The sequence below is a fragment of the Tahibacter sp. genome, assembly GCF_032229445.1.
Taxonomy (GTDB): Bacteria; Pseudomonadota; Gammaproteobacteria; order Xanthomonadales; family Rhodanobacteraceae; genus Tahibacter.
In genome coordinates this window covers 1-57,671 of the sequence record NZ_JAVTWC010000021.1, presented here as the reverse complement: position 1 = coordinate 57,671, position 57,671 = coordinate 1, and the positions used below count along the sequence as shown (strand labels likewise).

At 67.0% G+C, this 57,671-nt stretch carries 43 protein-coding genes (1 of these 43 running past the window's edge); 21 read left to right on the top strand and 22 right to left on the bottom strand.

Going from position 1 to position 57,671, the window contains the following annotated elements; genetic code table 11:
* From RUU78_RS05085 to RUU78_RS05075, 3 genes are all read left to right on the top strand, one after another.
* On the top strand, nucleotides 1–260 hold the 3' end of the coding sequence (locus RUU78_RS05085) for a hypothetical protein (RefSeq protein ID WP_313914320.1). 622 nt of this gene lie to the left of the window's left edge; 260 of the gene's 882 nt are visible here — the last part of the coding sequence; its start codon lies off the left edge, out of view; the stop codon is at nucleotides 258–260.
* A gap of 120 nt (nucleotides 261–380) precedes the next feature.
* Nucleotides 381–2,822: a TonB-dependent receptor gene (locus tag RUU78_RS05080; protein ID WP_313914318.1), complete on the top strand. Its 2,442-nt coding sequence runs from the start codon at nucleotides 381–383 to the stop codon at nucleotides 2,820–2,822.
* A 185-nt stretch (nucleotides 2,823–3,007) separates the two neighbouring features.
* Nucleotides 3,008–3,925 carry a peptidylprolyl isomerase gene (locus RUU78_RS05075; protein WP_313914316.1) on the top strand — a complete coding sequence of 306 codons (918 nt, stop codon included), beginning with the start codon at nucleotides 3,008–3,010 and terminating at the stop codon, nucleotides 3,923–3,925.
* Between the two features lie 18 nt (nucleotides 3,926–3,943).
* On the opposite strand, the gene RUU78_RS05070 is transcribed toward RUU78_RS05075, so the two are convergent.
* The 6 genes from RUU78_RS05070 to RUU78_RS05045 form a co-directional block, all read right to left on the bottom strand.
* Nucleotides 3,944–6,313 (bottom strand): hybrid sensor histidine kinase/response regulator, encoded by a 2,370-nt coding sequence (locus tag RUU78_RS05070; protein ID WP_313914313.1) that lies wholly within the window; start codon nucleotides 6,311–6,313, stop codon nucleotides 3,944–3,946.
* Between the two features lie 721 nt (nucleotides 6,314–7,034).
* The gene (gene phaZ / locus RUU78_RS05065; RefSeq protein ID WP_313914311.1) at nucleotides 7,035–8,291 is read right to left on the bottom strand and encodes a polyhydroxyalkanoate depolymerase; all 1,257 of its coding nucleotides are present in this window, start codon (nucleotides 8,289–8,291) and stop codon (nucleotides 7,035–7,037) included.
* A gap of 153 nt (nucleotides 8,292–8,444) precedes the next feature.
* A complete protein-coding gene (locus RUU78_RS05060) occupies nucleotides 8,445–9,575 on the bottom strand; it encodes a HupE/UreJ family protein (protein WP_313914309.1) in 1,131 nt (376 codons plus the stop codon).
* Nucleotides 9,572–10,762, bottom strand: coding sequence for a hypothetical protein (locus tag RUU78_RS05055; RefSeq protein WP_313914308.1), 1,191 nt, complete (start codon nucleotides 10,760–10,762; stop codon nucleotides 9,572–9,574). The genes RUU78_RS05060 and RUU78_RS05055 overlap by 4 nt, the downstream gene beginning before the upstream one ends.
* A 70-nt stretch (nucleotides 10,763–10,832) precedes the next feature.
* Nucleotides 10,833–12,377: a DUF4331 domain-containing protein gene (locus RUU78_RS05050; protein WP_313914306.1), complete on the bottom strand. Its 1,545-nt coding sequence runs from the start codon at nucleotides 12,375–12,377 to the stop codon at nucleotides 10,833–10,835.
* Nucleotides 12,378–12,554: 177 nt separating this feature from the next.
* Nucleotides 12,555–14,621 carry a TonB-dependent receptor gene (locus tag RUU78_RS05045; RefSeq protein WP_313914304.1) on the bottom strand — a complete coding sequence of 689 codons (2,067 nt, stop codon included), beginning with the start codon at nucleotides 14,619–14,621 and terminating at the stop codon, nucleotides 12,555–12,557.
* Between the two features lie 438 nt (nucleotides 14,622–15,059).
* On the opposite strand from RUU78_RS05045, the gene RUU78_RS05040 reads away from it, so the two are divergent.
* From RUU78_RS05040 to RUU78_RS05030, 3 genes are all read left to right on the top strand, one after another.
* Nucleotides 15,060–16,118 (top strand): hypothetical protein, encoded by a 1,059-nt coding sequence (locus RUU78_RS05040; RefSeq protein WP_313914302.1) that lies wholly within the window; start codon nucleotides 15,060–15,062, stop codon nucleotides 16,116–16,118.
* Nucleotides 16,119–16,406: 288 nt separating this feature from the next.
* Nucleotides 16,407–16,973: a DUF5675 family protein gene (locus RUU78_RS05035; protein ID WP_313914300.1), complete on the top strand. Its 567-nt coding sequence runs from the start codon at nucleotides 16,407–16,409 to the stop codon at nucleotides 16,971–16,973.
* Nucleotides 16,974–17,413: 440 nt separating this feature from the next.
* On the top strand, nucleotides 17,414–17,695 hold the full coding sequence (locus RUU78_RS05030; RefSeq protein ID WP_313914298.1) for a hypothetical protein: 282 nt from the start codon (nucleotides 17,414–17,416) through the stop codon (nucleotides 17,693–17,695).
* Nucleotides 17,696–17,732: 37 nt separating this feature from the next.
* On the opposite strand, the gene rnhB is transcribed toward RUU78_RS05030, so the two are convergent.
* The 13 genes from rnhB to frr all read right to left on the bottom strand — a co-directional run bounded on the left by rnhB (nucleotide 17,733) and on the right by frr (nucleotide 31,445).
* Nucleotides 17,733–18,347: a ribonuclease HII gene (rnhB, locus tag RUU78_RS05025; RefSeq protein ID WP_313914296.1), complete on the bottom strand. Its 615-nt coding sequence runs from the start codon at nucleotides 18,345–18,347 to the stop codon at nucleotides 17,733–17,735.
* Nucleotides 18,348–18,349: 2 nt separating this feature from the next.
* On the bottom strand, nucleotides 18,350–20,050 hold the full coding sequence (locus tag RUU78_RS05020) for a sulfatase-like hydrolase/transferase (protein ID WP_313914294.1): 1,701 nt from the start codon (nucleotides 20,048–20,050) through the stop codon (nucleotides 18,350–18,352).
* Between the two features lie 94 nt (nucleotides 20,051–20,144).
* Nucleotides 20,145–21,371, bottom strand: a complete 1,227-nt coding sequence (lpxB, locus tag RUU78_RS05015; protein ID WP_313914292.1) for a lipid-A-disaccharide synthase — start codon at nucleotides 21,369–21,371, stop codon at nucleotides 20,145–20,147.
* Between the two features lie 12 nt (nucleotides 21,372–21,383).
* The gene (gene lpxA / locus RUU78_RS05010; protein ID WP_313914290.1) at nucleotides 21,384–22,154 is read right to left on the bottom strand and encodes an acyl-ACP--UDP-N-acetylglucosamine O-acyltransferase; all 771 of its coding nucleotides are present in this window, start codon (nucleotides 22,152–22,154) and stop codon (nucleotides 21,384–21,386) included.
* On the bottom strand, nucleotides 22,154–22,621 hold the full coding sequence (gene fabZ, locus RUU78_RS05005; RefSeq protein WP_313914287.1) for a 3-hydroxyacyl-ACP dehydratase FabZ: 468 nt from the start codon (nucleotides 22,619–22,621) through the stop codon (nucleotides 22,154–22,156). Before fabZ ends, lpxA begins: the two co-directional genes overlap by 1 nt.
* The gene (gene lpxD, locus RUU78_RS05000) at nucleotides 22,618–23,640 is read right to left on the bottom strand and encodes a UDP-3-O-(3-hydroxymyristoyl)glucosamine N-acyltransferase (RefSeq protein WP_313914396.1); all 1,023 of its coding nucleotides are present in this window, start codon (nucleotides 23,638–23,640) and stop codon (nucleotides 22,618–22,620) included. Before lpxD ends, fabZ begins: the two co-directional genes overlap by 4 nt.
* A gap of 5 nt (nucleotides 23,641–23,645) precedes the next feature.
* Nucleotides 23,646–24,176, bottom strand: a complete 531-nt coding sequence (locus RUU78_RS04995) for an OmpH family outer membrane protein (protein ID WP_313914286.1) — start codon at nucleotides 24,174–24,176, stop codon at nucleotides 23,646–23,648.
* A gap of 73 nt (nucleotides 24,177–24,249) precedes the next feature.
* Nucleotides 24,250–26,598, bottom strand: a complete 2,349-nt coding sequence (gene bamA, locus RUU78_RS04990; RefSeq protein WP_313914284.1) for an outer membrane protein assembly factor BamA — start codon at nucleotides 26,596–26,598, stop codon at nucleotides 24,250–24,252.
* Nucleotides 26,599–26,673: 75 nt separating this feature from the next.
* A complete protein-coding gene (gene rseP, locus RUU78_RS04985; RefSeq protein WP_313914281.1) occupies nucleotides 26,674–28,035 on the bottom strand; it encodes an RIP metalloprotease RseP in 1,362 nt (453 codons plus the stop codon).
* Nucleotides 28,036–28,042: 7 nt separating this feature from the next.
* Entirely contained in the window at nucleotides 28,043–29,233 is a 1,191-nt protein-coding gene (locus tag RUU78_RS04980) for a 1-deoxy-D-xylulose-5-phosphate reductoisomerase (protein WP_313914278.1), read from the bottom strand.
* Nucleotides 29,230–30,045, bottom strand: a complete 816-nt coding sequence (locus RUU78_RS04975) for a phosphatidate cytidylyltransferase (RefSeq protein WP_313914276.1) — start codon at nucleotides 30,043–30,045, stop codon at nucleotides 29,230–29,232. Before RUU78_RS04975 ends, RUU78_RS04980 begins: the two co-directional genes overlap by 4 nt.
* A 61-nt stretch (nucleotides 30,046–30,106) precedes the next feature.
* The gene (gene uppS, locus RUU78_RS04970) at nucleotides 30,107–30,826 is read right to left on the bottom strand and encodes a polyprenyl diphosphate synthase (protein WP_313914394.1); all 720 of its coding nucleotides are present in this window, start codon (nucleotides 30,824–30,826) and stop codon (nucleotides 30,107–30,109) included.
* A gap of 61 nt (nucleotides 30,827–30,887) precedes the next feature.
* The gene (gene frr, locus RUU78_RS04965; protein ID WP_313914391.1) at nucleotides 30,888–31,445 is read right to left on the bottom strand and encodes a ribosome recycling factor; all 558 of its coding nucleotides are present in this window, start codon (nucleotides 31,443–31,445) and stop codon (nucleotides 30,888–30,890) included.
* Nucleotides 31,446–31,738: 293 nt separating this feature from the next.
* Between frr and RUU78_RS04960 the strand changes: the two genes are divergently transcribed.
* Complete coding sequence (locus RUU78_RS04960; protein WP_313914388.1) at nucleotides 31,739–32,458, top strand: YebC/PmpR family DNA-binding transcriptional regulator; 720 nt, start codon at nucleotides 31,739–31,741, stop codon at nucleotides 32,456–32,458.
* Between the two features lie 95 nt (nucleotides 32,459–32,553).
* On the opposite strand, the gene pyrH is transcribed toward RUU78_RS04960, so the two are convergent.
* Nucleotides 32,554–33,270, bottom strand: coding sequence for a UMP kinase (gene pyrH / locus RUU78_RS04955; RefSeq protein WP_313914274.1), 717 nt, complete (start codon nucleotides 33,268–33,270; stop codon nucleotides 32,554–32,556).
* Between the two features lie 385 nt (nucleotides 33,271–33,655).
* On the opposite strand from pyrH, the gene RUU78_RS04950 reads away from it, so the two are divergent.
* Both RUU78_RS04950 and RUU78_RS04945 read left to right on the top strand, forming a co-directional pair.
* Complete coding sequence (locus RUU78_RS04950) at nucleotides 33,656–34,201, top strand: hypothetical protein (RefSeq protein WP_313914272.1); 546 nt, start codon at nucleotides 33,656–33,658, stop codon at nucleotides 34,199–34,201.
* An 89-nt stretch (nucleotides 34,202–34,290) separates the two neighbouring features.
* Nucleotides 34,291–36,336 carry an alkaline phosphatase gene (locus tag RUU78_RS04945; protein WP_313914270.1) on the top strand — a complete coding sequence of 682 codons (2,046 nt, stop codon included), beginning with the start codon at nucleotides 34,291–34,293 and terminating at the stop codon, nucleotides 36,334–36,336.
* Between the two features lie 178 nt (nucleotides 36,337–36,514).
* Here RUU78_RS04945 and tsf read toward each other — a convergent pair whose 3' ends face one another.
* Nucleotides 36,515–37,393 (bottom strand): translation elongation factor Ts, encoded by an 879-nt coding sequence (tsf, locus tag RUU78_RS04940; RefSeq protein WP_313914269.1) that lies wholly within the window; start codon nucleotides 37,391–37,393, stop codon nucleotides 36,515–36,517.
* A 127-nt stretch (nucleotides 37,394–37,520) separates the two neighbouring features.
* Entirely contained in the window at nucleotides 37,521–38,408 is an 888-nt protein-coding gene (gene rpsB, locus RUU78_RS04935) for a 30S ribosomal protein S2 (protein WP_313914267.1), read from the bottom strand.
* Nucleotides 38,409–38,756: 348 nt separating this feature from the next.
* Between rpsB and RUU78_RS04930 the strand changes: the two genes are divergently transcribed.
* The 12 genes from RUU78_RS04930 to RUU78_RS04875 all read left to right on the top strand — a co-directional run bounded on the left by RUU78_RS04930 (nucleotide 38,757) and on the right by RUU78_RS04875 (nucleotide 57,393).
* On the top strand, nucleotides 38,757–41,315 hold the full coding sequence (locus tag RUU78_RS04930; RefSeq protein ID WP_313914266.1) for a hypothetical protein: 2,559 nt from the start codon (nucleotides 38,757–38,759) through the stop codon (nucleotides 41,313–41,315).
* Between the two features lie 113 nt (nucleotides 41,316–41,428).
* Nucleotides 41,429–42,196 (top strand): type I methionyl aminopeptidase, encoded by a 768-nt coding sequence (gene map / locus RUU78_RS04925; protein ID WP_313914264.1) that lies wholly within the window; start codon nucleotides 41,429–41,431, stop codon nucleotides 42,194–42,196.
* A 116-nt stretch (nucleotides 42,197–42,312) separates the two neighbouring features.
* Nucleotides 42,313–45,003 (top strand): [protein-PII] uridylyltransferase, encoded by a 2,691-nt coding sequence (gene glnD / locus RUU78_RS04920; RefSeq protein ID WP_313914262.1) that lies wholly within the window; start codon nucleotides 42,313–42,315, stop codon nucleotides 45,001–45,003.
* Complete coding sequence (gene dapD, locus RUU78_RS04915) at nucleotides 44,990–45,826, top strand: 2,3,4,5-tetrahydropyridine-2,6-dicarboxylate N-succinyltransferase (RefSeq protein ID WP_313914260.1); 837 nt, start codon at nucleotides 44,990–44,992, stop codon at nucleotides 45,824–45,826. Before glnD ends, dapD begins: the two co-directional genes overlap by 14 nt.
* Before the next feature lies 1 nt (nucleotide 45,827).
* A complete protein-coding gene (locus tag RUU78_RS04910) occupies nucleotides 45,828–46,184 on the top strand; it encodes a Spx/MgsR family RNA polymerase-binding regulatory protein (protein WP_313914257.1) in 357 nt (118 codons plus the stop codon).
* A gap of 1 nt (nucleotide 46,185) precedes the next feature.
* Nucleotides 46,186–47,319: a succinyl-diaminopimelate desuccinylase gene (dapE, locus tag RUU78_RS04905; protein ID WP_313914256.1), complete on the top strand. Its 1,134-nt coding sequence runs from the start codon at nucleotides 46,186–46,188 to the stop codon at nucleotides 47,317–47,319.
* Nucleotides 47,312–49,291: a hypothetical protein gene (locus RUU78_RS04900; protein WP_313914254.1), complete on the top strand. Its 1,980-nt coding sequence runs from the start codon at nucleotides 47,312–47,314 to the stop codon at nucleotides 49,289–49,291. The genes dapE and RUU78_RS04900 overlap by 8 nt, the downstream gene beginning before the upstream one ends.
* A gap of 219 nt (nucleotides 49,292–49,510) precedes the next feature.
* Nucleotides 49,511–51,382, top strand: a complete 1,872-nt coding sequence (locus RUU78_RS04895) for a hypothetical protein (protein WP_313914252.1) — start codon at nucleotides 49,511–49,513, stop codon at nucleotides 51,380–51,382.
* A gap of 95 nt (nucleotides 51,383–51,477) precedes the next feature.
* A complete protein-coding gene (locus RUU78_RS04890) occupies nucleotides 51,478–53,355 on the top strand; it encodes a hypothetical protein (RefSeq protein WP_313914250.1) in 1,878 nt (625 codons plus the stop codon).
* Entirely contained in the window at nucleotides 53,355–54,044 is a 690-nt protein-coding gene (locus RUU78_RS04885; protein ID WP_313914248.1) for a hypothetical protein, read from the top strand. Before RUU78_RS04890 ends, RUU78_RS04885 begins: the two co-directional genes overlap by 1 nt.
* A gap of 26 nt (nucleotides 54,045–54,070) precedes the next feature.
* A complete protein-coding gene (locus RUU78_RS04880; RefSeq protein WP_313914246.1) occupies nucleotides 54,071–55,264 on the top strand; it encodes a hypothetical protein in 1,194 nt (397 codons plus the stop codon).
* 74 nt (nucleotides 55,265–55,338) lie between these two features.
* Entirely contained in the window at nucleotides 55,339–57,393 is a 2,055-nt protein-coding gene (locus RUU78_RS04875) for a hypothetical protein (protein WP_313914244.1), read from the top strand.
* Nucleotides 57,394–57,671 lie beyond the last annotated feature (278 nt).

Here is a 57,671-nt window from a genome sequence, read left to right as displayed (position 1 = left end):
GGGTCGACTGGGCGCGCTGCACGTTCTCGCAGCAGGTAGTAAGGCCCGACAGTCCGGTTTGCGTGATCGGCTATTTTTCCGCCGCGCAGCGTGCCTTCGTGGTGCCGCCGGCCTGGGCGGCCGCGACGCGGATCCTCGGCGGTCGTCCCGATGCGGTCGCACTTGCGATCGCCGCGACCGCGCGCAGCCGGCTGCTCTGGGGATTCGTGCTGATCGGCGTGGTACTGGCTGCCGCGTGGGCCATCGCGCGCAATTCGTGAATTCCGCCACGAGCACCCCCGTAATCGTGATGGACGCCCGCGTTCACGGCCCCGCTTTACACGCTCAGAGGCCTTCACGGTAAGCTAAGGAAGTTTTAACAATCGCGAGGAGTCGGGGTCATGGGGAAGTCACGTTTGTGGAAAGCGCTTTGGGCAGCGGGCGCGTTCGGTTGCATCGCGGCACTGGCGCCGGCGGGTAGCGCATCGGCCGCGGAGAATGCGGAAACGGAATCCGCGCAGGACGGTACCGGCAGCGGTGAGGCGCAGGAACTGGAAGCGATCTCGGTCGTCGGCTCGCGCCGCTACGGCCGATCCTCCGAAACGCTGACGCCGGTGCCGGTCGACGTCATTCCGATGACGGACTTCGCCGAGAAAGGTGCGCAGTTCGATGTGGCGCAGGCACTGCAGTTCATCGCGCCGTCGTTCAACTCCACCCGCCAGACCGGCGCCGACAACGCCGACCTGGTCGACTCGGCCATGCTGCGCGGGCTGGGCTCCGACCAGACGCTGGTGCTGGTCAACGGCAAGCGCCAGCATCAGGCAGCCGTCGTCAACATCTTCGGTGCGCGCAACCGCGGCAACACCGGCACCGATTTCAACACCCTGCCGCCGCTCGCGATCGAGCGCATCGAAGTGCTGCGTGACGGCGCCGCGGCGCAATACGGTTCCGACGCGATTGCCGGCGTCGTAAACGTCGTCATGAAGAAGACCCCCGGCTGCGAGAGCGTGCTCGGCTTCGGCCAGTATTCGCGCGGCGACGGCGAGAATACGCAGGCGTCGGCGTACTGCGGCTTCGAACTCGCCAACGGCGGTACGATCGCGCTGACCGGCGAATGGCTCAAGCGCGGCCGTTCCGACCGGTCCGAACCGCGCGGCAGCCCGCGCACGATCGGCGACACCAAGATGGACAATCGCACCTTGTTCCTCAATGGCGAAATTCCGCTCGGTGACGTGGCGAATTTCTACTTCAGCGGCGGCTACCAGGACCGCTATGCCTCGTCCGGTGCCTTCGGCCGCGGCGGCATCGGCAGCGACGACATTCCGTCGCGCAACTCGGCAGCGATGTATCCCGACGGCTTCGTGCCCTTCATCAATGCCGACATCGAGGATCGCACCCTGATCGCCGGCGTCTGGGCCAACATCGGCGAATGGCGCGCGGACTTCTCGCAGACCTACGGCTACAACGAACTGCTGAACAACATCAGCAATACCTTGAACGCATCGATCGCCAACGAGGACCTGCTCAACGGCGGTCAGGGCCTGAGCCCGAACAAGTTCGACGCCGGCGGCTACGCGTTCACGCAATACACGACCAACGTGGACTTCTCGCGCTATCTCGACAGCGTGCTCGCCGGCACCAACGTCGCGTTCGGCCTGGAACGCCGCCGCGAGAACTACGAGATCGTCGCCGGCGAACGCGGCTCCTGGGATGATTTCGACGGTCCCGGCGGCGGTAATGCCGGCAGCCAGGGTTATCCCGGTTTCCAGCCTGGCGACGAGACCGATTCCAGCCGCACGAGCTGGGCGGCCTATGGCGACGTCGAGTTCAACTGGACCGACCGCTTCATGACCGGTGTGGCAGGCCGCTTCGAGGACTATGACGACTTCGGCAAGACCACTACGGGCAAGCTGACCTCGTCGTTCAAGGCGACAGACACTCTCCTGTTGCGCGGTTCAGCCAGCACCGGCTTCCGCGCACCATCGCTGCAGCAGCGCGATTTCCAGTCGACGTACACGGAGTTCGTCGGCGGTGATCCGCTCGACATCCTGCTTGCCCGCAATGGCAGCGCCATCGCGAATGCGGCCGGGGTCGATCTGTTGCGCGAGGAAAAAGCCACGAGCTATACGCTGGGCTTCGCCTGGAGTCCGCTCGACAACCTCACCGTGACCGTCGACGGCTATCGCATCGACATCGACGATCGCGTCGTGCTGTCGGGCCAGTTCGGCGTCGACAGTCCGGCCATCAGCGACGCGCTGCGTCAGATGCTGATCGACGAAGGCGTCGGCGCCGCGGCGTTCTTCGTCAATGCGGCGGACACGCGCACGACCGGCATCGACCTGACCATCGCGCACAGCACGCAGGTCGGTGACGGCGAGCTGACCACCTACTTCGGCCTGAATCACGGCAAGACCGAGATCACGAAGGTCAATGTGCCGGCGCCGTTGCTGACCGCACCGGAAGGTGCGGAAACCTTCCTCTCCGACCGCGAACGCCGCTTCATCGAGGACGGTGCGCCGAGCACCAAGGCAACGCTGACCTTCGACTACTCGATCGGCCAGTGGGACGCGATGTTCAAGATCATCCACTTCGGCTCGCAGACGCTGGGTTCGTTCTCCGGCCCGCCGGTGTTCCTGGAATACGGCGCAAAGACCTCGGCCGACGCGAGCGTGACCTATGCGTTCAACGACAAGGTCAAGCTGACGGTCGGTGCGGCGAATATATTCGACCAGTTCCCGGACCGGCAGAATCCGGACGAGACCGACAACGGCCACGTCTACGACAGCGTGCAGTTCGGCCTCAACGGCACGTCGTACTTCACGCGGCTTGCGGTGAAGTTCTGATCTGAGTTCCATGACGGCGTGAAACGAAAGGCCCGCGCCGCAAGGTGCGGGCCTTTTCGATTGGGCGTCCCAATTGCCGCAAGGACCAGTCACGGATGGCGAGGGTAGTAACGCGCTGCCGCGGTTGCCGCAGGCGCGCGATACGCTACGCTTGGACGAACGTCCAGTCCTCCCCGGAGAAGCCCATGCGTCATTGCCCCCTCGCCGCCGTCGCGCTGGGCTGCCTGTTGTGCTTCAGCGCAATCGGCGGCGCTCAGGCGCGCAAGGAAGCAAAGGGAAAGACCCTGACCGAGGTGCTGGCCGCGAGCGAGCCCTCCGACTGGCGGACGCTCGATCAGAACAACACGATGTACCTGGATTTCGCCGCGGGCCGGGTGATCATCGAACTCGCGCCGGGCTACGCGCCGCAGCACGTCGCGAATATCAGGACCCTGCTGCGGCAGCACTATTTCGACGGGCTCTCCATCCTGCGCGTGCACGACAACTACGTCGTGCAGTGGGGTGATCCGGACGCGGGTGAAAAGGACAAGGCGAAACCGTTCGGCGAGGCGAAGCGTTCGGTGCCCGGCGAGTTCTCCCAGGCCATCGCCGGGCAGCCGTTCGTGCGCCTGCCCGACGGCGACGTGTATGCGCCGCAGGTCGGCTGGTCGGGCGGTTTTCCGGTCGCGCGCGATCCAAAGCAAGGACAGACCTGGCTCGCGCACTGTTACGGCATGGTCGGGGTGGGCCGCGACAACGCCGCCGACAGCGGCAGCGGCGCCGAACTCTACGTGGTGCTGGGCCATGCACCGCGGCATCTGGACCGCAACGTGACCCTGGTCGGCCGCGTGGTTCAGGGCATGGAACTGCTCGCGGCACTGCCACGCGGCAGCGGCGCGCTTGGTTTCTACGAGAAACCCGAGCAGCGCATCCCCTTGAAACAGGTGCGCCTCGGCAGCGAACTGCCCGAGGCGCAACGCAGCCGCATCGAACTGCTGCGCACGGACACGCCGACCTTCACCGCGCTGGTCGAGACGCGGCGCAACCGCCATGACGAGTGGTACCTGACGCAGGCCGGCAAAGTGGAACTGTGCAATGTGCCACTACCGTCGCGGCAGCCGTGACCAGACGGCGCTACTGAATCATGCGGCCGCGGGGCCGGCCGCGGGGAGTACCGGCGCGGCCGGGACCGGCATGGGCCTCTCGCCGAGCAGCCGGCCCAGGTCGCGCAGTGGCATGGGCTTGCGCACCCATTCGATCTGCCATTCCGCCGGCGGACGGTCGTGCGGACCGTCTGGTGGGGATGCGCTGTGGATCAGGCAGCGCGGCGGCGCTTCCGGCGCGCATTCGGCGCGAATGCGGCGGATCAGATCGATGCCGTTTTCGTGCTCCAGATGCAGGTCGACCAGCAGCGTGTGCGGCGCGAACGCACGCCAGAGCGCGAGGGCCTCGGTAACGTCTGCGGCGACGCGGTGTTCGATGCCCAGCGCGTCGAGCTGAGCGCTGAGCAGTTCGCGGATCGCCGCGTCGTCGTCGACGAGCAGAACGCGGCCGTGCGGCAGCCCGACGGGTTCGAGTTCGGGTTCGGCCGGCGCGAGCGGCAAAACTATGCAGAACGCGAATGTGCTGCCGACACCGAGCCGCGTGTCGATCTGCAGCTCGCTGCCCATGATGCCGACGAGCTGGTTGGCGATGGACAGTCCCAGGCCCACGCCACGGCGGGTGCGTCCGCCGCCGCGCTCGAACGGCTGCAGCAGACGGCGCAGTTCATTTTCCGCGATGCCGGGTCCGGAATCGGTGATGCGGAAATGCACCTGATCCGGCCCGGCGCAGCTGGCCGCGAGCACGATGTCGCCGGCGGTCGTGAACTTCACCGCGTTGCCGAGCAGGTTGATGAGGATCTGCTGCAGCCGCGCCGCATCGCCACAGACGCGGGTCGGCAGCGCTGGATCGGTGTGCAGGCTGACCTGGATCGGACGATCGGCCAGCTCGGCACGGAACAGTCCGGCGACGTGGCTCAGCAGTGCCGGCAGGTCGAAGGGTTCGTCGCGCAGCGCGACGCGGTCGAGTGCCAGCTGGGCGTGATCGAGATAGTCCTCGGCGGTGCGTACCAGCTCGACCGAGGTCGAGCGCGCGGTTTCCAGCAGGCCGCGCGCGCGCCGGTCGTCGACGCGCTGCAGCGCCATGTCGATGAGGCCGCTGATCGCAGCCATGGGATTGCGCACCTCGTGCGCGGCCATCGCGAGCATGTCGGCGCGCGTGCGGTTGACCTGGTTCAGCACTGCGTTGAGCTGGCGCATCCAGCGCAGGCGCAGCGCGATGATCGCGGCCACCAGCACGACGACGCACAGGGCGGTGATCAGCGCGAGCGCGAACAGGCGCGTCCGCGTGCGCTCGCCGGCCTTGTCCGCCTCGGCCGCGCGCAGCAGTGCCGCCTGCAGTTCGCTGGCCTGGCGCAGCGAGCGGATCTCGGTTTCGCGCGTCTGCGTGTTGTAGTGCGCGTCGAGCTCGGCCACCGCCCGGGCGACCTCGCGACTGGACAGGCGGGCGTTGAGCTGGATGAGCTCGCGCGTCGCCGACAGCGCCAGCTCCAGCAGGCCGGCCTGCTCGGCGACCTGGGCCTGCGTCACCAGCAGTTCCGCGCTGATGCGGCCGAGCTCGAGCCGGTGCGCATCGGCCAGGGCCAGGTCGAGTACCGCCAGCGCCTCCAGTGGCTGTTTCAGCGTGGCGAGTGCCTCGGCGATGTTGCGGCGCGAGGAAATCGAATGGATCACCTTGTCGTGGGCCAGCTCATAGGCCAGCGCGCGGCGCGACGCAGCGAGCGCCGTGGCCGGCTGCCCCAGGCTCAGATAGTGCGAGGCGCTGTTGTCGTCCATCATGGCCATGCCGCCCTGGCTGCCCAGGCGCGCGTAGCGTGCGTGCGCGGCGCGTGCGAGGGGCAGCGCCCGTTTGGGTTCCCCCAATTCCCCGAACATCAGTTGCAGCAGGTTTTCGCTGCGCGCCAGGGCGTATTCGTCGTCGAGCCGGGCAAAGCCCGCGTTGGCGCGTTCGCAATGCGGCTGCGCGGCCTTGGGGCGCGTCGCAGTCAGCAGCAGGTCACAGGTTTCCAGGTCGGCCAGCGCGTTCCAGTAGGGCTGATCCAGGGCGCGCAATGCGGCGGTGGCCGAGCTGGCCAGGGCCAGGCCGCTTTCGATCTGTTCGCCTTCCAGTTGCAGGCGCGCGCGCACGATATCGGCCAGGGCAAGCGCGCTGGCACGGCCGCTGTCGCGGCCCAGGGCTTCCAGGCGATCAGCAATCGGCATCGCGCGTTGTGGCGAGAGCAACAGGGCCGCCGTTGCCATGTCCTGCAACAGACGTTCGCGTGCGGCGGGCTCCAGGTCGTCACGTGCGAGCAGGGCCTCGCCATGCCGCAGCGCTTCCTGCGGTGCGTCGAGCATGGCCGGGCGCAGGGGCGCCGGCGGCACGTCTGCCACTGCGAGGGCGAGCAGCGCGCAGCACAGCCCGGTCAGCACCGGTCAGCCTGCAGCGATCGCGCGAAGACGGTCATGGGGCGGCGGCGCCGGCAGATGGGACAACGCGTATTTTGCGCACAGCGCCAGTCGCGCGACAAATGGAACTTTTTGCACGCCATCGCCGCGCCACATGACGGCAGCACGGAATAGCCGGTGAAAGCAGCGGCAGGCTCATGCGGGCGGGCGGGGAACGACGGATTCGTCACTATTGCACATCTTGCGCCGGCCCGCCCGGCTGCAGCGCCGGCCAGACCTTTGGGAACCGGTCTGCCGAAGAACACCGGCAAGCGGCGCTTGCACCGCTCGATCGGGAAACGGGCAGGAGCCGGTTCCCGACAACCGGCTAGCCCGCCTTTCTCACACCCGTTCGTAGCGAGGCCGTCGAGACGCCGTCCTGATGCGCGCCGCGGACTGAGTGGCGAAGGCGTAGCCGACACTACGTCGAGCCGGCACGAGGGAGCAGCGCGCGTCGGGGCGAGCGAATCGGCGGCCGCAGTAGAAGGGGCGTGAGAAGTGCGGGCTAGCCCGCCTTTCTCACACCCGTTCGTAGCGAGGCCGTCGAGGCGCCGTCCTGATGCGCGCCGCGGACTGAATGGCGGCGAAGGCGTAGCCGACACTACGTCGAGCCGGCACGAGGGAGCAGCGCGCGTCAGGGCGAGCGGATCGGCGGCCGCAGTAGAAGGTGTGTGAGAGATGCGGGCTATAGTGACCAGGTCACGGTTCAGGCAGCCGTCTTGGCGTTGTGCTGGCGGATGAAAGCGCGCACGTCCGGATAGACCACCTCGCGCCAGCGCCGGCCGCTGAAGATGCCGTAGTGGCCGGCGCCCTTCACGGTGAGGTGGCGCTTGTGCTCGGCGGCGATGCCGGCGCACAGCGCGTGCGCCGCTTCGGTCTGGCCCAGTCCGGAAATGTCGTCGAGTTCTCCCTCGATGGTGAGCAGCGCGGTGCGGGTGATATCCGCCGGTTTGACGCGCTGGCCGCTCACGTCCCACAGGCCGCGCGGCAGCAGATGCTGCTGGAACACGGTGTTGATGGTGTCGAGGTAGTACTCGGCCGGCATGTCGAGCACGGCGTTGTACTCGTCGTAGAACTTGCGGTGCGACTGCGCGTCCTCGAGATCGCCCTTGAGCAGATCCTCGTAGAAGTCCCAGTGCGAACTCAGGTGCCGGCCCGGGTTCATCGCGATGAAGCCCGTGTGCTGCAGGAAGCCCGGATAGACGCGGCGGCCGTGGCCCGGATAGTTCGCCGGCACGTCGTGGATCACGCTGTTCTGGAACCACGATAGCGGCTTGGTCGTGGCGAGGTCGTTGACCTGGGTCGGGCTGCGCCGCGTGTCGATCGGGCCGCCCATCATCGTCATGCTGCGTGGCGTGGGCTCGCCGCTGGTGGCCATCAGCGAGATCGCCGCAAGCACCGGCACGGTCGGCTGGCAGACGGAAATCACATGCAGGTTCTTCGCGCCGATGTGGCGAATGAACTCCTGGATGTAGGCGACGTAGTCGTGCAGGTGGAACGCACCCTTTTCCGCGGGCACCATGCGCGCGTCGATCCAGTCGGTGATGTAGACCTTGTGGTCTTGCAGCAGCGTGCGCACGGTGTCGCGCAGCAGCGTGGCATGGTGGCCCGAGAGCGGTGCCACGACGAGGACGATCGGGTCGTCCTTGAGGTCGTCGACCGTGGCCGAATCGTCGGTGAAGCGCTTGAAGCGGATCAGGTTGCAGAACGGTTTGGCCAGCGCCGTGTATTCGACGATCGGCACTTCGTGGCCGTGGGCGGTCACGCTGCGGATCTCGAACGGCGGCTTTTCGTAGTCCTTGCCGAGTCGGTAGAGCAACTCGAAGCCGGCCGCGATACGCGGCGCACCGGGGACTTGCGACAGCAGCGTGCTCTTGTCGCTCCAGGTCTTGGCGCCGGCCTCGGCAAAATGGACCAGGGGGCTCATCAGAGACCGTTGCAGTTCGTGCAGGTGATACAGCATGGGTAAAAACCGGCAGGGGAGGAGGGACAACCATGGAATTGTAGTCTCCCTGGGCCAAAGCAAGCGCCATGCCGCCGGTAACAATTGGTCGCAATCCGCGGCTTTCCCGCTGCACCGGTCCGGCCCTGGGCCGTCGGCGGACGATGTCACGGCTCAGAACGGCATCAGCTTCAGGTCCAGGCTGCGCTCGGTGAGCCAGCCTGCGGCCAGCAGGCCGATCGCGACGGAGCCGCCGCGTAGCACCACGGACGGGTACAGCGCGGTGCGGCGCAACAGGTAGGCGAGCGGAATCAGCACGGCCACGAGAGCGAGCTGGCCGAGTTCCACGCCGACATTGAATCCGACCAGCGACAGCGCGAGCGCGCCGCGCGGCAGTTCGAGATCGGCCAGTACGCTCGCGAAGCCGAAGCCGTGGATCAGGCCGAAGGCGAACGCGATGGTCCAGCGACGCGAGGGCAGGAACGGCACGACGTTGTCGATCGCGGTCAGCAGCACCGACAGCGCGATGATCGATTCCACGAGTCGCGACGGCAACTGGACCATGCCAAGCGTGGCCAGGCTCAGCGTGACTGAATGTGCGAGCGTGAACGCGGTGACGATCGCGATGACCGTGCCGGCCGCGAGCGACAGGCGCGGCACGGGTCGCCATGCGCGGCCGTCGCGGACGAGTACTGCGGGGAGCAGCAGCGCGATCAGGAACAGGATGTGGTCGTAGCCGATCGCGATATGCACGATGCCGTCGCGCACATAACCGACGAAGGCCTGCCAGCGCGACGCGCCGCCCGGCTCGAAGGTCTGGCGCGGCCGCTCGCGCGACATCACTGCGCTGAGCACGGTGCCGCCGGCCGTTTCGAGCTTGAGCAGGCCGCGGTGCTGGGCGTCGATGTCGAACAGCGCGCTGTAGTCGACGCTCAGCGCGCCTTCGCCGCTGCAGGCCGCGGCGAGCGAGAGTACGAGATAGGCGCCGTCGCTGTGGCGGTCGATCGCATGATCGGTGACCCGCAGCGGGCACGGTGCGCTGGTTGACACGAGCAGTCGCGAGCTCGCGTAGCGGTCGATCTCTTCGCGGCGCGTGCGTACTTCGCCCCAGTCGATGCGGTCGTCGCGATTGCGATCGAGATCGAACACGCCGTCCAGGTCGCGCAGCGCAATATCCCAGCGACCGACGAGACGGTCGGCTTCGCGACTCAGGCTCAGATAGCTGTCGCTCGGCTTGTGCGCCGCCGCTGGCAGGCTGCACAGCATCAGCAGCAGACCAGCGATGCATTTCGCGAACGCACTCATGGTGCTGGCACGCCCTGCAGCAGTGGATCGAGTCGCACGTCCTGCAATCCCGTGCCGCGGACCCAGCGCGCGACCTCGGCAGCCAGGTCGGGCCGGTTCGCGGCGAGCGCCGCTTCAAGCGCGATGCGCGCATCGAGGGGTTCCTTCTGCACGGCCCAGCTGTCCCGCGCGAGATCGAGCGCAGCGGCGGGTTGCTGCGCGAGCGCGAGCCGGAAGCGCGACTCCTCACGGCGATGGACGCGGTCGCCGCGCTCGCGCAGTGCGTCGAATCGCGCTGCCAGCGCCTCGATGCCGGCGCGCGCTGCATCGGCATCGAGTGCGCGATCGGCCTGGACGCGGCGCAGCAGCAGTCCGTCGATCGGCGTGTCCGCGGCAATCAGCGCGGTCACGTCGGCGGCGCGGCCGCGGTCGAGCAGGAAATCGGCGTACGCGGACAGCGCGTAGCTGTCGGATGGATCCATGGCGAGACTCTGCCGGTACCAGTGCTCGGCGTCGTCGTTGCGGCCCAGGCGTTCCGCCAGTTCGGCCAGCAATGTCAGCGCCCAGGTCCGCACGGGGGTTGGCTGCGCGGTCAGGCGATCCTGCGCGACGATTTCCTCGAGTGCCGCATACGCCTGTGCGCCGCGGCCCTGCACCGCGTCGAGGCTGGCGCGACATACGGCACCGATGCTTGTGGCACCACCGGCGACGACGCGCTCGCAGCTGTATTGCGCGCCGGCAAGATCGCCGGTGACTTGCTGCAGGCTCGCCAGGTCGAGCCATGCCTGCGCGTGCCCGGGCTGCTGCGCGGTCACGCGCTGCAGGTCGGCCTTGGCCGCGTCGAATTCGTGGCGGTTCTGGCGGATCGCCGCGCGCAGCAGCAGCACCGGCACTGGCGGGGATTCCTGCGCCCACCAGGCGCCAAGCGTGGCCTGCGCCTGACCCCAGAGGCGCGGATCCGCCGCGGCGCGCGCACTGCTTATTTGCGTTTGCGCGAGTCGCACCGCGACGTCGAGGTTGGACGGATCGCGCGCATGCAGCTCGCGCAGTGCGCGCAGCGACGGGCTGGCCCCGCGTTCGCTGCTGCGCGGCAGGGTTTCGAGCACATCGCTGTCGCGCGCCGGCCGGTACGGCTCGGCGTGCGCGAGATGCGTGATCACCGCGCCGCACGACAGCATCGCGACGGCAATGGCAAAGGATCGCGACATGTAGGGAATTCCGAAGGAGACCGGGCCGCCGCTCGCGGCGGCGGCCCGTGCTGGTGCGATGAATGTCGAACTACGGCGCGACCGGATTGGCCGGCAGGCCGTTGGATCCGTTCGGCGAGCCCGGCAGCGGCGTAGTCAGGTAAGGAAACGCGTTGTCGAACTGGCTGTCCTCGACGAGCACGCCGTCGGTATACGGCAGTGCTGCGCTGGCCGGCTTGCCTGCGCCCGGTGGCAGCAGCACGCCCATGGCCACGCGCAACTCGATGTCGACGACGTCGTCGCCAGGACGGCGGCCGTTCGGGAATCCGGCCGGGTCACAGCCGGGATTGGACAGGGTCAGCGCGCCATCGACGAAGCAGGCCGCCGCGCCGAGGCTGTTCTGCTGGCCCTTGGGTGTGGTCGGCAGCGCGGTGTTGAGGCGGATCATCTCGGCCGGAACGCCGTTGAGTTGCCGGTTGACGCCGGTCACGCCGGTCAGGAACGCAGCGACGAGATCGCCACGCGGAAATACCGACGGCGCCTGCACGCCGGCCGCGCCGAACAGGATTTCGAGCAGCGCGGGCAATGTCGGATTGGTCACGTAGGTCGCGAACTGTCCGTCGTCCTTGGGCGAGCTGGCATTGAACAGGTCCTTGTCCTTGAGGCCGATGACGATCTCGTTGACGAGCGGCATGCCCAGGCGCGACACCTGCACCATGTTGCTGTTGACGATGACCTGCGACAGCGGATCGCTGCTGACCAGGCGCGATCGCGGCAGGCTCGCCGACGTCCAGGCGCCGATGACCGGATCGCCGTCGGTGATGCAGGCGATCGGCAGCTCCAGCGCGAGCGAGGTCACGTTCTTGCCGGCCGTGGCGTTGGTGCCGCCGGAACGGCTACCGATCACGCGCGACGCCGGGATATTCACGAGGTCGAAGATCTCGCCGAGGTTGACGCCGAAACCTTCCCGGCGCTGGCCGACGAACAGGCGACCCGGCACCGCGCAATCGGGTATCGATACGGCGTACCTGTGGCTGGCCGCGTACGCCGCATAGTCCGGGATCGACTTGGTGCCGATGTTGTCGACCGGTTTGGCGAATTCGGTGGCGTTGTCACTCGTGTTGCGCAGCAGCGCACCGACCGCCGTCGGCGTGCGCGGGCCGCGGATCTGGCTCACGGTGAACAGTTCGGCGTCATTGCGCGCGGAAGAATCCATCGCGTTGATCGGGCCGGCGTTGCGCAGCGGTATCGCCACGGTCTGGCCGCCGACCTGCAGCGCGATGTTCTTGAGGTCGTAGCGGAACTTGAAGCGATAGGTCAGATCTTCACGGGCATCGCCATTGTTGTCGATGTGGATTTCATAGAGGCCGTCGGGATCCATCGTGAAGTAGTTCGGGCCACCGTAGGCATCCTGCAGCGGGATGTAATTCGCGATGATGGTCACGAAGTCGCTGCGGCCCGGCTCGTAGCTGCGAAACACGTACAGATCAGTTCCGTCCATTTTTGGATATTGCGTGATCGTCGGTGCTTCGCGATGGCTCGATGCGTGCGCGGCCGGCGCTAAGGCGCCCAGGCCGGCAATCGCTGCGACAGCGAGCGCGAGGGTGGTGGAGCGAAAAGCTGCGTAGTGCTTCATGTCACACTCCTTGGTGAAGCGGTGGTGCTGGAATTTGCGGGGAAATGCCGCTGCCGGTCCTCGCCGGCAGGGCCGCAACGGCGGCACGTGGATGTACGGTGGACGACCCGCCGCGGATGCAAAAGAAATGCATCATCGTCTTTTTCACATGTACATCACGTCAGGCCGGATTTGCACTCAGAACGTGCCACGCAACGTCACGCGGAATTGGCGCGGCTCGATCGGATGGAAATGGATGTCGGCGACGGGCCCGATTTCGCCGGGCAGCTGCGATTCGTAGAAATACGTGATGTCATTGCTGCCGCTGTCGAACACGTTCAGTCCTTCGAGCGACAGCGAGAACGCGTCGGACAGCCGATAGCCGGCCTCGGCATTGACCACCGTGGTCGAGCGCGAGCGCGCGCTGCCGTCCTCGATCAGCGGAGCCGGTCCGAGGAAGCGGCCGCGCATGCCGCCGGACCAGCGACCCGAACCACTCCATTGCACGCCGAGCGACGCTGTGCGCTCGATCGCATTCGGTACGCGCGTGCCCGCGGGATTTGCGGCGCTGAAGCGCACGTACGAGCGCGAGTAGTCCGCGTCGACGATCCAGTTGTCCGCAGGCTGGTAATAGGCCGACATCTCCACGCCGTGGCGCGTTGCCGGGAAGCTGGGTTCGGTCGTGCCGCCGTCGCCGGCGAAGACCAGCTCCGAACCGATGTCGAGGCGCCAGGCGGCCACTGACAGCGCCAGCCGCGGTGTCGGTTTGCTGCGCAGGCCGAGTTCATAGCCGGTCGTCGGCACCAGCAGCCGTTGCGCTTCGGCTGCCTGGGTCGGATCGTTCGGATCGACGCGCAGCGTGCTGCCGCGCGCATCGTTGGAATGGAAGCCGCGTCCGCCGTTGAGGAATAGCTCGGTCGTGCGCCATGGCCCGAATACCAGGCTGAGCTTCGGACTCGCGCGACGGTCGGACGCATTGCCGGAATTCACCGCGATGCTGCTGTCGACGTCGGCGCGATACGCGTCGTAGCGCAGGCCGGCCACGCTGCGGAACCACGGATTCCAGCGCGCCGACCAGCTGACGAACAGGCCTGCCGAGCCTTCGCCGACGCTGTCCTCTCGTACCGTGGAGAACCGCTGCCGTGCCTGGGTGTGATAGAGGCCGACCGTGCCGATGTCGTCGTAGCGCGTATCGGCTCCGACAGCGAGTTCCTGTTCTACTTCGCCGCGTTTCCACTGTTGTACATATTTTGCCGTGCCACCGTAGTAGTTGCGCACGTCGCGCTGCTCGAACTCGTCGCCGCGCAGCGGATCATCGAGGAAATAGGTGAAGTTGGAAAACAGCCGCAAGTCGTAGCGCACGGCGTACGCGTTCAGCAGCAGCTGTCCCGTGGCGAGGGGCGCGTGATAGCGCACCGAAGCGGTATAGCGCGAGGTATCGCCGCCGAGATCCGGATCGATCTGGTCGAACGCATCGATGCGCCCCTGCGTCACGGCGCGCTGTGGGATCTGGTCGGAGGCATCCCAGCGACTGTCATAGGCTGCGACGTTGAACTGCAGGCCGCGCTCGTCGTCGCCGCGGCGATGCCGCAGCAGCAGCGACGCCTTGCGTGCGTCTTGCGGCTTCTTCCAGGGGCCGTCGTAGACACCGAGATCGACTGCGCCGATCCAGCTGCCGCCGGCACCGTCGCCGGATGCGGCGAGCAGGCTGCGGCCGTAGCCATTCTCGCCACCACTGAGCAGGTAGAAATCGTCGTCGAGGCGGTCCTTGTAGCGGATGCGCACGGCACCGGCCGAGGAAAAGTCGCCGTCTTCGGCGTAGTAGGGGCCTTTGCGGTATTCGATCGTATCGATCAGTTCCGGAATCAGGGCGTTGAGGTCGTTGTAGCCCTGGCCATGGCCGTGCGTGCGCAGGTTGTTCGGCACACCGTCCACCGAGGTCGACAGGTCAGTGCCGTGATCTAGATTGAAGCCGCGCAGGAAATACTGGTTCGCCTTGCCGTCGCCACTGTGCTGCGTCGCGATGAGGCCGGGCACGACTTCGAGTACTTCGGCCGGGCGCGACAGTGGGCGGTTCCCGATCTGCTCACTGGTGACGAGGCCGGCCGACGCGGCGTCGGCCTGGGCGAGTGCGTCGGGTTCCACCGTTTCGGCGACATGGATGGCACCGAGCTGGACAGCCGGCAGTCCGCCGGCGAAGACGTTCGCGACCGGAGCGAGCAGTAGCGCCACGCCGGTGAGGTACCGATCGATGCTTCGGCGCATGAGCTACTCCCCGGCCTCTGGTCGAGGGGCGATACGCGCAGAAGCGGCGAACAGATGCAGCGGCGTGCAAAATCTGCTCGAGGCAGCGAGGTCGATCGCTGAAGGGCCCTACTGTTCAACTGCACTGCCCTGACGCTGTTTCCTCAGATGGCGGCTGCGCAAGCTCACTGTTCCGCCCGTACAAACCGCAGTCAAAACTGTAGAAATGAATTTTGCTTGCACAGTGAACGAGTCTCCCATGTGCGAATCGCCGAGGTAGACTCGGTGCCGTGGCAATCGCGTGATTGTGCATTGCCACGACGGGGAGACAGCAGCAGCTTGCGCGGGTGCCGAAGCCGACGCGCGGTGTTGACGGGGGGCGGCGTGACGGTGAACCTGAAAGTGGCGCGCTCTACGTGCCTGGCCGCGGCAGTGTCGCGTCTGCCTCGCGTACGAACTATGGTCGTCGGCGCCGTCGGGGTCATTGCCGTACTGGTCACCGGTTGCGTCGCGCTTCCGGGCCTGAGACGGCCGGACATTGCGACATTCTCCGAGCGGTTCACGCTGCCTCCCGCGAACGATGCCAGTTCTGTACGCGTCCGCTTTGGTGGTGTTTCGACGCTGCTTTTCGAGGTGGATGGCGCGCCTGCGCTGATGACCGATGGATTCTTTTCGCGCCCCGGACTGGGCGCCATCCTCACTGCCAAGATTGGTCCGGACGCGGCCGCCATCAGCTACGGACTTGGGCAAATGGATGTGGAGGCGGTACCGCTGATCGTACCGCTGCATGCCCACTACGACCACGCCATGGACGCGCCATGGGTCGCGCTGAAGACAGGCGCGCGTCTGCTCGGCGACGCGTCCATTCGTAACATCGCGCGGGGATCGCCGTTGGCGGAGACGCGCGTTGACACCGTCACACCCGGAAAGCCGGTGGTCTTCGGCGAATGGACATTGACCTTCATTCCGGCCGAACACGCGCCGACACGCTTTCGCCTTCCTGGTGAGATCACCAAAGCGCTGCGCCCCCCGGCACGTGTATCCGAATGGCGCGAGGGCCAGCCCTGGACCTTGTTCGTCGAGCATGCGCCCGGGACGCACCGCGCGAAATCGTTTCTGGTGCACGCGAGCGCTGGATATCGCCCGGGAGAGATCGCGCGGGCACTGGCCGGACGCTGCGTCGACATCGTCTTTCTTGGTGTCGGCGGCGCGGGCCACCAGCGATCGTCAGAGCGCGAACGACTCTGGACGGAAACGGTTCGCGCGGCGAATGCGTCGCGCGTGATCCTGATCCACTGGGATGATCTCTTCCAGGGCCTCGACCAGCCACTCCGGCCAATGTCGTATGTGACCGACAACTTCGCCCGAACGATCGAGCATTTCGAACGGTTGGCGGCTGCCGACGGACGCGACCTGCGGCTACCGCCGGTGTTCGATCTGTTCGATCCCTATTCGGACCTGCCGGCGCAGCGAGAGCCGTGCTACGGATCAACGCTGACGGGAGCTCACCGTGACTGACGAAAAGCGAAGAAATGTCGATGCATTGCTTTGGGTCGAGGAAGTTCTCAAGGAGAAGAAGAACCGCCTGAATCTCAAGTCCGCCCTGGCGCCTCCGGCCGTAGCCCATGGAGCGCTGTGCCTCGACAGGTGCCCGGCGAGGTGAGAGGAGAGTTGTTTCGACGACAGTGTGTCTGGAGTGCCGCCATCGTGAACCCGACGGCCGTCTCGTGACGGTTGCAGGATGCACTGGGCGAACGGGGTCAGCTCAACTCGCGATACAGAGACTGCCTGCGGAGGTGATCAGCAATGGCCTACGGCAAGACGGTCGGACCCACGTGCGGAACCAGCCAACAGACGGAAATCGACCAGGGGACACGGATTCCCCTGGCATCGCCCGTACCCGGGGCAAATGCCAAATCTGGCGGCAAGGAAAGGGTGCTTGGTACCTGCGAGCTGGTACTCACCCGAACGACCTTCTCCAAGAAAAGCACGATGGGCGAGCTGAGTCACCGCGGCTGCCGCCTCTTCTACACTCTGGAAGACGTGGAGCGGGAAAAAAAGATCTACGGCAAGACGGCGATTCCGTTGGGTACGTACGACATAAAGCTCGCGCGCTCGCCGCGATTCGACAGGGTCCTGCCGCTGCTGCTAAACGTCCCAAACTTTACACACGTACTGATACACAACGGGAGCTACGCTGAAAATACTGACGGCTGCATCCTGGTTGGCAACACGAAGGGCGACGACTTCCTGGGCGGGAGTCGCAAAGCGGTAGATGCGTTGATGAAGTTCCTTCAGCCCTATGCCTCCGCGTCAGCGGGGATCCGGATACGCGTTCAGCATGGGAAGGGAGCGCAGGCTTCGGACAAGTGAGGGATGGGGGAGGCGACAGGGCGGGGTCGAGATTGGGCCGGTTCTGCTTCTTGAGGTGGCATTCGACGAAGGTGGCCTGATTCCGTTGATCGGGCGGAGCGGCACACGGCCGCGACCCCGGAACCGCCTGCGACCCCGCGGACCTGCCTCGCTCAGTACGCGATTCGCCGCCTCAACGAGCCTGCCTTTCTTACCCGCGTTCTACTGCGGTGGCTGTGGAGACGCCGTCCTGATGCGCGCCGCGGACTTCATTGACGGCGAAGGCGTAGCCGACACTATGTCGAGCCGACACGAGAGAGCAGCGCGCGTCAGGGCGAGTGTATCGGCGGCCGCAGTAGAACGGAGCTGAGAAATGTGGGCTAACGCCTCAGCCTGCGCCCGACCCAGATCATTGCTTCAATCTCACGTGCTATGCCGCGAGCCTGCGTGAGACCGTATTTTTGTTCTGCGTCGTCGCTCTGGCCGTTTCTGCCGCGCTCGTTGACCTGCTCGAAAACGCCTTCCTGTTCGCCGGGGAGCCGGTGAACGACATCGCTGCACTGACCACGCCGAAGTTCACGCTGCTTTACCTCTCAGCTTGTGCCGCGGCTGTCTTGTTGCTGGTTGGTCCCGTCTGGCGGGTTCCTGACACGGGTGACAACGGATTGGCCAAGGACAAGAATTCAACGAATGACGCGAGATCGGAAGATGGGACGCCCGTCGCAGGCGTGAGGGAATCCTGAAAGGCTTCGTGGGAAGCGATCGGTTCCCGACCCATCGTCAGAATAGCTGTGGTTCGAGCAGGGCGCGTACCGGCGCGAAGCTGCGCCGGTGGTGTTCGCAGGGGCCGAGTCGCGTCAGGCAGTCGAGGTGTTCGGGCGTGGGATAGCCCTTGTGGCGCGCGAAGCCGTAACCGGGGTGCAGCGCGTCGAGCGCGGTCATCAGGCGATCACGCGCGACCTTGGCCAGAATCGACGCGGCGCTGATGGACGGTTCGCTGGCATCGCCGCCGATCACGGCGCGCGCCGGGCAGCACAGCTGTTTCGGCAGGCGGTTGCCGTCGATCAGGGCGAGCTGCGGCAGCAGCGCGAGCGCGGCCAGCGCCGAGCTCATGCCATACATGGTGGCGTGGAAGATGTTGAGGCGGTCGATGTCCGACACGCTGACCTCGATGACGCTGTAGGCCAGGGCGCGTTCGCGGATGCGCGGTTCCAGCACGCCACGGCGTTCTTCGCTGAGGTACTTGGAATCGTCGAGGCCGCGGATCGGCCGCGCCGGATCGAGGATCACGGCAGCGACGACGACTGGTCCGGCGAGCGGCCCGCGGCCGGCTTCGTCGACGCCGGCCACGAGCGTGCCGGGGGCAAGATCGGTGACGGTACGGCGTCTGCGCATCGCTAGTCCTTCAGCGCGCCGAGCTGGCCGTAGACGTAGTCGTGGTACGAATCGAGCAATGTGGGGTCCGGGCAGTCGAAATAGCGGCCCTGGCAACGGTCGCGCAGGAGCGCGTTGGCCTCGTAGAAATCGTCCTTGCGCAGGTCGGCCACGTCGAGCAGCAGCGAACCGAGGTAGATGATGTCGAGTACGTCAAAATCCACTTTCTTGCGTAAGGGAAAGTTGGACTTGAGCATGTAGTAGGTGACCTTGGTCGGGTCGGCGACGCCCTTTGGCACGCGCTTGGCCAGCGCGTTGATCGCGCCGTCGAAGGAGGGCTGGTGGTCGCCGAAGTGCATCAGCACGGTGCGGCGCTCGGTCGCGAATACCTTCTGCTCCAGTTCCGACATCGCCTGCTCGGACTGCTCCAGGCGCGACAGGTAGTTGCCGAGGTTGAGGTTGAGCCAGGCGTCGAGCTGCTTGGGGAACAGCGGCTTGTTGTAGGGCGAAGGCAGCTGGCCCAGTGGCGTCATGTGCGGGCCATGCTGGTGCAGGGTCAGCATGAATACGAACAGCGGCACGCCGGGATGATCGCGACGCTCGGCGGCGACCACGCGGTCGAATACCTTGAGCAGATCGAAATCGGTGGAGTCCCAACCCAGGCCGTGGTCGCTGCCGTCGTAGAACTCGTCGAAGCCGTAGAAATTGTAGGCGTTGCGCGCGTTGATGAAGCTGCCCGACATCGGATAGATGACGAGCGTGCGGTAACCGTTTTCCTTCATCACGCGCGGCAGGCTGTAGGCCACGCGCGGCGCGAGATTGAAGGGCGCGTACAAGCCGGCGTTGCCGAACAGGACATGCGCCATGCTGGTCAGGAATGCGAACTCGCTGGTCCAGGTGCCGCCGCCCCAGGTGTGCACCTGCAGGTAGCCGTGGGCGCGCGTGCGCTTGTCGTCCTGGAACAGCTTGTTCTTGCACAGCGGCAGCTTGCAGACGCTGAGCATGGTCGGGTCGAACGTGCTCTCTTCGAGTACGACGACGATGTCAGGACGCTGGCGTGGATCGCCGCCCGTCGCGACCCGCTCGTTCCAGACCTGCCTGGCCGCGGCGCCGGCGACGAGCTTGGGCATTTCGATCTGGGTGGAATGGAACGAGATGAAGAAATCGGTGAGGTAGCTCTTGTCGTTCATCGCGGCCCACATGCCCTTGCCATAGACCGAGGCGAACGGGCCTTGCGGTGACAGCGCCTGCAGCAGTGCGTACAGGCAGAGCGCGCCGGCGAGCGCGAGGGCGGCGCGGCGGCGCAGCGGCGTCGACTGCGGCAGCACGCGCGGACGGTCGATGCGCCAGATGCCGAACAGGCTCAGCGGCAGCATGACCAGGCTGACGAAGCTCGCGATCAGCAGGATCGGATAGCGCAGGATCACTTCGACTGTGTCGGCGTTGGCGAAATAGAACAGGTCCGGCGCCAGCAGCGGCGTGGTCAGATAGACGACCTTGAGCACACTGCTGGTCAGCAGCACCGAGAACAGCGCCGCGGCCGTGATCAGGCTGAAGGCGACGCGCCGCGTCAGGCAGATCAGCAGCAGGCAGAAGCTGCCGCTGAGTACCGTCGTGAATATGCGTTCTTCGGGCGTGCCTTCGCTCAGCGGCCCGTAAAGCATCATCGCCGCGTAGGCCAGCACCGCGAGCAGATACAGCAGCAGGCTGCGGCGGTCGAGCATGGGGAGAAGTCGCATCACGGGGACGGACCGGTGGAAGTGGCGCGCATGGTGCGGTCGCGACCAGGGCCGGTCAATGGTGCTCGCTGCGGCGCGTTCAGGCGCTGCCGCCTTCGACGAGTTCGCTGATCGCGGCGGCTGCGCCGCGATCGGCGTCGCCGATCAGCAGGCGGTGCAGGCGCTCGAACTCGGCGACCAGCGCAACGCGCGCCGGGCTGTCGGCGTAGAGCGCCAGCAGGGCATCGGCCAGCGCCGGTGGCGTGCAGGCGTCCTGCAGGATTTCCGGTACGAGGTCGCGCCCGGCCAGCACGTTCGGCAGCGAGTAGCGCGTCGTGCGCATGAGCTTGAACCAGGTCACGATCGCGTAGGTCACCGCGGCCACTTTATAGGCGACGACCATCGGCCGTTTGGCGAGCATCGTCTCGAGCGCCGCTGTGCCCGAGGCGACCAGCACGATATCGGCCGCGAGCAGGCATTCGTGCGCGTGGCCGTCGACGAGCTGCACGCTCGCGGCCAGATCCAGGCCCAGGCCGTCGGCGATCTGCTCGAACGCGGCGCGACAGGCGGGCGTGGCCATTGGCACGACGACCTGCAGTTCCGGAATGGCCTGGCGGCAGCGCCGCGCGGCCTGCAGGAAATCCGCGCCGAGGCGGCGGATCTCGCCGAGCCGGCTGCCCGGCAACAGCGCGAGCACCGGCGCGTCGGTGGAAAGCTGCAGCAAAGCGCGCGCGGGCGCACGATCGCTGACCAGCGCAAAGCGGTCGGCCAGCGGATGACCGACGAAGCGTGCATCGACGCCGTGGCGCGCGTAGATCGGCGGCTCCATCGGGAACAGGCACAGCACGAGATCGGCGCTGCGGCCGATCTTCGCGGCGCGCTGTTCGCGCCAGGCCCAGACCGACGGACTGACGTAGTGCACCGTACGCAGGCCTCGGGCCTTGAGCTTGCGTTCCAGCGGCAGGTTGAAGTCGGGGGCATCGATGCCGATGAAGGCGTCGGGTCGCAGCGCGCTCACACGGCGCAGCACGTCGGCGCGGATGCGCAGCAGCTGAGGCAGGTGCCGCAGCACTTCGACCAGGCCCATGACAGCAAGCTTCTCGGCGGGATACCAGGCCTGGAGTCCCGCCGCGACCATGCGCGCGCCGCCGATGCCGACGAAGCGGGCATCGGGATAACGTGCGCGCAGCGCCACGATCAGGCCGGCGCCGAGCTGGTCGCCTGAAGCCTCGCCCGCGACGAGGGCGAACGTGCGAGGTTCGGTGGATTGCGAAAGAACCGGCGGCGGTTGCGCCGGAGCCGGACTACGCGCTTCCTGCTGCGCCATGGTCGCGGCCTTTCAGCGCACCAGCGATCGCTGACTGCGGTCGATGAAGTCCAGCATGAGCTTGACGTCGGGTGCGTCGGACGAGACGCGCGCCAGCTCCTCGCGCGCCTCGGCCAGCGGCAGCCCGGACTTGTACAGCGTCTTGTAGGCGCGGCGGATCGACAGAATGCGTTCGCTGCCGAAGCCGCGGCGCTTGAGGCCTTCGCTGTTGATGCCCTTGGGTTCGGCGAAGCTGCCGGCCACGGTCACGTAGGGCGGCACGTCGCGGTTGATGATGGAACCCATCGAGGTGAACGCATGCGCGCCGACCTGGCAGAACTGGTGCACGAGGGTGAAGCCGCCGAGGATGACCCAGTCGTCCACCGTCACATGCCCGGCGAGCGACGCGGCGTTGGCGAAGATCACGTTGTTGCCGACGATGCAGTCGTGGGCCAGGTGCACGTAGGCCATGAGCCAGTTGTCGTTGCCGATACGCGTGACGCCGCCGCCGTCGTCGGTGCCGCGGTTGAAGGTGACGAACTCACGGATCACGTTGCGGTCGCCGATTTCCAGCAACGAGCGCTCGCCGTGGAATTTCTTGTCCTGCGGCGCCGCGCCGATCGAGGCGAACTGCCAGATCTTGTTCTCGCGGCCGATTCGTGTCGGCCCTTCGATGACGACGTGCGGGCCGATCCAGGTGTCGTCGCCGATCACGACGTCAGCGCCGATGACCGAATACGCGCCGATACTGACGTTGGACCCCAGGCGTGCAGCAGGGTCGATCACAGCGGTTGGGTGGATCATCAGTCGTTACGCTCCGCGCACAACAGTTCCGCTTCAGCGACCGTCTTGCCCGCGACGACCGCGCGGCAGACGAACTGGCCCATGCGGCGGATCATGCGCTTCTGCTCGACTTCGAGCACGAGCTGGTCGCCCGGCCCGACGATGCTGGAGAAGCGGGCCTTGTCCACCTTGACGAGATAGAACAGCGAACTGGCACTCGGCGCTTCGGCGTTGGTCAGCTGCACGAGCAGGCCTGATGCCTGCGCCAGTGCCTCGATGATGAGCACGCCCGGCATGACCGGATGGCCCGGGAAGTGGCCCTGGAAGAACGGTTCGTTGATGGTCACATTCTTCAGCGCGGTCAGGCGCCTGCCCGATTCGAAATGGGTGACGCGGTCGACCAGCAGGAAAGGGTAGCGGTGTGGCAGCAGGTCAAAGATGCGACCAACGTCCAGCGGCAAGGAAAGGCTGGCGTTCGAACCGTTCATGGAGCGGAATCCTTTTCTAGGGCTTTCAGACGACGCGCCAATTCGTCCAGATGGCGGAATCGCGCAGCATTGCGCCGCCACTGGCGATTCTCCTGGATGGGCGTACCCGAGGAGTATTCGCCGGCGGCGGTGAGGGAATGGGTGACCAGGCTCATCGCTGTCACGGTGACCCGGTCGGCGATGCTCAAGTGGCCTAGGATACCGGCAGCGCCGCCGATCAGACAGTAGCGGCCGATGCGCGCGCTGCCGGCGACGGCCGAGCAGCCGGCCATGGCCGTATGCGCGCCGATGAAGACGTTGTGGGCGATCTGGATCTGGTTGTCGAGACGCACGTCCTCCTCGAGCACGGTGTCTTCCAGTGCGCCGCGGTCGATGGTGCAGTTCGCGCCGATTTCGCAGTCGTCGCCGATGCGCACGCCGCCGAGTTGCGGCACCTTGATCCAGTGGTCGCGCTCGAACGCGAGACCGAAGCCGTCGGAGCCGATCACGGCGCCCGGATGCACGAGCACGCGCTTGCCCAGACGTACGCGCATGACCAGGGTGACGCGCGCGACGAGGCGCGAGTCGGCGCCGATCACACAGTCCGGACCGATCACGCAGCCGGGGCCGATCACGGCGCCCTGCTCGATGACGGCACCGGCCTCGATCACGCAGAGCGGTCCGATGCTGGCGCCCGGTGCGATCGTCGCGCCCGCGTCGACGACTGCGCTGGGATGGATGCCGGCCGCGGCGGCCGGCTGCGCCTCGAACAGCGCGGCGATCTGCGCGTAGGCGACGTATGGGTCACGCGCGATCAGCGCAGTGCCGCTGCGCAACGGGGCGTCGTCGGCCCGCAGCACGATCACGCCCGCGCGCGAGCCCTGCATCTGCGCACGGTATTGCGGATTGGAAAGAAAGCTCAGTTGCCCGGCATCGGCCAGCGCGAGCGTGGCGACGCCGGCAACCGGCTGGTCCGGATCGCCGCGCAGTTCCAGCGCAAAGCGCTCGGCCAGATCGCCGGCGCGCCATTGCGGCGCCATAGCGTTCACGGCGTGGCCTGTCGGGTCTGGAATTCGCGCCGCAGGCGCTCGAGCACCCGGTCGGTGATGTCGATGCGCGGGTCGGCGAACACCACCGGGCTCGGCACGACCAGGTCCAGACCCTGCTCGCGCGCGTAGTCGACCACGGTGTTGTTGATTTCCTGCCAGCTCTTGTCGAGTTCCTGGTCGCTGCGGCTCTTGAGTTCACCGCGCAGTTCGTCGCGCGTGCGCTTGACGCTGCGCTCCAGCGCGTCGATTTCACGTTTTCTGATGTCCGCGTCGGGCTTGCTCAGCAGTGCGCCGTCACGCTCGAAGACGCGCTTGATCTCGGCGAGGCGGGTTTCTTCCTGTTTGAGCGCCGTATCGCGCGTGGCGAACTCGCGCTGCAGCCGTTCGCGGCCGGCCTGGACCTGCGGGGCGTTGTCCAGCAGACGCTTCATGTCGACGTAGCCGAGCTTGCTCTGGGCCTGCACCGCGAGCGGCAGCAGGGCAAGAGCAAACGCTAGTCGACGTGCTGCGGTTGCGTGCTGGCCCACGCGTATCCTCCCTCGTTCGGTCGCCGCGGCGGAAAGGCTGGTTCCGCCGTCGGTGCGATGATGCCAGTTTCGATCAGAACTGGGTGCCGAACGAGAACTGGATCGACTCGGTCTTGTCGCCGTCCTTCTTGCGGATCGGACGCGCCAGATTGATCGTGATCGGGCCGACCGGCGCCTGCCACTGCAGGGCCAGGCCGGTCGAGGCACGCAGTTCGCCCGCGCTGAAATCGCCGAAGGATTTGTACACGTTGCCCACGTCGAGGAAGGCTGAGATGCGCACCGAATCGCTGTCCTTGGCGAACGGGGTGGGCAGGATCAGTTCGGCCGTGCCGAGTACCTTGAACGCGCCGCCGAGCGGCTGGCAATAGTCGCTGAGCAGGCTCACGCGCTCGCACGGGCCGAGCGTGTTGTCCTCGAAGCCGCGCACGTCGCGCACGCCGCCGGCGTAGAAGTTCTCGAAGAACGGCAGGCCGCCGATCTTCAGCGGAATCTTCTCCGTGGAATTCGGATCGAAGCGGCCGGTCGCGTCGCGGTAGGAATCGCCGTAGCCGAGGTTGCCCGACAGCAGGAACGTGAACTTGTCGCTGAGCGGGAAGTAATGCACGCCCTGGTAGTACAGCTTGTAGTACTCCAGCGTCGAGCCGGGCAGCGCGATTTCCGCCGACAGCGACTGCAGGCCGCCGCGCGTCGGGGTGAAGTATTTGTTGCGCGTGTCGTGCGCCCAGGATGCGGTCAGGTTCCAGGTATGGATCGTGCGGCGATCAAGATCCGTGATGTAGCGGATGATGTTCGGCGGCGTGAAGCCCTCGAAGGTATTGATCTCGGTCTTGTTGACACCGAGCTGCAGCTGCACCGAATCGGTCTCTCCGACCGGGATGCCGACGAAGGTCGAGAACGCGGCCGTGTCGGTGGAGTAGTTCGCGATGTTGGCCTCGCTCTGGTCGAGGTTGCGCACGCTCGCGTTGTAGCCCAGGGCGATGCCCGAGTCGTTGAGGTAGGGCTGGGCGTAGCTGATGTCGTAGCGCTTGAGGTAGGAGCTCTTCTGCACCGTCATCGCGATGCGGTCGCCGGTGCCGAGGAAGTTGTTCTGCGAGATCGACACGCTCGCGATGAGCTTCTGAACCTGCGAATAGCCCAGGCCGAACAGCAGGCTGCCGGAGGGTTGTTCCTCGACCGTGACCAGCATGTCGACCTGGTCTTCGCTGCCGGCGACCTTGGGTGTCTCGATCTCGACGGTCTTGAAGTAGCCCAGGCGCTGCAGGCGCACCTTGGAACGGTCGATCGCGGCCTGCGAATACCACGAGCCTTCGAGCTGGCGCATCTCGCGGCGCAGCACCTCGTCCTCGGTACGCACGTTGCCCTTGAAGGTGATGCGGTTGACGTACACGCGCTTGCCCGGCTCGATGTAGAAGGTGACTTCCACCGTGCGGCCTGCCTTGTCGGTCTTGGGCACCGGCGTCACTTCGGCGAAGGCATAGCCGATGTTGGACAGTACCGCGCTCATGGCCTTGGCGCTCTGCTCGAGCTTGCGCCGCGAGAAGGTCTCGCCGGCCTGGGTCTTGAGCAGCTTGCGCAGGCTTTCTTCCGGCAGGATCAGCTCACCGAGCAGCTTGATGTCGCTGATCGTATACATCTCGCCTTCCTGCACATTGGCGCTGACGTAGATGTTGCGCTTGTCCGGGCTGATCGAGACTTCGGTCGATTCGACGTTGAAGTCCGCATAGCCGCGATCGAGATAGTACGAGGCCAGTTTTTCGAGATCGCCGGACAGCTTCTCGCGCGAATACTGGTCGTCCTTGGCATACCAGGACTTCCAGTTCGTGGTGTCGGACTCGAATTCGCTGCGGATTTCCTTGTCGCTGAAGACCGAATTGCCGACCACGTTGATGTGCTTGATCTTGGACGCCTTGCCCTCGGCGATCACGATGTTGATGTCGACGCGGTTGCGGTCGAGATTCGTGACCTTGGGCGTGATCGTGACGTTGTACTTGCCGCGATTGTGGTACTGGCGGGTCAGTTCCTGCTGCACGCGGTCGAGCTGGAGGCGGTCGAAGGTCTCGCCTTCTTCCAGGCCGATGCCCTTGAGGCCTTTGCGCAGTTCTTCCTCTTTGAGCTCCTTGTTGCCCTTGAGGGTGATCTTGGAGATCGCCGGGCGTTCCAGCACGGTGACGACGAGGATGTCGCCCTGGCGCGTGAGCTTCACGTCGTTGAAGAAGCCGGTCTTGAACAGGGCGCGGATCGCTTTTTCCGCCGAGTCGGCGGTCATGCGGTCGCCTTTCTCGACCGGCAGGTAGGTGAATACCGTGCCGGGCGCGATGCGCTGCAGACCATCGATGCGGATTTCCGAGACGACGAAGGACTCGAACGCGTGGGCCTCGGCGGCGAGGCAGGCAAGCAACAGCAGGGCGGCGATACGCTTCATCGTCAATCCGTCAGGGTTTTCTTATAGGCGGCGGGCGCTTGCCGCAGTTTTTTGGTGGTGAACCGGGGCCGTGGACTACGACAGGATCCGGTGCACGATGTCGTTGTAGAACGCCAGTCCCATGAGGGCGACCAGCAGGAGCAGACCGGCGTACTGGCCGGCGATCAGCGCTTTCTCGCTGAGCGGACTGCCCTTGATCGACTCAATAAGGTAATACACGAGGTGACCGCCGTCCAAGATCGGGATCGGCAGCAGGTTCATGATGCACAGGCTCAGGGAGATCAGGGCGAGGAAATAGCAGAACCAGGCGACGCCGCGCTGGGCCGAGTCGTTGGCCACTGCGGCGATCGTGATCGGGCCGGAGATGTTCTGCAGCGAGGCCTTGCCGTTGAGCATGCGGCCGAGCATTTCCAGGGTTTTGGTCGTCAGGTTGCCGGTTTCGCGAAATGCCGCCGGAATGGCCGCGAGCGGGCCGTAGCGCAGCAGGGCGTCGTAGGCGGGTTCGACGAACTTCGGCTTGATGCCCACGCGCCAGACGGGCTTGCCCGCATCGTCGCGTTCCTCGCGCGGCGTGATCGACAGCGCCAGCGGCTTGCCGTCGCGCTCCACGTTCAGGGCCAGCGCCTTGCCCGCAGCCGAGCTGGATTGAATCGTATTGACGAGCACTTCCCAGTCGCTGATGGGCTTGCCGTCGAGGCTGACGAGGCGATCGTCGACGGCGAGGCCGGCGGTTTCCGCCGCGCTGCCCTTGCTCACTTCGCCGACCAGTGGCTGGCCGGGCAAGGCGAACTTCGGCGTCAGCCCCATGGCGCGCCAGGCGGCCAGGTCTTCCTTGTCGGCGGGGATCTGGGTCAGGTCGAGCTGGCGCGTAGCGGTCCTGCCGTCGGCGCCGGTGACGCGGATGTCGATGCTGCGCCGGTCCAGCGCGTGGCCCAGCAGAACGAGGTTGGCATCGGTCCAGTTGCTGACCGGTTCGCCTGCGATGGCGTCGATGCGATCCCCGGGAACGAAGCCAGCAGCGGCCGCCAGCGTCTCGACGCGACCGATCACGGGCTGGTAGTCCGGCTTGCCGATCACGAACATCGCCCACAGCGCGAACACGGTGAAGATGAGGTTGAACGCGGGGCCGGCGGCGACGATGAGCATGCGCTGCCAGATCGGCTTGGCGGTGAAATCGCCGCCGCGCTCGGCCGGGCTGACCTCGACCTCGCGCGAATCGAGGAACTTGACGTAGCCGCCGAGCGGAATCGCCGAGAGGCAGTATTCGGTGCCGTCCTTGCCGACGCGCGTCCACAGCGGCTTGCCGAACCCGATCGAAAAACGCAATACGGTGACCCCGAACCGGCGCGCGACCCAGTAGTGGCCGAACTCATGGAATGTGACCAGCAGTCCAAGCGTGACGGCCAACCACCAGATCGATCCGAGGAAATTGCTCATGCGGGGCTCAACAGTGCAGGCGGCGCATCATACGTTGCGCGGTAGCCCGGGCGGTTAAGTCCGTCTGAATGAGTTGGGCCAGGTTGGCCACGGGTTCAGGCGGAATCTTTTCCAGGCAGGCTTCGATGACTTCGCTGATCGCGAGGAAGGGCAGCTGTCCGTCAAGGAACGCCGCGACCGCCACTTCGTTGGCCGCATTCAGGACGGCCGGCGCCGTGCCGCCGCAGCGCAGCGCCGCGTAGGCCAGGCCCAGGCAGCGGAAGGTGTCGAGGTCCGGCGGCTGGAAATCCAGGCGCGCGAGCGCGACCAGGTCCAGTGGCCTGACCCCGGCCTCGATCCGCTCGGGCCAGGCCAGGCCATAGGCCAGGGCCGTGCGCATGTCGGGATGGCCGAGCTGCGCCAGCACCGAGCCGTCGGCGTATTCGACCAGCGAATGGACGATGCTCTGCGGATGGACCACGACCTCGATACGGTCCGGTGCGGCGTCGAACAGGAAATGCGCCTCGATGACTTCGAGCCCCTTGTTCATGAGGCTGGCGGAGTCGACCGAGATCTTGCGGCCCATGCGCCAGTTCGGGTGGGCGACGGCCTGTTCCGGCGTGATCGCGGCCAGTTCGCCGCGCGTCCGGCCACGGAACGGACCGCCCGACGCGGTCAGGATCAGCTTGCGCACGCCCGTTTCGGCGAGGCCGGCACGACGCGTCGCGGCCGCCGCGGGCAACGCCTGAAACAGCGCGTTGTGCTCCGAATCCACCGGCAGCAGCTCGCCGCCGCCTTCGCGCAGGGCCGCGAGCAGCAGCGGCCCGGCCATGACGATGGCCTCCTTGTTCGCGAGCAGCAGGCGCTTGCCGGCGCGCGCGGCGGCCAGGGTCGACTCCAGCCCCGCAGCACCGACGATCGCGGCGACCACCGTATCGCAGAGGCTGGAGGCGGCCGCTCCGGTGAGCGCCTCGGCGCCGCTGGCCACGCGTGTTGGCAGGCCGGCGCGCTGCACGCGCGCACGCAGGTCGGCCTCGAGCGTCGGGTCGGCGATCACGGCGAGGTCCGGCACGAAGCGCTCGCACAGCACGGCCAGGGCCTCGCTGCTGCGGTGCGCCGCGAGCACGCTGGCGCGGAAGCGCTGTGGATGGCGCGCGATCACATCCAGCGCGCTGGTCCCGATCGAGCCCGTCGCGCCGAGTACGGCGATGTTCCTCATGCGCGCAGCAGGGCGAGCCCGGCCGCCCAGACCGGCAGCGCCGCGAATACGCTGTCGAGCCGGTCGAACATGCCGCCGTGGCCGGGGAACAGGTCGCCCGAATCCTTCACGCTGGCATGTCGCTTGATCAGGCTCTCGAACAGGTCGCCGACGATGGAGGCGAGCACGGTCAGCATCGCGAGCAGGAAGATGCCGGCCAGGGCCAGACCGCGCAGGCCGAGCAACCAGGCGCCGATCACGCCGACCGCGGCCGAGGCGGCGAGTGCGCCGTAGACGCCGGCCCAGGTCTTGCCCGGGCTGATCCGCGGCGCGAGCTTGGTCGTGCCCCAACGGCTGCCGGCAAGGTAGGCGCCGCTGTCGGCGACCCAGACCAGCATCAGGCCGAACAGCGTCCACCACGGGCCGTGGTCCACGCCGCCGTGCACCTGGAGCAGGCCGCACCAGGCCGGTACGACGATGAGGAAGCCGGCGGTCAGCTTGAGCGCGGTGTTCTGGTTGGTCGGTGCGACACCGAAGCTGAAGTGTCGCAACCACAGTGCCGCGACCAGCCACCAGGCGACGCCCGCAAGTATCACGGCCCACCACCAGGCGCTGCCGCGCGACAGCCACAGGCCGAGCATGGCCAGTCCATTGACCGTGACAAGTGCGGCGCGCAGGCCGTTGTCGCGCTGGCCGAGCATCCGCGTCCATTCCCACAACGCATACAGGAATGCCGCTCCGGCGATCGCGGCGAGCACGACGGTCGGTGCGAACAGGATCAGCGCTATCGCCGCTGGCGCCAGCACGAGGGCTGTGAGGATGCGCGTTTTCATCGGGGAAGCCACGGGCTCGGCGCACTCCGTTGGTCAGTGGAACCGCGGAAAAAAGCGGGGATCATCCGGCACCCGCGGCGATCTGCGCGCTGGTCTTGCCAAAGCGCCGCTCGCGCCCGGCATAGTCGGCCAGCGCGTGTTCGAAGGCCGCAGTGTCGAAGTCCGGCCATAACGTCGCGGTGAAATGGATTTCCGCGTAGGCGATCTGCCAGAGCAGAAAATTGCTGACGCGCTGCTCGCCGCCGGTGCGGATGAAGAGATCCACCGGCGGCAGTTCGGCGAGGCAGAGATACGGAGACAGCGTGTGCTCGTCGATGCGCGCGGCATCGATCTCGCCGGCCTGCACCGCGCGCGCCAGCTGCGCGGCGGCCTGGGCGATGTCCCAGCGCCCGCCGTAGTTGACGGCGATGTTCAGGGCGAGCTTGGTGTTGGCCGCGGTCTTGTCCATTGCGCCGCGCATGCGCGAGGCCAACGCCGGCGCGAACGCGGCCAGTTCGCCGACGAAGCGGATGCGCACGCCGTGGTCGTGCAGTTCATCGACCTCGCGGTCCAGCGCCTTGAGGAACAGCTCCATCAGCGCGCTGACCTCGTCCTGCGGCCGCTGCCAGTTCTCGCTGGAGAACGCGAACAGCGTGAGCGCCGCAATGCCGCGGCGCAGACAGAATTCGATCGCATTGCGCACGGCCTTCTGGCCGGCATGATGGCCAAAGCTGCGTGGACGCAGGCGCTTGCGTGCCCAGCGTCCGTTGCCGTCCATGACGATCGCGACATGGCGCGGCAGCCGGCCGTCGCCGGTGACTGCCGCGGACGGCGGAGTGAGCGGATCCAGGATCGTGCTCCGCTCAGAGCGCCATCAGTTCATCTTCTTTCGCCTTGACCACGACATCGACATCCTTGATCGCCTTGTCGGTCAGTTTCTGGATGTCGTCCTCGGCCTTGCGCTCTTCGTCCTCGGTGATCTTTTTTTCCTTGAGCAGTTCCTTGACGTGCTGCATCGCGTCGCGGCGCACGTTGCGAACGGCGACCTTGGCGTCTTCGCCTTCGCCGTGCACCTGCTTGGAAAGGACCTTGCGGCGCTCTTCGGTGAGCGGCGGCAGGTTGATTCGGATCACGGTGCCGGCGGTGGTCGGGTTGAGGCCGAGGTCCGAGCCGATGATGGCCTTCTCGATCGGCTGCACCATGGTCTTTTCCCACGGCGTGATGGTCAGCGAGCGCGCGTCCTGGACGGCGACGGTGGCGACCTGCGACAACGGCATTTCGCTGCCGTAGTAATTGATCTTGATGTGTTCGACCAGCGCCGTGCTCGCGCGGCCCGTGCGCAGGCGCTGCAGGTCATGCCGCAGCGCTTCCACGCTCTTGGCCATACGGGTCTGGGTATCTTGCTTGATGTCGTTGATCATGACGGCAAATCCTTGGGCCGGAACAAAGCGGCCGGAGTATAGCAGCGGCCCAGCAGGCTGTTGATAAACAGCCTGCTGGCGATCCACGGATGGATCGCCCGAGGGTCAATCGCGCTGGCGATTGATTCCCGGAGAACGTGCGCGAGCTCCGCTTGCGCCGTTCGATTGAGAAAGGGGCTTTGCTCCTTTCTCAACAAACGATGATCTGCTGGGAAGCCGCCGGAAGGGGCAGCGCGGACCGTGCCCGCAGGCTACAATCCGGGCCCAATTTTCCGGCACAACAGGATTTCGCAATGGGCAGATTGATGGCCATTGAAGGGCGCAAGAACGCCCAGGATGCACGCCGCGGCAAGATCTTCACCAAGGTCATCCGTGAACTCACGGTGGCGGCGCGCGCAGGTGGCGGCGACCCCAAGGCCAACCCGCGCCTGCGTCTTGCGATGGACAAGGGCCTGGCCGTGAACATGGCGCGCGACGTGATGGAGCGCGCGATCAAGAAGGCGACCGGCGAGCTCGAAGGTGTCAACTACGAGGAAATCCGCTACGAAGGCTATGCCCCCGGAGGCGTCGCGGTCATCGTCGACTGCATGACCGACAACAAGGTCCGCACGGTCGCCGACGTGCGGCATGCCTTCACCAAATGTGGCGGCAATCTCGGCACCGACGGATCGGTGTCCTTCATGTTCAGGAAACTGGGCGTGCTGAGCTACCTGCCGGGGACCGACCAGGAAGCGGTCGAGAACGCGGCGATCGAGGCCGGCGCCGACGACATCGTGGTCTATCCGGACGACGGTTCCATCGATGTGCTGGTCGGTCCAGACAGTTTCGAGGCGGTCAAGCAGGCGATGGAGGCGGCTGGCCTGAAGCCCGAACACGCCGAAGTCGGCCTGCGCGCCGACAACGATATCGCCGTCTCCGGCGACACGGCCCAGGCCGTGCTCAAGATGATCCACATGCTCGAAGATCTGGACGACGTGCAGAACGTCTATTCCAACGCGGACATGCAGAGCTAGCCGGCGGGAACGAGTGGAGAGGAGTGAGAAATGAGCGGAAAGCGCGGCACGCTCGCTCTCACTCATTGCTCACTCCTCGTCCCTGGTTTCTCGCTTCACGTCACCAGTGTGCCGACGTGTTCGCCGCGCGCGATGCGCAGCAGATTCCCGGGCACGCCCATGTCGTAGACGCGCAGCGGAATCTTGTTGTCGCGGCACAGCGCGATGGCGGTCGTATCCATGACCTGCAGGTTGCGCTGGATCACGTCGCTGTAGGTGAGCCTGTCGTAGCGCTCCGCAGTCGGGTCCTTCTTCGGGTCCGCGCTGTAGATGCCGTCGACCTTGGTTGCCTTTAGCAGCAGGTCCGCGCCGACTTCGATTGCGCGCAGCGCCGCGGCGGAATCGGTGGTGAAGAACGGATTGCCGGTGCCGGCGGCGAAAATGGCGACGCGGCCCTTTTCCAGATGGCGTATCGCACGTCGGCGGATGAAGTCTTCGCAGACCTCGTTGATCTTGATCGCGCTCATGACGCGCGCATAGGCGCCGAGTTTCTCGATCGCATCCTGCATCGCCAGTGCGTTCATGACCGTTGCCAGCATGCCCATGTTGTCGCCGGTCACGCGATCCATGCCGGCTTTCGCGAGGCCTTCGCCGCGGAAGATGTTGCCGCCGCCGATGACGACGCCGACCTGTACGCCGGCACGCTGGACTTCGATGATTTCCTTGGCCAGACGATTCAGCACCTTGGGGTCGATGCCGTAGTCGGCCTGGCCCATCAGCGCTTCGCCGCTGAGTTTGAGCAGGATGCGCTTGTACTTGATCTCGTTGGGCATGGAGCAGTCCTTTCTGAGCTGGGCACGCTCGGTCGTTCCGGCGCGACAGCCGGAACGACACAGGTCGCGGAAATACGCGGAGCCGGGCGGCCCAAAATGCGCGCGATCATACAGCAAGCACCCCTGCGCCGAATGTAACGATGCGCGCAGGCTGCGGCCGAGGCGCCACCACCGGCGCCGTATTCGCGATGGATCGACGCGCGTGGCGCGCCGTCGACGACGCGGCGCCGAAGGGACCGGTCGCGCGGTCCGCGCCGCGTAGGCGCGCTCGCCGACCACTCCACGCGCCGGTTCGTCGCGCATCGCGTAATCGGCTTTTCACAAACTCTGGCTACTGTCCGCCGCATTCGCGCGGCATCCGCCTGCCGCCGCCGGGGAGTTGCCGATGTTCCGTCGTTGGGTCGCTGTCAGTCTCATGAGTGCCGTCAGCGCGCTCGCCGCTGCTCACCAGCACGCCGATCTGCCGCCGGCGCTGAAGCGCACGCCGAAAGCCTTCGCAGTGGAACGCCAGCTCGGCGAGCCGCCGCGCGAGGTGGCAGAGCTGCGCTTCCGCGACGTGTTCAAGCTGCCGGTAGGTCCGCGCGGCCTCGAGCTCACCGAGCGACTGACCGAACTCGACGGCCGCCGCGTGCGCCTGGTCGGCTACATGGTGCGAGCCGGTGTCGACGGCGGCTTCGTACTGAGTCCCTTGCCGGCGGTGCTTGGCGATGCCGACGAAGGCCTCGCCGACGATCTGCCGCCGAGCGCCGTTCTGGTCGAGATGCCCGATCAGGCGCAGCTGCGCAGTGGCCACATGCCCGGGCTGATCCAGGTCACCGGACGCCTGCGCGTCGGCAGCGTCGAAAGCGACGACCTGCCGGGGCGCGTATTCCCGCTGCGCCTCGAACTCGATCCCGCGCTCGGCAAGATTCTGCGCAAAGCAAACAAGTAGACATTGCTGCGTCGTGTGGCGCGCCGCCGCACGACTGCCCCACGCCGTTCACCTGAATCCTCCCCTCCCTCGTACGCAAGGAGCGCACCATGCGCCGCATGACGATTTCCCGTCTCGCCCTGGGCACTGCCCTTGGCCTGCTGGCTGTTTCAGTTCAGGCCGCCACCGTTTCACGCCTGACCCCACCGAGCGAATTGTTCGCCTCGGGCACGCCCGATCCGATCATTTCGCGCTTCCTGCCGGGCCAGCGTTTCGACCTGCAGGCCACGGTGCAGCCGGACGTTGGCGAGACCGTCGTGGGCTTCCAGTTCCTCGTCGACGGCGTCTGGATCAACGGTCCGCTGCCGCTGGGCGGCGGCGCCAACGATTCGCGTCTCGCGCGCAACGGCACGGTGACCGAAACCGGCGCTGCCGAGACCTGCATCCGCGACGGCAAGACCACCGGGGCGAGCGGCTGCGTGCTGGCTGCAGGCCTGCCGTCCAATACGGCCGTGCTGAGTTTCCGCGCCTATTCGAACTACACGCCCGGTGTGCACGAATTCAAGGTGATCGCGCGCACCAGCAGCGGCCGCGCGATCAGCGCGAGCGGCAATTTCGAAGTCGTCGGCATCACCCAGGGCGGCAAGACCGCCAAGAACGTCATCATCCTGGTCGGCGACGGCATGGGCGCAGCGCACCGCACGGCGGCGCGCATCATGGCCAAGGGCTACGCCCAGGGCAAGGCGCGCGGGCAGCTCGCGATGGACACCTTCCCGTACAGCGGCCAGGTCATGACCGCGTCGCTCAACTCCATCGTCACGGACTCGGCACCGGGCATGGCCAACTACGTGTCGGGCAACAAGGCGAACAACAACGAAGAGGGCGTGTTCCCCGACGACACCCTGGCCGCATTCGACAATCCGCGCATCGAATACCTGTCCGAATACCTGCACATGCTGCAGGGCAAGGCCCTCGGCATCGTGACCACGTCCGACGTGTTCGACGCGACACCGGCGGCCAACGCGGTGCATACCGCGCTGCGCGGCAACGGCACCGGCATCGTTGATCAGTTCCTCGACGAACGGAACAAGACCGGCCTGTCCGTGCTGATGGGCGGCGGCCGCAAGTGGTTCCTGCCCAACGTGGGCGGCGCCACGAGCCCGCAGCCCGCCAACGGTTCGCAGCGCTCCGCCCGCAACGACTACGTGCTGCCCGCCGACATCGTCCGCGGCTGGGACGTGGCGCCCGGCAAGCTCGATCCGGAACGCGACCTGATTGGCGACTTCGTCGCAGCCGGCTTCGCCTATGCGCCGGACAACGCCGGCCTGAATGCCGCGTTCGCGCGCGGTACGCCGGACAAGCTGCTCGGCCTGTTCGCCTACTCGAACATGAACGTGTCCTACGACAAGATCGCCGCGCGTCGCGGCAACCGCGACGTCGTCGACGCGTTCGGCTTTCCCGACCAGCCGATGCTGGACGACATGACCGACAAGGCGTTGAAGGTGCTCGCGCGCAATCCGAACGGCTTCGTCGCGATGATCGAGGCCGCGTCGATCGACAAGCAGGCGCACCTCATGGATACCGACCGCTGGATCCATGACGTGCTCGAGTTCGACCGCGCCATCGCCGTGGCCAAGCGCTTCGCCGAGACCAACCCGGACACCATCGTCATCGTCACCGCCGATCACGAATGCTCAGGTGCGGCCATCATCGGTGCGGCGACTGTATCCGCGGCACAGCTCGAAGCGGACAAGCTGCAGGGCAAGAATGTCGTCGGCGTCTACGAGGCAGCCAGGTTCCCGCGCTACACCATGGCGGCCGACGGCTATCCGGTCACGACGAACATCAACAACAAGATGCTGATCGGCTACGGCGCCAACGCCGACCGCTACGAGAACTGGCTGCCGAATGCATTCCCGACGCGCGATTCGCAGCAGCCGTTCCCACCGGCGCAGTCGCCGGCGAACCCGAGCGTGCGCAACAAGGATCAGGGTGCGCTGATCACCGGCCAGGTCGCCGGTGACCAGGCCGCGCATACGGGTACCGACATCCCGCTGTCGGCCTATGGCCTCGGCGCATCGAGCTTCAGCGGCACGTTCGACAACACCGATGTGTTCTTCAAGCTCGGCCAGATCGTGGTAGGTGGCGTGAAGTAAGGCGCCGGACACGTCGCTGCCGAAGGCAGCCGGCGCGTCGTTTCGCAATACGGACCAGGGCGCGCAGCGGACCATCGCTGCGCGCCCTTTTTCTTGTGCGATAGGGCCGTGTGGCGCACAAAAAAAAAGGCCGCAGCGTGAGCTGCGGCCTTTGGTGTTCAACGCGCGGCGTTGGCGATCAGGCCAGACCGGCCTGCTTCATGACTTCCGCGGCGTAGTCTTCCACGACCTTCTCGATGCCTTCGCCGACGGCCAGACGCTTGAAGCCGACGATATCGGCGCCTTCCTTCTTGAGGACGGCTTCGACGGTCAGGTCGGTGTTCAGCGCGTAGGGCTGGCCCGTCAGGGTGACTTCGTTGACGATCTTGGCGATCTTGCCGCCGATGATCTTTTCGAGGATTTCGGCCGGCTTGGCCTTGTCCTTGTCAGTCATCTTGGCCAGCTCGATTTCCTTTTCCTTGGCGATGAAGTCCGCCGGGACTTCCGACGCCTTGGCGTACGGCGGATTCATCGCGGCGATGTGCATGGCGATGCCGCGGGCCAGCTCTTCGTTGCCGCCGGTGAGTTCCACCAGCACGCCGATGCGGCCGCCGTGGACGTAGCCGGCGACGGTGCCGCTGCTGTCGACCGTGGCCATGCGACGCACCTGCACGTTCTCGCCGACCTTGGCAACCAGGGCCTGGCGCGCTTCCTCGACGGTGCCGCCGCCGGTGTAGGCCGCAGCCTTCAGCGCGTCGATGTCGTTCGCGCCGCTCTGCAGTGCGATCTGCGCGACGGCGTTGGCGAAGGAGACGAAGTTATCGTCCTTGCCGACGAAATCGGTTTCCGAATTGATTTCGACCAGCACGGCCTTGCCGCCGTTCTGGGCGAGCACGATGCGGCCTTCCGCAGCGACGCGGCCGGCCTTCTTGTCGGCCTTGGCCAGGCCCGACTTGCGCAGGTATTCCATCGCTGCGTCGATGTTGCCGGCGTTCTCGGTCAGTGCCTTCTTGCACTCCATCATGCCGGCGCCCGAGCGCTCGCGCAGTTCCTTGACCAGACTCGCGGTGATTTCCATGTAAACCTCGATAGTTGCGGCGGCGATTCGCATCGCGCCAGGAAACGGAATCGTGTTGCGGCGTCACGACAGGGTCATGACGCGGCCGGGGCCGCCGTATGAACGGCGCCCCGGTGCGTGTGCGGTATTACTCGCCCTGCGGGGCCGGACGGCCGCCACCACCGTTGCGACGCGGCGGGCCGCCCGGACGCTGGCCCGGCTTCGAGCCCGGCTTGCCACGCGGCGGCGGACCCGGCTTGCGGCCACGCGGGGAATCGTCGGTCGCGGCCTTGACGTGGCCTTGGGCGTCGAGCTCGACGAACTCGTCCTTGTCGCTGCCCGCGGTCTGCGGCGCGGCGGCCTTGCCTTCCAGCACGGCGTCGGCAGCGGCGCGGACGTAGAGCTGCACGGCGCGGATGGCGTCGTCGTTGCCCGGGATCGCGTAGTCGACCAGGGTCGGGTCGTAATTGGTGTCGACCACCGCGATGACCGGGATGCCGAGCTTCTTGGCTTCCTTGATCGCGATGTCTTCATGGCCGATGTCGATCACGAACAGCGCGTCGGGCAGGCGATTCATGTTCTTGATGCCGCCGAGCGAGATGTTGAGCTTTTCCGACTCGCGCTGCAGGCCCAGCACTTCACGCTTGACCAAGCGCTCGAAACGGCCGTCGCTGGCCATGGCTTCGAGTTCCTTCAGGCGCGCGACCGACTGCTTGACGGTGCGGAAGTTGGTCAGCGTGCCGCCGAGCCAGCGGGCCGCGACGTGCGGCATGCCGCAGCGCTCGGCTTCTTCCTTGACCGCTTCGCGCGCCGAGCGCTTGGTGCCGACGAACAGGATAGTGCCGCGCTTCTGCGCCAGGCCGGAGAGGAAATTCATCGCGTCGCCGAACAGCGGCACGGTCTTTTCGAGGTTGATGATGTGGATCTTGCCGCGGGCGCCGAAGATGTACGGCGACATCTTAGGGTTCCAGTAGCGCGTCTGGTGGCCGAAATGGACGCCGGCTTCCAGCATCTGGCGCATGGTGACTTGAGGCATGGTGGTGCTCCGAAAAGTGGGCGCGCACGGTCGATGTGCAGTGCTGCCGCCCGGGGTTGTGGCCTCCACGCTTCCCCGCGACCGACTTCTTGCGAAGCACCCCGGAGCGGTGACGAAACGTGTGTGGATTCGGCAGGATTGCCGTGGTGGCGGGACTTGCTCCCGGCCTGGATTTCGCGCCTAGGCCAAGCGGCCGGGGCAGGAAATCCGCGGAAGCATAGCGGGTCGGGCCACGCCGCGGCAAGCGCCGGTGCGCTGGGCCGGCGGAGGCGCGGGACCGCGTCGCGGACCGACGGGGTCGCCGCTGGTTTGCCTTAGAATCCGGCCGCCTCACGCCGATGACCCGCCATGCGCATCCTGCTGCTGACTGCCGTGCTTTACCTTGCCGTCATGCCCAGCACCTCGGCGGCGCTGCCACCGCTGCGCGCCAGCCTCGTCAAGGATGTCGATCCGAGTCCAATCAACCGTGGATCTTCGCCGCAGCACTTCCGCACGCTCGGCGGGCGCGTCTACTTCGCTGCGTCCGCTGTCGACACCGGCGAGGAAGTCTACTCGACCGATGCGCAGGGCAACTTGCGCCTGCTCGCGAACATCGCGGCCGGACCGGACGGCTCGTCGCCGGAGCCGGTCGCCGTGGTCGGTGACCGCGTGATCGTCTCGGCCGACGACCGCGTCGCCGGGCGCCAGCTCTGGTCCATTTCAACCGAGGGCGGCAGTCCACAGCGGCTGACGTCGCTGGGTGACACTTGGGTGTGGCCGCCCGGCACCGCGGAAGAAGTCGTCGCGCTGCCCGGCCGCGCGCTGCTGCGTCTGGTGGGCCAGGGCTATGGGGTCTGGTCGACCGACGGCACGCCACAGGGAACCTTCGCACTGCCACAGGACGCCGGCTTTCCGCTCTCTGTCGTGTACGACGGCTGCGCCGTGAACGGTTCGGCCGTCGTCGCCGGTGCCGGCGACGGCGGCATGCGGCTCGCTAAGACCAACGGCCTGCCCGGCGGCGGGAGCGTTCTGGCGTCGCTGCCCGACGACGCTTATGTCGTGGACAGCGCCGCCGCCGCTGGCTATTGCTATTTCCTGTACACGCGGCAGGGCGGCGGCTGGCTGCTCTGGCGCAGCGACGGCACGCCGGCCGGCACCGTGCAATTCGCTGCTTCGACGACGGGCATCGCCACCGCGCTCGTCGCGCAGGGCACGGATCTCTATTTCACCGGCAACAGCACGGCCCACGCGACCTGGCTGCAGCGCGTCGCGGCGGGCGCAGCGGCGCCGCAGCCGCTGGTCGAGCTGCCGGGTCCGTTGGACACCAACGGCTGGCTGATCGCGCATCGCGGTTTCGTGCTGTTCCAGGCGTTCTCGGGATCCGCCGGCAGCTTCGTGCCGTCAATCTACATCAGCGACGGTACCGCGGCCGGCACCCGCCGGCTGTTCTCCTCGTCGTCAGGCCAAGTGCCGTCGACGGCGCAATCCGTCTATCCGGTCGGTGACGCGATCGTCCTGGCCAGCAGCGGCGACGCGACCCGCATCGTGCTCGCCGACGGCAACGTCAGCACCATCACGCCCACGTCGCTGAATTTCTACGACTCGGCCCTGCTCGGCGACGTGCGCATCGGCGGCGGCAGCACCTTCGCCGAACGGGAGGTGTGGCTCAGCGACGGGACGGCCGCGGGCACGCGCCGCCTGCACGACATCTGGCCGGAAACGCAAGGTGGGCTCAGCGGCGTGGAATCGTGGACCGCGATCGGCGACACGCTGTACTTCACGCCGGGCCGCAGCCCGGACGGCAGCGGCGTCGTGCGCTCCGCGGTGTGGCGCACCGACGGCACCGAGGCCGGCACGCAGCCCCTGCCGAGCAGCTTGCTGGGCGACTGGCTGCCGCGCCGGGTACTGGCCTACGCCGGCAGTGGCGTGATGATCGCGGCGGATTATTCGCTTTACTACGCCGATGCGGCGCTGACGTCTGCCATGCCGGTCGTGCCCCTGTTCGGCCACACGTGGATGCAGGGCTACGGCGGCGGCCGCGGCGTGATCTACGTCTGCGGCGACACGTTCGGCCTGTGCGGCATCGACCCGGCCACCGGCGGCACGACGCTCAGCAGCGAGATCTTCTTCCGCGCAGAGTCGATCGGCGAGATCGGCGGCGTGGCCATCCTCTGGCGCGACGTCCATAACGACATCTGGCGCAGCGACGGCACGCTCGCCGGCACCTTCCGGCTGCTCGAAGGACGCCAGATCCTGAGCCGTCTCGACGCGTCGCAGGACGCCGTGCTTGGGGGAAAGCTGTACTTTGTCGCTTGCACGCCGAGCTACGCCTGCGACCTGTTCGCGACCGACGGCAGCGTCGGCGGCACCGTCGCCGTGCGGCCGGTGCCGATCGGATCGATGTATGGCGCCGCGCGCGCCGGCAGCCACCTGGTGTTTACCCTCGGCTTCGGGTCGGCCGGGCAGCTGTGGTCCACGGACGGCTCGGCTTCGGGCACCGTGCTGCTGCTCGACAGCGCGATCTCGCGCCTGGCCGGTGCCGGCGGTCACGTGCACCTGTATGCCCAGTGCAACACCTGCAAGCAGCGCTATATAGTCACCGACGGCACCCCGATCGGCACGCGTGCCGTGGAGCTCCCGGGCGCGCTGACGGCGACGCCGTATTTCATTGCCGCGATCGATGACGACAGCGTGGTGTTCTCGTGCGAGAACACGCGCCGCGGCAACGAGCTGTGCCAGTCATCGGCGGACGGCCGCGAGATCGCAGCGTTGCCGGAGATCTACCCGGGCGGTTCGTCGGCGACGCCGTTCTTCCTGGGCCGCACTCCCGCCGCGGTCTATTTCAGCGCCGAAGACGGCGCGCATGGCCGCGAGCCCTGGCAGATCCGCCGTCTGCCCGAGGCGCTTTTCGCAGACGGTTTCGACTGAACGGGCTTGCGCCCGGGGCGCCCCGGCGCCATCTGCGCCGGGCCCGTCGGCACAGTGCGGCCTGTTATGATCGCCGCGCCTTGCGCTGCGCCAGGACCCCACCCGAGGAAGCCATGCCCGTAACGATCAAGACCCCGGAAGACATTGCCAAGATGCGCATCGCAGGCGCGCTCGCCGCCGAAGTGCTGGAAATGATTGGGCAATACGTCAAGCCCGGCGTCTCGACCGACGAGCTGGACCGCATCTGCCACGACCACATCGTCGGCGTGCAGCAGTCCATTCCGGCCAACCTCGGCTACCGGGGCTTTCCCAAGACCATCTGCACGTCGGTCAACCATGTGATCTGCCATGGCATTCCCGACGCACGCAAGATTCTCAAGGACGGCGACATCGTCAATATCGACGTCACCGTCATCCGCGACGGGTTCCATGGCGACACCAGCCGCATGTACTACGTCGGCAAGCCCGAGGTCCGCGCACAGCGCCTGTGCACCATCGCGTATGAATCCATGATGCTCGGCATCGCCCAGGTCAAGCCCGGCGCGCATCTCGGCGACATCGGCCACGCCATTCAGAAACACGCGGAAGCGGCCGGCTTTTCCGTCGTGCGCGAGTATTGTGGCCACGGCATCGGCCGCGTATATCACGAAGAACCGCAGGTGCTGCACTACGGCAAGCCCGGCGCCGGCATGCGCCTGGAAAAAGGCATGTGCTTCACCGTCGAGCCCATGATCAACGCGGGCAAGGCGGCGACGCGGCTGATGCCCGACGGCTGGACCGTGGTCACGCGCGATCATTCGCTGTCGGCGCAATGGGAGCACACCGTCACGGTGACCGACGACGGTGTCGAAATCCTGACGCCCTGGCCCACGGCGGCCTGAGCGGTCGTTCCTGCCGCGCAACGCGGGTTCGCGGGAATGCAGAAGATCCTCATGCGCTTGCGAGGCCCGCGACGCAGCCGTTACTGTGGGTTTCGAACCCGATTCCGCGAGGCCCGATGAGCCTACCTCCGGCCAGACCCGCGTTGCCGCGCCTGCCGGCGGCGTTGCCGCGCTCGGGTATTTCGCCGCAGGCGCGGCTGGCCCTGCGGCAGTGGCTCGGCGACGTGGACCGCTGGTTCGCCGAGGCGTTTCGCGATGGCCTGCCTGCGGATGAGCTCGTGCCGCTGCGCGCGCAGACCCTGCAGCGGCTGCTGCGGCACATCTGGGTCGCGATCGTCGGCGAGGCTGCCGGCGCAGCGCTGTATGCGGTCGGCGGCTTCGGTCGCGGCGAACAATTCCCGCGCTCGGACCTCGACGTGCTCGTGCTCGTCGACGCACCACCGCAGGGCTCGCTGGCGCGCTCGCTCGAAACCCTGTTCACCTGCCTGTGGGACTTTGGCCTCAAGCCGGGTCATGCGGTGCGCACATTTGAACAATGCCGCGAGCTGGCCGCGCGCGACGCGTCGGTCTATACCAGCCTGCTCGACGGCCGCCGCCTCGCCGGCAGCGAACGTTTCGAGGAGCAATGGGCCGCGCTGCGCGCCGACGAGACGCTGTGGCCGGCGGCGGAGTACCTGATCGCCAAGCGCGCCGAGCAGGAACAGCGCTACGCGCGCTACAACGATACGGCCTACAACCTCGAACCCAATCTCAAGGACGGCCCGGGCGGCCTGCGCAGCCTGCATGTGATCGCCTGGCTCGGCCATCGCCTGTTCGGTGTCGCCGACTGGCGCGAACTCGCCGCGCTGGATCTGCTCAGCAGTGCCGAGGTTGCCGCGATCGATGCGGCGCGCAGCGTGCTGTGGCGCACGCGCTTCGCCTTGCACCTGCTCGCGCGGCGACTCGAGGACCGGCTCCTGTTCGACTTCCAGCGTGAACTCGCGCGCCGCCTCGGCTACGAGGACGAGCACGCGCAGAACCTCGGTGTCGAGCAGTTCATGCAGGACTATTTCCGCGCCGCGATGACGCTGGAGCGCGCCAACGCCGCGTTCCTGCAGCGCTGCGACGAAGCGCTGGCCGCGCCGGTGCTGTTCGCGGCCGAAACCGTCGGCGAGCATTTCGTCGCGATCGGCGAACGCCTCGATCTGCGCGACGCGGACCTGTTCCTGCGCCGGCCCGCGGCGATGATCGAGATCTTCGTCGCGCTGGCCGAAAACCCCGCGTTCAAAGGACTGCGCGCGAACGCGCTGGCGCGGCTTCAGGCCGCGGTGGAACTGCAGGCGGACCGCCTGCGCGACGATCCGGCCGTGCAGGCGGCGTTCCTGCGCCTGCTGCGCCTGGGCGCCGCCGCCGTGCCGGCGCTTGCGCGCATGAGCCGGCACGGCCTGCTCGCGCAGTACCTGCCGGCCTTCGGCAAAGTCGTCGGCCGCATGCAATATGATCTTTTCCACGTGTATACCGTGGACGAGCACACCCTGCGCGTGCTGCGCATCGTCGCGCGCTTCGCCGAGCTGGAGTCGAGCCGCGAGTTCGCCCTCGGCTTCGAGGTCTACCAGCGCGTCGCGCGGCCCGAGCTGCTGCTGCTCGCCGCGCTGTTCCACGACATCGCCAAGGGGCGCGGCGGCGATCATTCGGAACTCGGCGAAGTCGACGCCCGTGCGTTCTGCTATCGCCTGGGCCTGCCGGCCAGCGAGGCGGAACTGGTCGCCTGGCTCGTGCGCTGGCACCTGCTCATGAGCGTGACCGCGCAGCGCCAGGACATCACCGACCCGGACATCGTGCATCGCTTCGCCGTGCAGGTCGGCGAATGGGAGCGGCTGGACCTGCTCTATCTGCTGACCTGCGCCGACATCGCCGGCACGAGTCCGAAGCTGTGGAATTCGTGGAAGGACCGGCTGCTGGCCGATCTCTATGTCGCCGCGCGCTACGTGCTGCGCGCAGGTCTCGAACGCCCGCCGCAGACGCCGGCCCAGGTCGCCGAGTGCCGGCTGCAGGCGCGCGAGATCCTGCATGCCGACGGCCTGGACGACGGGGATATCGACGGGCTATGGGCCGGTTTCCCGGAACAGGCATTCCTGCGCTATCACCCGGAACAGGTCGCCTGGCAGACGCGCCTGATTCTTGCGGCGGAAGCCAGCGACCTGCCACTGATCGCGATCCAGTCCGACGGCGTGCGCGGCGGTAGCGAAATCTTCGTCTACGCCGAAGACCGCGACGGCCTGTTCGCGACCGTCGCCGCGACGCTGGATCGGCTCAACCTGTCGGTGCAGGAAGCGCGCGTGCTGACCACCACGTCGGGCATGAGCCTCGATACCTTCCTGGTGCTCGACGCCCAGGGCCGTGCGCTGGCCGAGGCCGAGCGCGTCGAGCGCGTGCGCGGCGAACTGCAGCGCGCGCTGCAACAGCAGCCGTACCGGCCGCATCTGGTCAAGCGCCCGCTGGCGCGGCCGCTGCGGCATTTCCAGATGGCGCCACGCATCGCGTTCCGCACCGATTCGGCCACCGGCCGCACGCAGCTGTCACTGGTCTGTTCCGATCGGCCGGGCCTGCTGGCCGTCGTCGCGCTGGCCCTGCGCGAGCGCCGCGTACGCGTGCACGATGCGCGGATTGCCACGTTCGGCGAACGCGCCGAAGACTTTTTCCAGATCACCGACCAGAACGACCGACCGCTGGAGCCGGACGCCGGGCAGGCCCTGTTGCAGGCCCTGACCGAACGGCTGGACCCGAACCCGGCCGGCATTGCCAAGGAGCACCATGCAAGCACTTGAAGCGTTGATCGACGCGGCCTGGGAGCGCCGCGCCGATCTGAGTCCGGCCAACGCCGACGAGGAAACCCGGCGCGCCGTCGACGATGCGCTCGCCTCGCTCGAAAGCGGCGAACGCCGCGTCGCCGAACCCGACGTCACCGAAGGCGGGGCGGGCGGCTGGCGCGTCAACCAGTGGCTCAAGAAAGCCGTGCTGCTGTCGTTCCGCCTGAATCCGAACCGGGTCATGGGCGGCGAACCGGCGCCGTACTACGACAAGGTCGACCTGCGTTTCCAGGGCTTCGACGAGGCCCAGTTCCGCGCCCTCGGCGCGCGCGCCGTGCCCGGCGCGATCGTGCGCCGTGGCGCGCACATCGCCCGTGATGTCGTGCTGATGCCGAGTTTCGTCAATATCGGCGCTTACGTCGGCGCCGGCACCATGGTCGATACCTGGGCCACGGTCGGATCCTGCGCGCAGATCGGCGCGGGCGTGCACCTGTCCGGCGGTGCCGGTATCGGTGGCGTGCTCGAGCCGTTGCAGGCCGGGCCGACCATCATCGAGGACGGCTGCTTCGTCGGTGCGCGTTCCGAAGTCGTCGAAGGCGTCGTCGTCGAACGTGGCAGCGTCATCGGCATGGGCGTGTTCATCGGCCAGTCGACACGCATCTACGACCGCGCGAGCGGGGAGATCTCCTACGGTCGCGTGCCGGCCGGCAGCGTCGTGGTGTCGGGCTCGTTGCCCGCCGCCGACGGCAGCCACAGCCTGTATTGCGCCGTCATCGTCAAGCGCGTCGACGAGAAGACGCGCAGCAAGACTTCGGTCAACGAACTGCTGCGGGGCGACTGAGATGACAGCAACGGTGTACGGACTGGAGAAGTGCGATACCTGCAAGAAGGCGCGCAACTGGCTGCAGCGGCACGCGGTCGACCACGCCTTCGTCGACTACCGCGAGCAGCGCGTGCCGGCCGAGACGCTGAAGGCCTGGGCGCTCGCCGTCGGCGGCTGGGAAAAGCTCGTCAACCGAGCCTCGACGACCTGGCGCAGCCTGCCGGAAACGCGCAAGACGCCGGAAAGCGCGCCGGAATGGACATTACTGATCAAGGAGCATCCGGCCATCGTGCGCCGACCCGTGCTGGTCACCGACGACGGTCAGGTCAGTGTCGGCTTCAACGACAAGCAGTTCGCCCAGCGCTTCGCCGGCTGACATGTCCGAGGTGCTCGAACTGACCTGCGAACTGATCCGGCGTGCCTCGGTCACGCCGGACGACGCCGGCTGCCAGGCGCTGATCGCGCAACGCCTGCGGCGTGCCGGCTTTCAGGTGGAATCGTTGCGTTTTGGCGATGTGGACAATCTCTGGGCGACGCATGGCGGCGAGGGGCCGGTGCTGGCCTTTCTCGGCCATACCGACGTGGTGCCCAGCGGCCCTGCCGCGCAGTGGAGCAGCCCGCCGTTCGAGCCGACGCTGCGCGACGGAATGCTCTACGGCCGCGGCGCGGCCGACATGAAGGGCTCGGTCGCGGCTTTCGTGCTCGCGCTCGAAGCCTTCGTCGCGCGCCATCCGCGGCATGCGGGACGCATCGCGCTACTGCTGACCAGCGACGAGGAAGGCGTGGCCAGGGACGGCGTGCGCCGCGTCGCCGAGACCTTCCGCGCGCGCGGCGAGCGCCTGGACTGGTGCGTGGTCGGCGAGCCCTCGTCGTCCGAGCGCCTCGGCGACATGATCCGCGTCGGCCGGCGCGGCTCGCTGTCGGGCTATCTGACGGTGCGCGGCATGCAGGGCCACGTCGCCTATCCGGAAAAGGCGCTCAACCCGATCCACGCGTTCGCGCCGGCGCTGGCCGAACTGGCCGCGACGCGCTGGGACCAGGGCAACGCGGACTTCCCGCCGACCTCGTTCCAGGTGTCCAACCTTGCGGCCGGCACCGGTGCGAGCAACGTGATTCCGGGCACGCTCGACGCGGTGTTCAATTTCCGCTTCTGCACCGAAAGCAGCGCCGACACGCTGCGCGAGCGTACCGAGGCCGTATTGCACCGCCACGGTATCGATTTCGCGCTGCGCTGGGATCTCTCCGGCGAACCCTTCCTGACGCGGGGCGGACCGCTGCGCGAGCACACGATCGCGGCGATCGCGCAGGTCTGCGGCATCGCGACGGTCGCGAGCACGGGCGGCGGCACGTCGGATGGCCGCTTCATCGCGCCGCTCGGTGCGGACGTGGTCGAACTCGGACCCGTCAATGCGACCATCCACAAGCTCGACGAGCATGTCGCGGTCGCGGATCTCGAACGTCTGCCGGCGCTGTATCTCGCGATCGCGGAGCGCCTGCTCGGTCATGGCTGAGATCCGCAGCTCGCCACGGTTCGCGCTCGCCCGGTCGATGCGGGTCCTGCTCGCGCTGTTGCTGTTCGCGGGCCTTGCGCACGCGCGCGACGAGGAGGGGGCGACCACGCTGTGGTTCAACCAGGGCGCGCTCGCGCCGCTGGGTCTGGAACTGCTGGGCCATTGCGGCGATTGCCTGCACGACGGCAACGCCGTTGCCGACTATCGCGCGCAGCGTTTTGCGGTCGTACCCGGCGACCGCCTGCGCTGGCGCCGCGAGGGCGGCCGCTTCGCAGCGCTGGAGACCGGCCGCATCCGTCATCTCGGCGGTCCGCGCCTGCGCGCGGCCGGCCGTGGCCGGCTCGACCTCGATGGTTTCCAGCTGCGCCAGCGTGGCACCGCGCGCATCGGTCTGGAGCTCGCCGACCGCCGCGGCGTGGCCTGGTTCACGCTCGATCATGCGCATGCCTATCCCGGCGACGACGGCGCGCTCTCACTACGGCACATGGACCTGCGCATCGCGCCGGCGCTGGCGCGCTGGCTCGGGCGGCCGGAATGGAGCGGACGCCTGGTCGGCGGCGCGCAGAGCGACGGCGTCGCGGGCGCGGCCATCGACGCCGCGGCGGCCAAAGACACGGCCGTGTGTCCGCTGCGCTGGCCGGATGCGACGGCCAGGGCCGACGTGACCATGCTGCGCCTCGCGGTGAACTGGGAAGAGCGCCAGCCCGACGGCGTCAACGCGTACCGGTGTGGACGAAGCGACAGTGCCGGCGGCCATACGCGCGTCTGTAGCGCCGACAGCGACGACGGCCTCGTGGTGCTCGCGCCCGATGCCAGCCTGCGCAACACCGGCGATGCCGCCGTGGCCTGGTATGCGAAGTTCTCGGCGCCGGCGCCGCCCTACGCCAACGACCAGCATCCGTACCTGGTCTGGAACCTGTACCGGCTCGACGCCGACGGCCGCCTGCAGCAGATCGGCGCGTCGGGCGCCAAGCACGCCTTCCACACGATCAACGCGGTCTGCGACTGCGGCGGCGGCAACATCCTTTATCCGGGTTGCGAGGACACCTACGGCGGCTTCAGCAACGATTTCCCGAGTGCGCTCGCGCCGCGCAACGAGATCATTCCGTATACGGCGCAGTGGGGGCGCTGCGGCTCGCTGTACGACGCCGACTGCGACGGCCGCCGCGACGCCGGCGACGGCCTGCTGCCCGACGACGCCTACAACCCGGCCAAGCGCCTGGCCGTGCGCGAGCGCGAGCTGATGCCGTCGCTGCATCCCGGCGCGCGCTGGTTCCTCGAGTACTGGTATGTCGTGCGCGAGGACGCCGATCCCTGGAACAGCATCGGCCTGATGCAGATCGAGCCGCAGAAGGTGCGCGGCCAGGGCGTCGACCCGAACGCGCATGTCTGGCGTTTCGACGTCAGCGACTTCCGCACCGGCAGCATGCTCGAGCGCTGGATCGACCTCGCGCCCGCGGGCGGCTGGCAGCGCCGCAGCCTGGTGGACACCGCGCAGGGCAGGGCGCTGCTCGGCACGCGCGTGACGCGCCAGCCGGACGGGCGCTACCACTACGAATACCAGCTGTTCAATCTCGATCTCACCCTGGCGCGCACCAGCGGGCAGGAGCCCAACCTGCGCGTCGAGGAAAACCTCGGCATCGAACGCTTCTTCGTGTTCGCCGACGCGCAGGCGCGGATCGAGCAGACCGATTTCGCCGCCGTGGCCAATAGCGGCGTGCAATGGGACGCGGCGCGCACGATCGACCGCGTCGCGTGGCAGCGCGGTAGCGCGGCCGCACTGGATTGGGGGCACAGCTTCCGCTTCGCCTTCGTCAGCGACCTCGGGCCGCGCGACAGCACGGCGCACCTGGGCGCCGGTACGCAGACCTGGCACGCGGCGACCCTTGCGCCGCTGCGCGACTGGACGCCGCGGCCGCGCACCCGGCCCCCGGCGCCGGGAAATGAGCCAGAAGGACTGAGAAAGGAGTGAAAAGCGCAGACCCGGCGCGCTCACTCGTTTCTCACTCCTCTTACCTGTTTCCTGCATCCGGCCGATAGCCTTGATGCTGCGCTGCAGCAGCCATGACTTTCGTCAGGCCTTACTCCGGGCTGGCATAAGCTGTGCTACTTTCCTCGGCTGAATGCTCCAGGGTGCATTCAGAATTTCGGGGGTGTGCGGATGGTGTGGTTGCGTGATGCTGTGCGGACTGTGCGGGCGGTCGTTCTGGCCGCTGTCGTCGTCGCCGCTTCCTTGTCGAGTCCGCTCGCCAGGGCCATCGACCTGACTCCGCACGGCACGCAGCCGCTGCTGCAGTCGGCCCTTGAACCCACCAGTGACTGCATCGGTTGCCATCGCGGCTTTTCGTCGCCGCAGAACCAGTTCCTGCCGCACAGCACCTGGACGGGTTCGATGATGGCCAATGCCACGCGCGACCCGCTGTTCTGGGCCGCCCTCGACGTGGCGAACAAGGACTATCCCGGCGCCGGCGACTTCTGCCTGCGCTGCCACACGCCGTCCGGCTGGTTCGGCGGCCGTGTCGTCAAGAAGGGCGATGGGACGACCCAGCCCGCCAACGGTGCCTCGGGCTGCCAGCTGACTGGCGACTACAACGACGACGACAGCTTCACCAGCGACTACGGCGGCGTGTCCTGCCACTACTGTCATCGCATGATGCCGACGGGTCCACAGGGCCAGCCGTTCGAGATCGGCAACGCCAACGCCTGGATCGACGACGCCGCGACCTGCTTCACCCCCGGGGGCGGCGAATACGGCGGCCCGTGCCGGCGCGGGCCTTATACCTATGTCAACGACGTGCGCGAACCGCCGCACGGCTGGGTCCAGTCCCCGTTGCATTCGAGTTCGGAGATCTGCGGCACCTGCCACGACGTGTCGACGCCCGATACTGATCAGGGTCCGCTCAAGACCCTGATCCTGGAAAACGGCACGGCCACGACGCGCCCGTTCCCGATCGAACGCACCTACAGCGAGTGGAAGCGCAGTCTGTTCGCCGACCTGATCTTCCGCGACGGCCTGCAGACTGCGGCGCCGGGTCAGCCCGCGCTGGCCAAGGCACAGCAGTGCCAGGGCTGCCACATGCCCTCGTCGAACGATCCGCTGGCCCAGGCCTGTACCTTGAACGAGGAAGGCTCGCGCACGGGCAACCTGCCGGTGCACACCTTCGTTGGCGCGAATACCTGGGTGCCGGCCATCATCAAGTCCCTGTACGGCAGCGAGGGCGGCTTCAATCGCCCGGCCGATTTCGACCGCACCATCGCCTGGGCGCGCGCGATGCTGCAGTCCAGCGCCGCGATGTCGACGACGGTCACCGCCTACAGCGCGCCCGGCCCGGGCACGCCGGGCTCGGTCAGCGTGCGCGTGCGCACGACCAACCTCAGCGGCCACAAGCTGCCGACCGGTTATTCGGAAGGCCGTCGTATGTGGCTCAACGTCAAGGTGTTCAACGCGAGCAACGCGCTGGTCAGCGAAAGCGGTGCGTTCGACACGGCCACGGGCGTGCTGACCCAGGACGGCCAGATCAAGATCTACGAGGTGCTGCAGGGCATCTGGGATCCGGCGCTGCCCGGCACCTGCCGCACCGAGGTCGGCGGCAAGAAGCAGTTCCATTTCGTGCTGAACAACTGCATCGCGAAGGACAACCGCATCCCGCCGCTCGGCCTGCGTCCGCGCACCGCCGCGGACCCGAATGGCGACGAGGTGCGGCCGGTCAACTACACCTACCCGGAAACCGCCTCGGGCTCGGGCACGCTGGTCAACTATGACGACACGGTCTACAGCTTCGTGCTGCCGGCCGGGACGCCGTTGCCCGTGCGCATCGAGGCGAACCTGCGCCACCAGATCGCGAGCAAGGACTACATCGAGTTCCTGCGCGACCAGGCGATCACGGCTCCGGTCATTCCGGCCGAGAACACGCTGTGCGCCGGTGGCCCGGGGCGGCCGTTCACGGTCGGGCCGCAATCGCAGTCGCGCGGCGAGTTCCTGTTCTCACTCTGGTCCGATCCGGCCTATGGCAAGTCGCCGCCGGAAACCGCCGCCACGTCGACCGTGCTGGCAGGCAATTGATAGAGCGGCCCGGACACGGGCCGTCTGAATTCTGGTGAAAGTGCAGGAAGCGCTTTTCCACTCGGTGAGGGACCGCGCCGGTTGTCGGGGGCTGCGTGGCGAAAAACGGTTACAGGCAGATTTTTTGGGAGGCCGTACTGCGCGCTTGCGTGGTGGGGCTGGCGGTGCTTGGTGCCGGGCCGGTGGCGGCGCTCGACTACACACCACATGGCACCCAGCCCGGGCTGGCCTGGAACATCCAGCCGGCTGACGCCTGCGAAGGCTGCCATCGCGGCTTTTCGCCGGGTGACGGGCCGCTGCTGCCGTACAACACCTGGTCGGGCTCGATGATGGCCAATGCCGGACGCGATCCGCTGTTCTGGGCGGCGCTCGACGTGGCCAATCGCGACATTCCGGGCATCGGCGACTATTGCCTGCGCTGCCATGCGCCGACGGCCTGGTTCGAGGGGCGCGTGTCCAAGACCGCGACCCCGGGGCAGACCGTCAACGGCGAGAACGGCTGTCTGCTGCAGGGCAACTACGCGCAGCCGGACACCAAGGGCAACGACTACGGCGGCATCAACTGCCAGTATTGCCATCGCATGATGCCGAACGGTCCTGCCGGGCAGAGCACCGCAATCGGCAGCGCGCGGCTGTGGCTGGACGATGCGACCGAGTGCACCAATCCCGACGGTAGCGTCTACGGCGGTCCGTGCCGGCGTGGTCCTTACCGCTACGCCGACGGCGATCCGCTGGAGCCGCCGCATGGCTGGGTCGCCTCGCCGTTCCACGCCGCCGCGGAGATCTGCGGCACCTGCCACAACGTGGATGCGCCGGAGACCAGCGCCGGCCCGCTCAAGACGCTGATTCTCAACGACGGTACCGACACCGGCCAGACCTTTCCGGTCGAGCGCACCTACAGCGAATGGCTCAAGAGCGATTTCGCCGACATCATCTTCCGCGACCGCCTCGGTGACGCGTTCGCGTTCCAGCCGGCGCTGGCCCGCGGCGAGACCTGCCAGGACTGCCACATGCGCAGCTCCACCTCGCCCGATGCGCGAGCCTGCGTCAACAATCCGGCCGGTTCGCGCCAGGGCAACCTGCCGGTGCATGAGTTCGTCGGTGCGAACACCTGGGTGCCCAAGCTGCTCAAGGCCAAGTACGGCGCGCCCGACCAGCTCGACCGCGAAGACGCCTTCGATCGCACGATCGCCTGGGCGCGCGAAATGCTCATGGACCGCAGCGCGCTGGTCGCGGTCACGCTCGATCCGTTCACCGCCGGCCAGGCCAATCTCGTCGCCAAGGTCAAGGTGACCAACCTCAGCGGACACAAGCTGCCGACCGGGTATGCCGAAGGACGGCGCATGTGGCTCAACGTGGTCGCGCGTGACGCGGCCAACCAGATCGTCTTCCAGAGCGGCGCCTATGACGCGGCGACCGCGAGCCTGACCGAAGACGCCCAGGCGCGGGTCTACGAAGTGCTGCAGGGGATCTGGGACAGCACGAGCAGCAGCTGCAAGGTCACCGATGCACTGGGCCGCAAGCAGTTCCATTTCGTCCTGAACAACTGCATCGCCAAGGACAACCGGATTCCGCCGCTGGGCTTCCGCGGTGGCACCGATCCTGCAGTACGGCCGGTCGGCCTGACCTATCCGCCGCCGTCGCCCGGTTCGGACCGGTTGGTCAACTACGACGTGGCGACCTACACCATCCCGGTACCGGCGGGAACTGCGCTTCCGGTCACGGTCACGGCGACGCTGAAGTTCCAGGTTGCCAGCCGCGACTACATCGAGTTTCTGCAGCGCGAGGCCGCCGCCGGCAGCATCCCGGCGGAGAACCTGTTGTGTTCCAGCAATCCGGAACGGCCGTTCGACGTCGGTCCGCAGAGCCTTAGCCGGGGCGAGTACCTGTACCAGCTCTGGAACGATCCCGCCCTCGGCAAATCGCCGCCCGAGGACATGCGCAGTGCCGCGGCGAGTACGGGGACCCGTTGATGCGTCATTCGCTCCATTGCCTGCGTTTCGCCGCGCCGCTGCTCGCTGCCGGCCTGCTTGCTGCCTGCGCCGCCGCGCCACCGCGCAGTGCATCCCCACCGGCTGCTGCTGCCGGCCAGTCCGATCCCGCCGCGACCGGCCCCGGCAAACTCGGCACCCTTGCCGGCACCGCCGGCGTAGCCGGTCCGCAAGTGAGCAACTCGCGCGCTTCGCGCGAGATCCAGCTGCCAGCCATTGTCGTGGTCCGTCGCTATGACGACGTGTTCAGCGAAAACGGCGCGAACCTGCCGGTCACGGTCGAATATGTCTGGGACTACGCGCGCGGCATCGGCGTCGAGCGCGTCTATACCCGCGACGGCCAGCCGCACAGCCAGCGCGACCTGCCCGAGCAGACCATGAATTTCACCGACGCCGAGATGGAGCTCGCGTTCGCCCTCGCGCGCGAGCACGCCGGTCTCGGTCCCGTGCTGGCCCAGCACGGCCTGCGCTTCTATGGCGGCTTTGCGTTTCGCGAAGCCACCGATCCGGGTTGCGGCCAGCGCTCGCGCTGCGTCCATGTGATCGTCTCCGGCGGCAATGACGGCGAGCGCCCGGTCGCGCACGCCATCGTCGACCTCATGAAGCGCGTCGTCGTGCATCCGTTCTATGGCCCGGACAACCCCGGACCGCTGTCCCAGGCACACCCATGATTTCACTTTCTTCCAAAGGATCGTCCGTGAAGACTCATCACCTCGTGCGCACACTGGCCTTGCTGCTGCTGGGCGGCTTCAGCGCCGACCTGCTCGCCGCCCATCCGAACTGCGCCGTGTCCGGCGGCACGCTGCTCAAGTGGCCGGCGACCGGCCCGGCAATCTGGGAAATGTGCTGGCTGCCGCCGAGCGCGAGCGCGGGCGTGCAGGGCTCGGGCCTGGAAGTGCGCGACGTGCACTACAAGGGCATCCCCGTCGCCAAGCGTTTCCATTCGCCGATCCTGTTCGCCGAATACCGCAACGGCTCCGGCGGCAACTGCTACCGCGACTGGAAGGACGCCAACGCGCGCTTCGCCGCCTCGCCGCCCACGCGCAACATGCTCGGCGTCCCCGGCACGTTCCGCGCGACGACGACCTGCGACGTCTCCACGAGCGCGACCGCGTCGCACGGCACCTGTCCGTTCAACAACCTCTCGCCGAATCCCTTCGTCAACGCCAACTGCATGAACAGCGGCGTCTCGATCGAGGACATGACCAATGCGGAGAACCCCGAAGAGAGCTACGTGATGCTGACCACGCAGTACTCGGCCAGCTGGTACCAGTACGTCAGCCGCTTCGCGTTCTACGCCAACGGCGACATCAATCCGGAATTCGGCTACGGCAATTCCGACGGCACCTACAACAACGTCACCCACTGGCACCACAACTACTGGCGCCTCGACTTCGACATCGACGGCGCTGCGCACGACCAGCTCGCGGCCAACGGCGTGCTCAAGTCGACCGAGTTCACCGACGTGCGCAGCCTGACCGGCGCACCCGGCGGGCAGCCGTCGTACTGGGAGGTGACCGACGGTGTAGAGGGCTTCGGCTATCGCATCAATTCCGGTGCGGGCGACTACACCCCGGTCAACGAGTCACTGCGCAACCTGCATCTCGCCGACGTGATCGGCTCGAAGTTCATCAACAACGAGTATTCCGACAAGGCCGACAACAATCTCAGTGACTGTGAGATGGTCGCGACCAACATCGCCAACGGCGAGAGCATCGTCGATGCGGACGTGGTGGTGTACTACACGGCCAACGTGCGCGACACGACCGCCAACAACTGGCCGACGCCGGGCAGCGGTGCGGTGCCGCAGGATTCGATGGTGTGCAAGAAGGTCGGGCCGCTGATCACACCGGTGGGCGACTGGCCGCTGTTCCGCGACGACTTCCAGTGAACGATCGTGATGTGGCTGTAACTCCTCCCCCGGGACCGCGCGCGCGCGGCAGACAGACAATTCGAGAGGCGACAATGAAGACCCGATCCCGCAGTTACCTTCTGACCTTTGCGCTGGCCGCGCTGATGCACGGCCCGGCCGCTGTTGCCGCATCCGCGGCGACGGGCGTGCAGGCGCCGCAGACATGGACGGCTTTGGGCGGCGACCTGGGCTTCATCTGGAACGTCGATCTGCTGCGCGACTACGGCATCGCGCTGAAGGGATCGACCGACGTCTCCGCCCCCGACAACCGTGATTTCGTCGCCGTGCCGTTGCGCGACCAGGGTGGTCTGAGCTTCGCCGTGACGGAAACCAACTTCGACCATTTCGTCGCCGGCCGTCTTGCGCTGCGCGGCGGGTTCAGCCTGACCACCCCGGTCGGCGAGATCTCGCTGGTCGATGCGGTCCTCGTGCCCCGTGGCGCGAATTCGCAGAAGCTCGACGTCGTCGACGCGACCGGCAAGAAGCTGTTCTACCTCGATCGCCTGATGTATGTGATCGCCGACGAAGGCCGCACCGTCGACGTGCAGACCATGGACCTGCGCCTGCATGAGGATCTCGCCCATCGTCTGGGCAAACCCGAGATCACCGACTGGGTCGTTGCGCAGATGCGCATGCGCCTCAACGTCGTCGCGCAGGATGGCAACTACATCCGGATCGTGCAGGGGGCGCCGGTCTGGCCGGGTACCGCTGTGGCCGGTGTGCCGGGTGCCACCTACCAGGCTGACGTGTTCATGCTGAGCTTCCAGGGCCAGTATTCGCGTTGCTCGACCAACCCGCCGGCCACCGGCACCTGCGACGGCCCGGCCGGTGCCACTGACGGCTATGCCGTTTTCACGCCGTCCTCCACATTGCGCAACAACGTCAATCACGGCACCTTCAGCCCGACCGTGGCCGGCGATCCGAACGGCACCAGCACCGCGCAGTATTCGGCCGACGTCGCGTGGTATCGCAAATTCTCTGGCACGTTCGCGCCGTACGACAACGACCAGCATCCGAACCTGATCTGGAACCTCTATCGCATCGATGCGAACAACCGTATCGAGCAGATCGGCCGTTCCGGCGTGAAGCATGCGTTCGTCACGACGAACACCAGCTGCGACAACAGCGGCCCGGGCAGCGGCGGCACCACCGGCGCGATTCTCGGCCTCGCGTGTTCCGATACCTACGGCACCAGTAACAACGACAGCAACAACGACCTCGGCCCGCGCAGCGAAATCATCCCGGCAACCGGGCAGTGGGGCCGCTGTGGCTCGATCTTCGATCCGAACTGCACGCTTACGAGCAACACGAACGGCGGCAACAACAACTACAGCCAGCGCATGATCACGCGCGAATCGCAGCTGGCCGCGGGCGGCACCTATTACTTCGAGTCCTGGTACATCGTTCGCGACGACATCAACATCTACAACACCATGTCGTCGCGGCCGGTCACCTTCAACTTCGGTTCGAGCTGGTCGTTGACCAACGGCGCGCCGCAGCTGCTCGGCCCGGTCATCAACCGCTGGGTCAGTCCAACGACGTCGAATCCTAACCAGAAGAACGTCGAGATCGCCAACGCCGAAGGCCATACGCGCGTGGCGGTCAATGTCGTCGACCTCGGCGGCGGCCAGTGGCGCTACGACTACGCGGTCATGAACCTCGACTTCGCCCGCGCCGTCACCCAGGGCACCGGCAAGTACAGCGACGACTCCGATCCGGCCCAGCGCTTCCGCGTGATCCACAACTTCGGCTTCGACCGCTTCAGCGTGCCGCTGCCCGAAGGCTTGAGCGCGAGTTCGATCGAGTTCAACGACGGTGACCTCGACGCCGCGAACAACTGGACCGGCACCGCCGCCGCCGGCACGCTGAGCTGGACCGCGCCGGTCAACCCGACGCCGCCGGCGAACACGCCGGCCGTGCTCAACCCGCTGAACTGGGGCACGATGTTCCGCTTCTCGTTCGTCACGACCCAGGCGCCGACGGCGGCCGACATCGACCTGCACGTCGCGCAGAGCGGCACGCCGGCGTCGTACACGGCCACGGTGCTCGCGCCGTCCTCGCCGGTCGTGGACCTGATCTACGCTGACGATTTCGAAGAGCAGCTGTAAGAGAACGTCCAGCAAAAAATGCTCGGCAAACTCGCGTAGGCCGTGAAAGCCCTCCCCTTCAAGGGGAGGGTTGGGTGGGGATGGTGTTCGCGCGCATAGCAGTCTGACGTGAGGCGTAATGTTCGCCATAGCGCAGTTTTTTGCTGACGAAGCAACATCAACCCATCCCCACCCAACCCTCCCCTTGAAGGGGGTGAAAGGCAGCCCTCAAGAACCGAAGGTTCTGGGTGGCGTGAGCGCCCAACGGGCCGGAGGGGTGGCTGTGGATGGGGCTGATT

Coding starts and splice junctions, on each gene's coding strand:
- RUU78_RS05020 (WP_313914294.1), bottom strand. CDS start 20,050: ATGCTCGACCGCCGCAGCCTGCTGCTGTATCTGCTCGCGGTGCTGGCC.
- RUU78_RS04885 (WP_313914248.1), top strand. CDS start 53,355: ATGCGTCATTCGCTCCATTGCCTGCGTTTCGCCGCGCCGCTGCTCGCT.
- map (WP_313914264.1), top strand. CDS start 41,429: ATGCCCGTAACGATCAAGACCCCGGAAGACATTGCCAAGATGCGCATC.
- RUU78_RS05045 (WP_313914304.1), bottom strand. CDS start 14,621: ATGCGCCGAAGCATCGATCGGTACCTCACCGGCGTGGCGCTACTGCTC.
- phaZ (WP_313914311.1), bottom strand. CDS start 8,291: ATGCTGTATCACCTGCACGAACTGCAACGGTCTCTGATGAGCCCCCTG.
- RUU78_RS04960 (WP_313914388.1), top strand. CDS start 31,739: ATGGGCAGATTGATGGCCATTGAAGGGCGCAAGAACGCCCAGGATGCA.
- frr (WP_313914391.1), bottom strand. CDS start 31,445: ATGATCAACGACATCAAGCAAGATACCCAGACCCGTATGGCCAAGAGC.
- RUU78_RS04950 (WP_313914272.1), top strand. CDS start 33,656: ATGTTCCGTCGTTGGGTCGCTGTCAGTCTCATGAGTGCCGTCAGCGCG.
- rnhB (WP_313914296.1), bottom strand. CDS start 18,347: ATGCGCAGACGCCGTACCGTCACCGATCTTGCCCCCGGCACGCTCGTG.
- rpsB (WP_313914267.1), bottom strand. CDS start 38,408: ATGCCTCAAGTCACCATGCGCCAGATGCTGGAAGCCGGCGTCCATTTC.
- RUU78_RS05035 (WP_313914300.1), top strand. CDS start 16,407: ATGGCCTACGGCAAGACGGTCGGACCCACGTGCGGAACCAGCCAACAG.
- RUU78_RS04975 (WP_313914276.1), bottom strand. CDS start 30,045: ATGAAAACGCGCATCCTCACAGCCCTCGTGCTGGCGCCAGCGGCGATA.
- lpxB (WP_313914292.1), bottom strand. CDS start 21,371: ATGGCGCAGCAGGAAGCGCGTAGTCCGGCTCCGGCGCAACCGCCGCCG.
- pyrH (WP_313914274.1), bottom strand. CDS start 33,270: ATGCCCAACGAGATCAAGTACAAGCGCATCCTGCTCAAACTCAGCGGC.
- RUU78_RS04900 (WP_313914254.1), top strand. CDS start 47,312: ATGGCTGAGATCCGCAGCTCGCCACGGTTCGCGCTCGCCCGGTCGATG.
- rseP (WP_313914281.1), bottom strand. CDS start 28,035: ATGAGCAATTTCCTCGGATCGATCTGGTGGTTGGCCGTCACGCTTGGA.
- RUU78_RS05060 (WP_313914309.1), bottom strand. CDS start 9,575: ATGAGTGCGTTCGCGAAATGCATCGCTGGTCTGCTGCTGATGCTGTGC.
- RUU78_RS05080 (WP_313914318.1), top strand. CDS start 381: ATGGGGAAGTCACGTTTGTGGAAAGCGCTTTGGGCAGCGGGCGCGTTC.
- glnD (WP_313914262.1), top strand. CDS start 42,313: ATGAGCCTACCTCCGGCCAGACCCGCGTTGCCGCGCCTGCCGGCGGCG.
- bamA (WP_313914284.1), bottom strand. CDS start 26,598: ATGAAGCGTATCGCCGCCCTGCTGTTGCTTGCCTGCCTCGCCGCCGAG.
- tsf (WP_313914269.1), bottom strand. CDS start 37,393: ATGGAAATCACCGCGAGTCTGGTCAAGGAACTGCGCGAGCGCTCGGGC.
- lpxA (WP_313914290.1), bottom strand. CDS start 22,154: ATGATCCACCCAACCGCTGTGATCGACCCTGCTGCACGCCTGGGGTCC.
- RUU78_RS04875 (WP_313914244.1), top strand. CDS start 55,339: ATGAAGACCCGATCCCGCAGTTACCTTCTGACCTTTGCGCTGGCCGCG.
- RUU78_RS05050 (WP_313914306.1), bottom strand. CDS start 12,377: ATGAAGCACTACGCAGCTTTTCGCTCCACCACCCTCGCGCTCGCTGTC.
- RUU78_RS04945 (WP_313914270.1), top strand. CDS start 34,291: ATGCGCCGCATGACGATTTCCCGTCTCGCCCTGGGCACTGCCCTTGGC.
- RUU78_RS04930 (WP_313914266.1), top strand. CDS start 38,757: ATGCGCATCCTGCTGCTGACTGCCGTGCTTTACCTTGCCGTCATGCCC.
- RUU78_RS05040 (WP_313914302.1), top strand. CDS start 15,060: ATGGTCGTCGGCGCCGTCGGGGTCATTGCCGTACTGGTCACCGGTTGC.
- fabZ (WP_313914287.1), bottom strand. CDS start 22,621: ATGAACGGTTCGAACGCCAGCCTTTCCTTGCCGCTGGACGTTGGTCGC.
- RUU78_RS05075 (WP_313914316.1), top strand. CDS start 3,008: ATGCGTCATTGCCCCCTCGCCGCCGTCGCGCTGGGCTGCCTGTTGTGC.
- dapD (WP_313914260.1), top strand. CDS start 44,990: ATGCAAGCACTTGAAGCGTTGATCGACGCGGCCTGGGAGCGCCGCGCC.
- RUU78_RS04980 (WP_313914278.1), bottom strand. CDS start 29,233: ATGAGGAACATCGCCGTACTCGGCGCGACGGGCTCGATCGGGACCAGC.
- RUU78_RS05055 (WP_313914308.1), bottom strand. CDS start 10,762: ATGTCGCGATCCTTTGCCATTGCCGTCGCGATGCTGTCGTGCGGCGCG.
- dapE (WP_313914256.1), top strand. CDS start 46,186: ATGTCCGAGGTGCTCGAACTGACCTGCGAACTGATCCGGCGTGCCTCG.
- RUU78_RS04910 (WP_313914257.1), top strand. CDS start 45,828: ATGACAGCAACGGTGTACGGACTGGAGAAGTGCGATACCTGCAAGAAG.
- lpxD (WP_313914396.1), bottom strand. CDS start 23,640: ATGGCGCCGCAATGGCGCGCCGGCGATCTGGCCGAGCGCTTTGCGCTG.